This is a genomic window from Kitasatospora sp. NPDC051914, assembly GCF_040680995.1.
Taxonomy (GTDB): Bacteria; Actinomycetota; Actinomycetes; order Streptomycetales; family Streptomycetaceae; genus Kitasatospora.
The window spans coordinates 1-46,523 of the sequence record NZ_JBFAXX010000063.1 but is presented as its reverse complement, the minus strand read 5'-3'; the positions used below and the strand labels follow the sequence as shown (position 1 = coordinate 46,523).

At 74.2% G+C, this 46,523-nt stretch carries 47 protein-coding genes and 3 pseudogenes; 24 read left to right on the top strand and 26 right to left on the bottom strand.

Translation table 11 applies throughout. The features are described 5' to 3' along the window. Nucleotides 1-63: 63 nt before the first annotated feature. The 3 genes from AB0M03_RS32075 to AB0M03_RS32065 all read right to left on the bottom strand — a co-directional run bounded on the left by AB0M03_RS32075 (nt 64) and on the right by AB0M03_RS32065 (nt 3,255). Nucleotides 64-705 (bottom strand): hypothetical protein, encoded by a 642-nt coding sequence (locus tag AB0M03_RS32075; protein WP_363497988.1) that lies wholly within the window; start codon nt 703-705, stop codon nt 64-66. Beyond that, nucleotides 702-2,039 (bottom strand): hypothetical protein, encoded by a 1,338-nt coding sequence (locus AB0M03_RS32070; RefSeq protein ID WP_363497985.1) that lies wholly within the window; start codon nt 2,037-2,039, stop codon nt 702-704. Before AB0M03_RS32070 ends, AB0M03_RS32075 begins: the two co-directional genes overlap by 4 nt. A 364-nt stretch (nt 2,040-2,403) precedes the next feature. Further along, nucleotides 2,404-3,255 carry a hypothetical protein gene (locus AB0M03_RS32065; RefSeq protein WP_363497982.1) on the bottom strand — a complete coding sequence of 284 codons (852 nt, stop codon included), beginning with the start codon at nt 3,253-3,255 and terminating at the stop codon, nt 2,404-2,406. A gap of 199 nt (nt 3,256-3,454) precedes the next feature. On the opposite strand from AB0M03_RS32065, the gene bioB reads away from it, so the two are divergent. Genes bioB through bioD form a run of 3 tightly spaced genes read left to right on the top strand, consistent with a single transcriptional unit; the run spans nt 3,455 to nt 6,722 of the window. Then, a complete protein-coding gene (bioB, locus tag AB0M03_RS32060) occupies nt 3,455-4,702 on the top strand; it encodes a biotin synthase BioB (protein WP_363497979.1) in 1,248 nt (415 codons plus the stop codon). Continuing rightward, nucleotides 4,702-5,997, top strand: coding sequence for an adenosylmethionine--8-amino-7-oxononanoate transaminase (locus tag AB0M03_RS32055; RefSeq protein WP_363497976.1), 1,296 nt, complete (start codon nt 4,702-4,704; stop codon nt 5,995-5,997). The genes bioB and AB0M03_RS32055 overlap by 1 nt, the downstream gene beginning before the upstream one ends. Then, nucleotides 5,994-6,722: a dethiobiotin synthase gene (bioD, locus tag AB0M03_RS32050; RefSeq protein ID WP_363497973.1), complete on the top strand. Its 729-nt coding sequence runs from the start codon at nt 5,994-5,996 to the stop codon at nt 6,720-6,722. Before AB0M03_RS32055 ends, bioD begins: the two co-directional genes overlap by 4 nt. An 85-nt stretch (nt 6,723-6,807) precedes the next feature. On the opposite strand, the gene AB0M03_RS32045 is transcribed toward bioD, so the two are convergent. From AB0M03_RS32045 to AB0M03_RS32030, 4 genes are all read right to left on the bottom strand, one after another. After that, nucleotides 6,808-7,329 carry an SRPBCC domain-containing protein gene (locus tag AB0M03_RS32045; protein ID WP_363497970.1) on the bottom strand — a complete coding sequence of 174 codons (522 nt, stop codon included), beginning with the start codon at nt 7,327-7,329 and terminating at the stop codon, nt 6,808-6,810. Beyond that, a complete protein-coding gene (locus tag AB0M03_RS32040) occupies nt 7,326-7,646 on the bottom strand; it encodes a metalloregulator ArsR/SmtB family transcription factor (RefSeq protein WP_363497967.1) in 321 nt (106 codons plus the stop codon). Before AB0M03_RS32040 ends, AB0M03_RS32045 begins: the two co-directional genes overlap by 4 nt. Before the next feature lie 79 nt (nt 7,647-7,725). Next, nucleotides 7,726-8,034, bottom strand: a complete 309-nt coding sequence (locus AB0M03_RS32035; protein ID WP_363497964.1) for an AzlD domain-containing protein — start codon at nt 8,032-8,034, stop codon at nt 7,726-7,728. Then, nucleotides 8,034-8,759 carry an AzlC family ABC transporter permease gene (locus AB0M03_RS32030; RefSeq protein ID WP_363497961.1) on the bottom strand — a complete coding sequence of 242 codons (726 nt, stop codon included), beginning with the start codon at nt 8,757-8,759 and terminating at the stop codon, nt 8,034-8,036. Before AB0M03_RS32030 ends, AB0M03_RS32035 begins: the two co-directional genes overlap by 1 nt. Before the next feature lie 124 nt (nt 8,760-8,883). On the opposite strand from AB0M03_RS32030, the gene AB0M03_RS32025 reads away from it, so the two are divergent. After that, nucleotides 8,884-9,420, top strand: a complete 537-nt coding sequence (locus tag AB0M03_RS32025) for an XRE family transcriptional regulator (protein ID WP_363497994.1) — start codon at nt 8,884-8,886, stop codon at nt 9,418-9,420. A gap of 19 nt (nt 9,421-9,439) precedes the next feature. Here AB0M03_RS32025 and AB0M03_RS32020 read toward each other — a convergent pair whose 3' ends face one another. Beyond that, nucleotides 9,440-9,865 carry a GNAT family N-acetyltransferase gene (locus AB0M03_RS32020; protein ID WP_363497958.1) on the bottom strand — a complete coding sequence of 142 codons (426 nt, stop codon included), beginning with the start codon at nt 9,863-9,865 and terminating at the stop codon, nt 9,440-9,442. 134 nt (nt 9,866-9,999) lie between these two features. On the opposite strand from AB0M03_RS32020, the gene AB0M03_RS32015 reads away from it, so the two are divergent. Together AB0M03_RS32015 and AB0M03_RS32010 are read left to right on the top strand one after the other, a co-directional pair. After that, nucleotides 10,000-10,707, top strand: coding sequence for a methyltransferase (locus AB0M03_RS32015; protein WP_363497956.1), 708 nt, complete (start codon nt 10,000-10,002; stop codon nt 10,705-10,707). A 252-nt stretch (nt 10,708-10,959) separates the two neighbouring features. After that, entirely contained in the window at nt 10,960-12,120 is a 1,161-nt protein-coding gene (locus AB0M03_RS32010; protein ID WP_363497953.1) for an ROK family protein, read from the top strand. A 93-nt stretch (nt 12,121-12,213) separates the two neighbouring features. Here the strand turns inward: AB0M03_RS32010 and AB0M03_RS32005 are convergent, their stop codons facing one another. Continuing rightward, nucleotides 12,214-12,990 (bottom strand): GntR family transcriptional regulator, encoded by a 777-nt coding sequence (locus tag AB0M03_RS32005; protein WP_363497950.1) that lies wholly within the window; start codon nt 12,988-12,990, stop codon nt 12,214-12,216. Between the two features lie 254 nt (nt 12,991-13,244). On the opposite strand from AB0M03_RS32005, the gene AB0M03_RS32000 reads away from it, so the two are divergent. Further along, nucleotides 13,245-14,048, top strand: a complete 804-nt coding sequence (locus AB0M03_RS32000; RefSeq protein WP_363497948.1) for an exodeoxyribonuclease III — start codon at nt 13,245-13,247, stop codon at nt 14,046-14,048. Between the two features lie 90 nt (nt 14,049-14,138). Here the strand turns inward: AB0M03_RS32000 and AB0M03_RS31995 are convergent. Both AB0M03_RS31995 and AB0M03_RS31990 read right to left on the bottom strand, forming a co-directional pair. After that, nucleotides 14,139-14,360: pseudogene (locus tag AB0M03_RS31995) on the bottom strand (LuxR C-terminal-related transcriptional regulator); the annotation flags it as partial. A 413-nt stretch (nt 14,361-14,773) separates the two neighbouring features. Then, nucleotides 14,774-15,538 (bottom strand): TetR/AcrR family transcriptional regulator C-terminal domain-containing protein, encoded by a 765-nt coding sequence (locus AB0M03_RS31990; protein ID WP_363497945.1) that lies wholly within the window; start codon nt 15,536-15,538, stop codon nt 14,774-14,776. A 108-nt stretch (nt 15,539-15,646) separates the two neighbouring features. Here AB0M03_RS31990 and AB0M03_RS31985 point away from each other — a divergent pair, with 108 nt between their 5' ends. Continuing rightward, complete coding sequence (locus AB0M03_RS31985) at nt 15,647-16,249, top strand: hypothetical protein (protein ID WP_363497942.1); 603 nt, start codon at nt 15,647-15,649, stop codon at nt 16,247-16,249. Between the two features lie 75 nt (nt 16,250-16,324). Here the strand turns inward: AB0M03_RS31985 and AB0M03_RS31980 are convergent, their stop codons facing one another. Together AB0M03_RS31980 and AB0M03_RS31975 are read right to left on the bottom strand one after the other, a co-directional pair. Further along, complete coding sequence (locus AB0M03_RS31980; protein WP_363497939.1) at nt 16,325-16,915, bottom strand: dihydrofolate reductase family protein; 591 nt, start codon at nt 16,913-16,915, stop codon at nt 16,325-16,327. 5 nt (nt 16,916-16,920) lie between these two features. Next, nucleotides 16,921-17,406 (bottom strand): GNAT family N-acetyltransferase, encoded by a 486-nt coding sequence (locus AB0M03_RS31975; protein WP_363497936.1) that lies wholly within the window; start codon nt 17,404-17,406, stop codon nt 16,921-16,923. Between the two features lie 138 nt (nt 17,407-17,544). On the opposite strand from AB0M03_RS31975, the gene AB0M03_RS31970 reads away from it, so the two are divergent. Continuing rightward, nucleotides 17,545-20,229 carry an AAA family ATPase gene (locus tag AB0M03_RS31970; protein ID WP_363497933.1) on the top strand — a complete coding sequence of 895 codons (2,685 nt, stop codon included), beginning with the start codon at nt 17,545-17,547 and terminating at the stop codon, nt 20,227-20,229. Here the strand turns inward: AB0M03_RS31970 and AB0M03_RS31965 are convergent. The 5 genes from AB0M03_RS31965 to AB0M03_RS31945 all read right to left on the bottom strand — a co-directional run bounded on the left by AB0M03_RS31965 (nt 20,204) and on the right by AB0M03_RS31945 (nt 24,662). Next, the gene (locus AB0M03_RS31965; RefSeq protein WP_363497930.1) at nt 20,204-20,854 is read right to left on the bottom strand and encodes a GNAT family N-acetyltransferase; all 651 of its coding nucleotides are present in this window, start codon (nt 20,852-20,854) and stop codon (nt 20,204-20,206) included. The genes AB0M03_RS31970 and AB0M03_RS31965 overlap by 26 nt on opposite strands. Before the next feature lie 271 nt (nt 20,855-21,125). Beyond that, nucleotides 21,126-21,590, bottom strand: a complete 465-nt coding sequence (locus AB0M03_RS31960) for a class F sortase (RefSeq protein ID WP_363497927.1) — start codon at nt 21,588-21,590, stop codon at nt 21,126-21,128. A 257-nt stretch (nt 21,591-21,847) separates the two neighbouring features. Next, on the bottom strand, nt 21,848-22,366 hold the full coding sequence (locus AB0M03_RS31955; protein WP_363497924.1) for a hypothetical protein: 519 nt from the start codon (nt 22,364-22,366) through the stop codon (nt 21,848-21,850). 345 nt (nt 22,367-22,711) lie between these two features. Further along, entirely contained in the window at nt 22,712-24,136 is a 1,425-nt protein-coding gene (locus AB0M03_RS31950; protein WP_363497921.1) for an RtcB family protein, read from the bottom strand. 82 nt (nt 24,137-24,218) lie between these two features. Beyond that, a complete protein-coding gene (locus tag AB0M03_RS31945; RefSeq protein WP_363497918.1) occupies nt 24,219-24,662 on the bottom strand; it encodes an archease in 444 nt (147 codons plus the stop codon). 88 nt (nt 24,663-24,750) lie between these two features. On the opposite strand from AB0M03_RS31945, the gene AB0M03_RS31940 reads away from it, so the two are divergent. The 7 genes and pseudogenes from AB0M03_RS31940 to AB0M03_RS31910 all read left to right on the top strand — a co-directional run bounded on the left by AB0M03_RS31940 (nt 24,751) and on the right by AB0M03_RS31910 (nt 30,206). After that, a complete protein-coding gene (locus AB0M03_RS31940) occupies nt 24,751-25,566 on the top strand; it encodes an HAD-IIA family hydrolase (protein ID WP_363497915.1) in 816 nt (271 codons plus the stop codon). 9 nt (nt 25,567-25,575) lie between these two features. Beyond that, nucleotides 25,576-26,703, top strand: a complete 1,128-nt coding sequence (locus AB0M03_RS31935) for a CapA family protein (protein ID WP_363497912.1) — start codon at nt 25,576-25,578, stop codon at nt 26,701-26,703. A gap of 163 nt (nt 26,704-26,866) precedes the next feature. After that, the gene (locus AB0M03_RS31930) at nt 26,867-27,388 is read left to right on the top strand and encodes a nucleoside-triphosphatase (RefSeq protein WP_363497909.1); all 522 of its coding nucleotides are present in this window, start codon (nt 26,867-26,869) and stop codon (nt 27,386-27,388) included. A gap of 332 nt (nt 27,389-27,720) precedes the next feature. After that, nucleotides 27,721-28,437 carry a TNT domain-containing protein gene (locus AB0M03_RS31925; RefSeq protein WP_363497906.1) on the top strand — a complete coding sequence of 239 codons (717 nt, stop codon included), beginning with the start codon at nt 27,721-27,723 and terminating at the stop codon, nt 28,435-28,437. A gap of 121 nt (nt 28,438-28,558) precedes the next feature. Beyond that, a pseudogene (locus AB0M03_RS31920) lies at nt 28,559-29,287 on the top strand (thioesterase domain-containing protein); the annotation flags it as partial. Between the two features lie 52 nt (nt 29,288-29,339). Further along, entirely contained in the window at nt 29,340-29,897 is a 558-nt protein-coding gene (locus AB0M03_RS31915; protein ID WP_363497996.1) for a hypothetical protein, read from the top strand. Between the two features lie 156 nt (nt 29,898-30,053). Continuing rightward, complete coding sequence (locus AB0M03_RS31910; protein WP_363497903.1) at nt 30,054-30,206, top strand: hypothetical protein; 153 nt, start codon at nt 30,054-30,056, stop codon at nt 30,204-30,206. A gap of 73 nt (nt 30,207-30,279) precedes the next feature. Here the strand turns inward: AB0M03_RS31910 and AB0M03_RS31905 are convergent, their stop codons facing one another. Next, nucleotides 30,280-31,050, bottom strand: coding sequence for a hypothetical protein (locus AB0M03_RS31905; RefSeq protein ID WP_363497901.1), 771 nt, complete (start codon nt 31,048-31,050; stop codon nt 30,280-30,282). Beyond that, nucleotides 31,034-32,266, bottom strand: coding sequence for a hypothetical protein (locus tag AB0M03_RS31900; protein ID WP_363497991.1), 1,233 nt, complete (start codon nt 32,264-32,266; stop codon nt 31,034-31,036). The genes AB0M03_RS31905 and AB0M03_RS31900 overlap by 17 nt, the downstream gene beginning before the upstream one ends. Here AB0M03_RS31900 and AB0M03_RS31895 point away from each other — a divergent pair. Next, nucleotides 32,203-32,562, top strand: a pseudogene (locus AB0M03_RS31895) (thioesterase domain-containing protein); the annotation flags it as partial. The gene AB0M03_RS31900 and the pseudogene AB0M03_RS31895 sit on opposite strands and share 64 nt — an antisense overlap. Before the next feature lie 73 nt (nt 32,563-32,635). Continuing rightward, nucleotides 32,636-32,866, top strand: coding sequence for a hypothetical protein (locus tag AB0M03_RS31890; RefSeq protein WP_363497898.1), 231 nt, complete (start codon nt 32,636-32,638; stop codon nt 32,864-32,866). Between the two features lie 18 nt (nt 32,867-32,884). Here the strand turns inward: AB0M03_RS31890 and AB0M03_RS31885 are convergent, their stop codons facing one another. Next, entirely contained in the window at nt 32,885-33,562 is a 678-nt protein-coding gene (locus AB0M03_RS31885) for a macro domain-containing protein (RefSeq protein WP_363497895.1), read from the bottom strand. A gap of 172 nt (nt 33,563-33,734) precedes the next feature. On the opposite strand from AB0M03_RS31885, the gene AB0M03_RS31880 reads away from it, so the two are divergent. Then, a complete protein-coding gene (locus AB0M03_RS31880) occupies nt 33,735-35,387 on the top strand; it encodes an ADP-ribosyltransferase domain-containing protein (RefSeq protein WP_363497893.1) in 1,653 nt (550 codons plus the stop codon). A gap of 147 nt (nt 35,388-35,534) precedes the next feature. On the opposite strand, the gene AB0M03_RS31875 is transcribed toward AB0M03_RS31880, so the two are convergent. Beyond that, nucleotides 35,535-36,311, bottom strand: coding sequence for a pyridoxamine 5'-phosphate oxidase family protein (locus AB0M03_RS31875; RefSeq protein ID WP_363497890.1), 777 nt, complete (start codon nt 36,309-36,311; stop codon nt 35,535-35,537). A 104-nt stretch (nt 36,312-36,415) separates the two neighbouring features. Between AB0M03_RS31875 and AB0M03_RS31870 the strand changes: the two genes are divergently transcribed. Then, the gene (locus AB0M03_RS31870) at nt 36,416-38,803 is read left to right on the top strand and encodes a glycosyl hydrolase family 65 protein (protein WP_363497887.1); all 2,388 of its coding nucleotides are present in this window, start codon (nt 36,416-36,418) and stop codon (nt 38,801-38,803) included. A gap of 62 nt (nt 38,804-38,865) precedes the next feature. Here AB0M03_RS31870 and AB0M03_RS31865 read toward each other — a convergent pair whose 3' ends face one another. From AB0M03_RS31865 to AB0M03_RS31855, 3 genes are all read right to left on the bottom strand, one after another. After that, on the bottom strand, nt 38,866-39,012 hold the full coding sequence (locus AB0M03_RS31865; protein ID WP_363497885.1) for a hypothetical protein: 147 nt from the start codon (nt 39,010-39,012) through the stop codon (nt 38,866-38,868). A gap of 81 nt (nt 39,013-39,093) precedes the next feature. After that, a complete protein-coding gene (locus tag AB0M03_RS31860) occupies nt 39,094-42,030 on the bottom strand; it encodes an FtsX-like permease family protein (protein WP_363497882.1) in 2,937 nt (978 codons plus the stop codon). A gap of 2 nt (nt 42,031-42,032) precedes the next feature. Beyond that, complete coding sequence (locus AB0M03_RS31855; protein WP_363497879.1) at nt 42,033-42,764, bottom strand: ABC transporter ATP-binding protein; 732 nt, start codon at nt 42,762-42,764, stop codon at nt 42,033-42,035. A gap of 393 nt (nt 42,765-43,157) precedes the next feature. Between AB0M03_RS31855 and AB0M03_RS31850 the strand changes: the two genes are divergently transcribed. Together AB0M03_RS31850 and AB0M03_RS31845 are read left to right on the top strand one after the other, a co-directional pair. Continuing rightward, nucleotides 43,158-43,295 carry a hypothetical protein gene (locus tag AB0M03_RS31850; protein WP_363497876.1) on the top strand — a complete coding sequence of 46 codons (138 nt, stop codon included), beginning with the start codon at nt 43,158-43,160 and terminating at the stop codon, nt 43,293-43,295. Between the two features lie 80 nt (nt 43,296-43,375). Further along, nucleotides 43,376-44,458: a DUF3048 domain-containing protein gene (locus AB0M03_RS31845; protein WP_363497873.1), complete on the top strand. Its 1,083-nt coding sequence runs from the start codon at nt 43,376-43,378 to the stop codon at nt 44,456-44,458. Nucleotides 44,459-44,498: 40 nt separating this feature from the next. Here the strand turns inward: AB0M03_RS31845 and AB0M03_RS31840 are convergent, their stop codons facing one another. Next, on the bottom strand, nt 44,499-45,251 hold the full coding sequence (locus AB0M03_RS31840; protein ID WP_363497870.1) for a helix-turn-helix domain-containing protein: 753 nt from the start codon (nt 45,249-45,251) through the stop codon (nt 44,499-44,501). 241 nt (nt 45,252-45,492) lie between these two features. Between AB0M03_RS31840 and AB0M03_RS31835 the strand changes: the two genes are divergently transcribed. Together AB0M03_RS31835 and AB0M03_RS31830 are read left to right on the top strand one after the other, a co-directional pair. Next, nucleotides 45,493-46,161, top strand: coding sequence for a DUF4097 family beta strand repeat-containing protein (locus AB0M03_RS31835; protein WP_363497868.1), 669 nt, complete (start codon nt 45,493-45,495; stop codon nt 46,159-46,161). 46 nt (nt 46,162-46,207) lie between these two features. After that, a partial coding sequence (locus AB0M03_RS31830) for an ATP-binding cassette domain-containing protein (RefSeq protein ID WP_363497865.1) occupies nt 46,208-46,523 on the top strand: 316 nt, incomplete at its 3' end.

Genomic DNA, 46,523 nt, shown 5'->3' with positions numbered 1-46,523 from the left:
GCGGGGGGGGGGGGGCCCCCCCCCGGCCGGCGGGGGGGGGCCCCCCCCCCGCGCCCCTGGGCCTCATCGCGGCGGAGGTGCCTGCCGCTGCACGGTCGGTGCGTCCCGCTCGTCCGCGGGGAGCAGCTCGACGCCGTGCCGCAGCTCCACCGCACCCGGCAGGTCGAACCTGCGCTCCCGCCGGGCGACGACGTGCCGCTCGACCGCCAGGGCCCCGGTCACCGTGCAGTGCCCGCACCGCACCGCCGCCAGGCGCCCCTGCCGCACCACCGCGACCAGCCCGGCCAGCGCGAACCTCACCGACAGCTCCATCGTGACGCTGCCGAGCTGGGCGCCGTCCAGCAGCAGGGCCACGCTCGGGCTGTTGGTGGAGGCGATGCGGTGGCTGGCCATCGCCACCAGTTCCTCGCTGTCGGGGGTGTCGCGGGTCCGGCGGGCGGCGGTCCGCAGTTCGGTGTGGCGGCCCCAGCCGGCGGCCGCGACGTCGAGGAGTTCGAGGCCGAGGAAGCCGTCCAGCATCCCGGCGACCTCGCCCTCCACGGCGCGCCCGGCGGAGGCGGTGAGTCCGCGGACACCGTCGACCAGGCCGCTGACCGTTCCCTGCTCGTGCAGCGATCCGGCGATCGCGTCGACCGGGTTCTCCCGTCCGGGGTCGAACAGGAAGTCCCGCAGGGTGACCGGCTCCGCTGCCGTGGTCGTGGTCATGGGTCCGTCTCCTCGATGGTGGGGTTGCCGGGGGCCGGGCGCGGTTCCAGCCGGACGGTGCGGCTGGGTCCGGCCCGGTCGGTGTGCTCGATCAGGACCGCACCGGCGGCGCCGGCCGGGTGGGGTTCGAGCCGGATGTGCCGGTCCGCCCAGCGCGGCCCGCGGCGGCTGTTCAACAGGTACGCGGCACCGGCGGCCAGCAGCACACCGCCGCCCAGGGCGGGGCCGACCACCGCGGCCGGGTTCGTGGACCCGCTGCCGACGCCGCCACCCGCGCCGTTCCCGTCGTCCCCGTTGCCGTTCCCGCCGCCTCCGCCGCCGTTCCCGTTGCCGTTCCCGCCGCCGCCACCGGTCGGCTCCACGGTGAACGCGGCGTCGTCCGTCATCTCCGGGAAGGCCGGGCAGGTGGCGGTGAGGGTCAACGTGCCCGCCTGCGCCTCGGCCGGCACGGACACCACCTCGGCGAAGTCGCCCGCCGGGTCGACCGCGGTGCTGACCGGCAGGCTCGCGCCCTCCCAGGCGAGCTCGACGTCGCCGGCGTCGCAGGAGAACCCCGTGCCGACGGCCTCCACCGGCTCCCCCGCCGCCCCGCTCCCGGGGTCGAGGGTGAGGGTCGGCCCGTCGGTCGCCCCGCCGCCACCACCGCCGTCCACGGTGAACGCCTCCCGGTCTCCGACCTCGGTGTTCCGGGCGCAGTACGCCTCGACGGTGTGCTCACCGGGCGACGCGTCCGACGGCACGGTGACGGGCTGCTCGAAGTCGCCCGCGGGCCCCGTGAGAGCGGTGGCGAGCCGGGTGCCGTCGTCCCAGGCCAGTACCGCCTCGCCGCCGGAGCAGGCGAATCCCGTGCCGTAGGCGGTGAAGGCGCTGTCGACCTGGCCGCGCTGCGTGTCCAGCGTCAGGTCGGCGTTCTCGGCCGCCGTGTCCTCCTCCACGACGAACGCGGCGCTGCCCGTCACCCACTTGATCGGCTCCGAGGTCTCCTTCAGCACCGGTTTGACCGCGCACTTCAGGGTGATGGTGTACTCGCCGGGGGCGGTGGCGGGCACGGTCATGGTTCCGGTGACCGTCTCGGCAGAGTTGACGGAGGCGGTCCCGCCCGCAGGGGTCGAACCGTTCCAGAGCAGCACGGCGGACGCTCCGGCAACGCACCCGGTGAAGCCGGTGCCGGTCGCGGTGACCTCCGTACCGACGGGTCCGCTCCGCTGGGACAGCGACACCGACTGGGCCCAGGCCCCCGGCGCCAGTACGGCGAAGGCCACCCAGACCACGAAGCCGAGCAGCATCGCGGTCAGACCACGGCCCACCGGCCGGCCGGTCCGTAACAGCAGCATCGTGACCACCCACGGGCGGTCCCGGGCCTACCCGGCGGGGCGCCCGGGGCGGGAGTCGACGGCAGCGGACGGCCGGGCCGGGCCGCACCGGGCCCTACCGGCCGAGCGGCGCAGGTGTCGGGTCATCACCGACCGCCCTTCCTTGCTCACTACTCCTCATCATCACCCACTGGACGTACACGCACCACCCATTTGCGGAAAGGCCGACCGCCTCGGAGAGTGGTCGGCCCGATCAGGGTTGACCCGGTGTCAGCCGTGACGACACCGGCGCGGTGGCGATGCCCACCGGCTTCGGCGTGCAGGCGACGGCCTTCCGCACGCTGCGTCACCGACGGCGGCGGCCGGAGCCCCGGGCGACCTCCCGCTACATCCAGAGGAAGGGGGCGCGGGCGGCGTAGGAGAGGGCCCGGGCGGCCTTGTCCAGGGTGAGGTCGCCGGGGGCGACGGTGGTGCGGCGGTCGGTGTAGCGGGAGACGGTGACCGTCAGGTAGTGGCCGACGGGCTCGACACGGGTGACGTCGGCGGGCTTCGGCGGAGGCGTCGTCGCGGTGGGCGGCGGCGTGGGGCCGGCAGGGGCTCCGGACGTCGGTGCGCCCGGGGATGCGGTGGTGCCGGCCGTCACGCTGGGCGAGGGGCTCGCAGTCGGTGAGGGTGCGTCGGACTCGGCGGTGATGAAGGCGAGCACGGACGGGTCGGTGAGGGCCTGCCGGGCCTTCTGGGCGCTCTGCTCGTCGGCGAAGCGGAGCACGGTGACGCTGGTGACGACCTGCTGGTCGGCATGGGTGAAGCCGACGGAGACGTACGCCTGGCAGCCGGTGTCCTTGAGCGGGTTCTTCTCGCGGTCGAGCAGGACCTCGGCGCAGTCGCCGCCCTCGTGGGACGCGGTGCGGTGGGCCTGCACGCCGTTCTGGTCGACGGCGCGCTGGCCGGGGAAGTAGTGGTCGGCGGTGAAGGCCTGGGCCTCCGTCAGCGGCTGCTCGGAGGCGAGGCCGGGGGCCGGCTGGGACTTCTTGGACTGGCCGCTGGTGCTGCCGAGGCCGGGTATGAGGTCGCCGGGGTTGGGGCGGCTGACCACCCAGCCGATGCCGGCGGCGGCCACGACGAGGGCGCACCACAGGGCCGTGCGGCGCCGGCCGGGCCCGAGCCGGCGCGGCTCGGCGGGCGTCTCGCCGTCGTGTCCGGCCGCGGTCTGGTCGGGTTCCCCCTGCGTGGTCATGCGGGAGATTCTAAGCAGATGATCAGCCGGGCCCGGAGGGAGGGCCCTGCCCTGGGGGCGCTGCGCGCACGAAGGGGGCGTACGTGACCTGCGCCACTACCCTGTGCGGCGACACTGTGACAACTCGCACACCGCCGAGCGGATCTTCTGGCGGGTTCCCTCTGGCGGAACGCGACGCGGCACGGGCAGGATCGGGCGCATGGATCTGCTCGACACCCTCACCGCCAAGGGCCTGCGCCGGGAACTGCCCACCCGGGAGGAGGCGCTGGCCGTCCTCGCCACCACCGACGACGAACTGCTCGACGTCGTCGCGGCCGCCGGCAAGGTACGCCGCCAGTGGTTCGGCCGGCGGGTGAAGCTCAACTACCTGGTGAACCTGAAGAGCGGTCTCTGCCCGGAGGACTGCTCGTACTGTTCGCAGCGGCTCGGTTCCAAGGCGGAGATCCTCAAGTACACCTGGCTGAAGCCGGAGCAGGCGGCCGAGGCGGCCGCCGCGGGCCTTGCGGGCGGCGCGAAGCGGGTCTGCCTGGTGGCCAGCGGCCGCGGCCCGACGGACCGTGACATCGACCGGGTGGCCGACACCATCGCCGCCATCAAGGACGCCGACGCGCAGGTCGAGGTGTGCGCCTGCCTGGGCCTGCTCTCCGACAACCAGGCGGAGCGGCTGAAGGCGGCCGGTGCCGACGCGTACAACCACAACCTGAACACCTCCGAGGCGACGTACGGCGACATCACCTCCACCCACACCTACGCGGACCGGGTGGACACCGTGCAGAAGGCGCACGGCGCGGGCCTGTCCGCCTGCTCCGGCCTGATCGCGGGCATGGGCGAGCGCGACGAGGACCTGGTGGACGTGGTCTTCGCGCTGCGCGACCTGGGCTCGGACTCGGTGCCGGTGAACTTCCTGATCCCGTTCGAGGGCACGCCGCTGGCGCAGGAGTGGAACCTCACCCCGCAGCGCTGCCTGCGCATCCTGGCGATGGTCCGCTTCGTCTGCCCGGACATCGAGGTGCGGATCGCCGGCGGCCGCGAGGTGCACCTGCGCTCGCTGCAGCCGCTCGGCCTGGAGATCGCCAACTCGATCTTCCTGGGCGACTACCTGACCAGCGAGGGCCAGGCCGGCCAGGCCGACCTCGACATGATCAAGGACGCCGGCTTCACCGTCGAGGGCGCCGACGAGCGGACCCTGCCCCGGCACCGCGCCGACGCGGTGGCGGCCGGCGGCTGCGGCGGTGCCTCCGCATCGCCGTGCGGCACGGAGGCGCACGCCTGCGGCACCGGCGGCTGCGGCCCGTGCGGCGGGCACGCCGAGCCGGCCGAGACCGCGGCGGACGTCGCCGCGGAGGTCGCGGCGGCCATTGCGGCGGAGTCCTCGGACGAGGCCCGGACCGACCTCGTCCGGGTGCGCCGGCGCGGTGCGGGCACCGAGCTGGCCCCGAACGCCTGATGGCCGACGTCCAGCACCTGCTCGACCTCGACCGGGCGCACGTCTGGCACCCGTACGGGCCCATGCCCGGCACCGTCACCCCGTACGTGGTGGAGTCCGCGTCCGGGGTGCGGCTGCGGCTCGCCGAACCGGCAGGCGGACACGACGAGCTGATCGACGGCATGTCCTCCTGGTGGGCGGCGATCCACGGCTACCGGCACCCGGTGCTGGACGAGGCCGTGCGCGAGCAGCTCGGCCGGATGAGCCACGTGATGTTCGGCGGGCTCACCCACGAGCCCGCCGTCCGGCTCGCGGCGAAGCTGGTCGAGATCACCCCGGAGCCGCTGCGGCACGTGTTCCTCGCCGACTCCGGATCGGTCTCGGTCGAGGTCGCGCTGAAGATGTGCCTGCAGTACTGGCAGTCGGTCGGCCGCCCGGCCAAGCGCCGGGTGCTGACCTGGCGCGGCGGCTACCACGGCGACACCTTCCACCCCATGTCGGTCTGCGACCCCGAGGGCGGGATGCACCACCTGTGGGGCGGGGTGCTGCCGCACCAGCTGTTCGCCCCCGAGCCGCCGGGCGGCTTCGACGCCCCGCTCGACGAGGCGTACGCGGGCGTGCTCGCCGACCTGGTCGAGCGGCACGCCGGCGAGCTGGCCGCGGTGATCGTGGAGCCCGTGGTGCAGGGCGCCGGCGGCATGCGCTTCCACTCCCCCGCCTACCTGCGGCTGCTGCGCGAGCTGTGCGACGAGCACGGCGTGCTGCTGGTCTTCGACGAGATCGCCACCGGCTTCGGCCGCAGCGGCGCGCTCTTCGCCGCCGACCACGCCGGGGTGTCGCCCGACGTGATGTGCCTCGGCAAGGCGCTGACCGGCGGCTACCTGACGATGGCGGCGACGCTGTGCACGGCGGAGGTCGCGGACGGCATCAGCCGCGGCGAGATGCCGGTGCTGGCGCACGGCCCCACCTTCATGGGCAACCCGCTGGCCGCGGCCGTCGCCAACGCCTCGATCGACCTGCTGCTCGGCCAGGACTGGCAGCTGGAGGTCAAGCGGCTCGAGGCCGGCCTCGCCGCCGGGCTCGCCCCCGTCGCGGACGCCCCCGGGGTGCGCGAGGTGCGGGTGCGGGGCGCGATCGGCGTCGTCCAGCTCGACCACCCGGTCGACATGGCCGCCGCCACCGCGGCCGCCGCCCGCGAGGGCGTCTGGCTGCGGCCCTTCCGCGACCTCGTCTACACCATGCCGCCCTATGTGACGAACGATCAGGACCTGGCCCGGATCACCGCCGGTGTCGCGGCCGCGGCGGTGGCCGGATGACCGTCCTCTTCGTGACCGGCACCGGGACGGAGGTCGGCAAGACCGTCGTCACCGCCGCGGTCGCCGCCCTCGCCACCGGGCCGGTGGCCGTCCTCAAGCCCGGCCAGACCGGGGTCGGGCCCGCCGAACCCGGCGACGCCGGCGAGGTCGCCCGGCTCACCGGGCGCGACCTCACGCTGCGCGAACTCGCCCGCTACCCGGAGCCGCTCGCCCCCGACACGGCGGCACGGCGGGCCGGCCTGCCCACCGTCCGCCCGCAGCAGGCCGCCGAGGCCGTCGCCGAACTGGCGAAGGACCACGACCTGGTGCTGGTCGAGGGCGCGGGCGGCCTCCTCGTCCGCTACGACGAGGACGGGCACACGCTCGCCGACATGGCGATCGCGGCGGCCGGGCTCGGCCTGGAACCGTCCGTGCTGGTGGTGGCGACCGCCGGGCTCGGCACGCTCAACACCACCGCACTGACCGCGGAGGCACTGGCCGCCCGCGGCCTGCCGCTGCACGGCGTGGTGATCGGCGCCTGGCCGCGGGAGCCCGACCTGGCGATGCGCTGCAACCTGGCCGACCTGCCGGTGGCCGCAGGCGCACCGCTCCTGGGAGCACTCCCCGCCGGCTGCACCGCCACCGGCGGAGACCCCTTCGTCACGGCGGCCCGCACCTCCCTGGCGCCCGCCCTCGGCGGTACCTGGGACGCGGCAGCCTTCACGGCCGCCCACACGGCCCCGTAGGCACCGGGAAACCGACAGGGGCCTGTGGGGGTACCTCCCACGCGCCCCTGAAAAAGCACTGGCCGGTCCGCCGGGGCACCGGGTCCTACTCGGCGAGCGTCTTGCCCGTCTCCAGGAGGGACTTGAGGTCGCTGAGGACCCAGGCCCAGCCGCCGCCCCCGCCCATCTCCTCGTCGTCGAAGGAGCCGCTGACCAGGGCGGCGAGCTGCGGGGCGCCGGCCAGTTCGTGGGTGACGGTGAGCCGGGTGGAGCCGTTCTTCTCGACCAGCTCGTAGGTGAGGCGGGTGAAGCCCTCGGCGACGAGCCGCGGGTCCATGAGCATCCGCCAGGTCAGGACCAGCTTGTGCGGCGGGTCCGCCTCGACGACCTCGCCGTCGATGACGGTGTCGGGGACGGTGAAGCCGCCCGCCTCGGCACCGTCCACCATCGCCTGGCTGGGGCGGGTGCGGTAGGGGGCGCCGGGCGTGAGGTTGTAGTCGGTGAGGCCGCCGTAGCCGTAGCGGTCGGTCCATTCGGGCTTGGTGATGGCGTCCCAGACCTGCTCCGGGGCGGCCTTGATGTACACGCGGTAGACCTGGGTGGTCGCCGCGGGCTCGGTCCCGCTCATGTGTCCTTCTCCAACTCTGCCTTCAGGGCGGCAAGTGCGGTCACGTGGCGTTCGGTGTACTTGTCGATCCAGCGGTCGTGGATGAGCCGGATCGGCACGGAGTTGAGGAAGTGGAGCTTCTCGCGGCCCGACTTGCGGGTCACGACGAGCCCGGCGTCCTCCAGCACGCGCAGGTGCTTCATGACGCCGAAGCGCGTCATCTCCAGCTCGGACTCCAGTTCGGTGAGTGTCCGCCCGTCGCGGGCGAACAGCAGATCGAGGAGGAAGCGCCGGGTCGGGTCGGCGAGCGCCTTGAACACCTGGTCGTCATCGGGCACGGCTCCAGAATAGGTGACCATTTGGTCACATGTCCACCGCTCGGCCCGGCACGCCGCCGGGAATCCGCCGCCGGAAACCTCAGGACACGCCGCCCAGCCGCAGCAGCGCCGTGGTCGCCGCGGCCGCGACCACCACCAGCGGGAACGGCGCCCGCCGCAGCACCAGCACGCCCGCGACCAGCACCCCCGCCGGGCGGGCCCAGCCGGCGAAGCCCTGCCCCTGGGTGAGCGCGGCGGTCGCCACCAGGGCGACCAGCAGGACCGCGGCAGCGGTGGAGAGCAGCCGCTCCAGCCCCTCGGAGAGGTGCAGGCGGTCGCGCAGGACGGGGCCGGCCAGCCGGAGCGCGTACGTGCCGGCGGCGAGCAGCAGGACGGCGAAGAGCGGCATCAGCGGGCCTCCCCGGCGGGTTCGGCGGCCCGGGCGGCGGGCGCGGGCGTGCGGCGCAGTACGGTGCGGACGGCCGGGACGAGGGCGGCGAGCGCCAGCAGTACGGGCAGGCCGGGCGGCAGGAAGGGGGTGGCGGCGACCGCGAGCACCGCACCGGCCAGGGCCGGGTTGCGGACGGAGCGGTCGGTGAGCGAGGGCAGCACCAGGGCGAGCAGGACGGCGGGGAAGGCCGCGTCCAGCCCGAGCGCGTCGGTGTCGCCGATGGCGCCGCCGGCGAGGGCGCCGAGCAGGACGGCGATGTTCCAGGCGGCGAACAGGGCGAGGCCGCAGACCCAGTAGGCGGCGCGGCGGGCCTTCGGGTCGCGCTGCCGGAGGGTGAAGGCGGTGGACTCGTCGGTGAGCACGTGGGCGCCGAGCAGCCGGTCGCGCCACCGGCCGCCGAGCACGTCGGCGACGGCGAAGCCGAAGGGCAGCAGCCGGGCGTTGAGGACGAAGCCGGTGACGACGGCGGCGATCGGGCCGCCGCCGGCCAGCACCACGCCGACCGCGGCGAACTGCGAGCCGCCGGCGAAGACCAGTACGGACATGGCGACCGGCACCCACGGCGGCAGGCCGCCGGAGACGGCGATCGCGCCGAAGGAGGCGCCGACGAGGGCGTCGGCGAGACAGACCAGGGCGATGTCGCGGAGCGTGCCACGATCGAGTGTTCGCAATGCCGAACGCATGTCCAGTAGAATGAACAGCAACCTCGGCGTTCGTCAAGCCGAACGGACAGCAGTCTGGAGCGAACACGTGGACGACGCGGACAACACGCCGGCGGTCGGCGGCCACCGGTCCTCGCAGGACCTGATCACGCTGATCTCCGCTTCGATCCGCCGGGAGCGCGAACGGGCCGGCCTCTCGATGGCCGAGCTGGCCCGCCGGGCCGGCATCGCCAAGTCCACGCTCTCGCAGCTGGAGGCCGGTGCCGGCAACCCCAGCGTGGAAACGCTGTGGGCGCTCGGCGCCGCCCTCGACGTGCCGTTCAGCCGCCTGGTCGACCCGCCGCGGCCGCAGATCCGGGTCGTCCGGGCGGGCGAGGGCCCGGTCACGTACTCCGAGCGCGCCGACTACGCGGCCACCCTGCTCGCCTCCTGCCCGCCGAACGCCCGCCGGGACATCTACCGGATCGACGCCCGGCCCGGCGGGGCCCGGCTCTCCGACCCGCACCTGCCCGGATCGGTCGAGCACGTGGTGCTCGGCAGCGGCAGGGCCCTGGTCGGCCCGGCCGACGCCCCGGTCGAGCTCGGCCCGGGGGACTACATCTCCTACCCCGGCGACGCACCGCACGTCTTCGAGGCGCTGGAGCCCGGCACCACGGCCACGCTCACCATGGAGCACGTCTGACCGGCCGGGCGGGCCCGGCTCAGTCGGTCAGCGGGCGCACCCAGCGGCGCCAGTGCTCCTCGCGCCGGTAGCCCGCCCCGGCCCAGGCGCTCTGCCCGAGGGCGTTGCGCTCCAGCACCATCGCGTCCACCCGGCGACCGCCCAGCCCGGCGAACCTCCGCTCGGCCGCCGCGATCAGCGCGCTGCCGACCCCGCGGCGGCGCAGCTCCGGGTCCACGGCCAGCCGGTAGAGGTGGCAGCGCCAGCCGTCGAACCCGGCGACCACCGTGCCCGCGAGCACCCCGTCGAGTTCGGCGACCAGCAGCGCCTCCGGGTCCCGTTCGATCAGCCGGGCCACGCCGGCCTCGTCGTCCGTGATGCTGGTGCCCTCGGCGGCGCGGGACCAGAAGGCGAGCAGGGCGGGGATCTCGTCGGGGCGCGCGGTACGGATCGCGATCTCGGTCATGCGCCCCTGTCTAACAGGCGCGCTCCGGGCGGACAGGACATTCCACAGGGTGGGACGGGCCGGGCTGACCTCGTGTCACCCGTCCCGTAGGCTCGGTCCACCCCCCGCCTGTGCGACACCCCGCGAGGAGCACCGTGCCGACCGCACCCACCGCAGATCCCGCAGCAGACCCCGCCGCCTCCGCCCCGGACGACTCCGCCGAGGCGGAGGAGTTCGTCCGCGCGCAGACCGCGGTCGGCGCCGTCCCCTTCGTGCCGGAGGTGCGGCTGCACCTGGCCGAGGAGGCGATCGGCCTGTGGGAGCGGACGGAGTCCGCCAAGGGCGAGATCGGGCTGCCGCCGCCGTTCTGGGGCTTCGCCTGGGCCGGCGGCCAGGCCGTCGCCCGGTACGTGCTCGACCACCCGGAGTCCGTCGCGGGCCGCTCCGTGCTGGACCTCGCGTCCGGCTCCGGCCTGGTCGGCATCGCCTGCGCCCTGCGCGGTGCGGCCGGTGTCACCGCCGCCGAGATCGACCCGTACGCGGTGGCCGCGATCGGCCTCAACGCCCGGGCCAACGGGGTGCCGATCGCCGCGCACTGCGTGGACCTGCTGGACGGCGACGGCGCACCGGCCGAGGTGGTGCTGGCCGGCGACGTCTTCTACGAGCGGGGCATGGCGCTGCGCGTGCTGCCGTTCCTCCGGCGGGCCCGCGCCCGCGGCGCCCTGGTGCTGGTCGGCGACCCGGGCCGGGCGTACCTGCCGCGCGAGCACTTCACCGAGGTCGCCTCCTACCGGGTGCCGGTGGTCGCCGACCTGGAGGACGCCCCGGTGAAGACCTCGGTGGTCTGGCGGCTCACCGGCTGAGCCCGCCCGCGGGCTCCGGTGCCCGAGCGTCACCGCCTTCGTACCGTTTAGATACCGAAGCCGTGATGAGCTGCGGAAACGCTCGCGGCGCGCGGGGTGCCCGAGTACCATCCGGCTGACGCCCCGGGGCGCGGTGCGCGCACACCGATGTGCCGTGCTGCCCCGCGGCGACTCTCGCGGGGCAGACGGAGGTCACCGCGCACTCGGCACCGCGCGCCAGAGCTGTCGCGCGAACGCGGGAAGGGCAGCGACTTGGCGGATCGGCTCACCGGAGGCGACTCCTCGCTGCTGCGTCGGATCAACGCGGCGGTCACCCTGCGGGCGCTGCGCGACGGACAGACCGTCACCCTGACGCAGCTCGTCGGCGACACCGGGCTGTCCCGGCCCACCGTCGAGGGCGTCATCGAGGGGCTGATGGAGTCCGGGCTGGTCGCCGAGGTCGAGCACGGCCAGGACGGCGGCGGACGGCGCGGCCGGCCCGCCCGCTGGTTCCGGTTCCGCGCGGAGGCCGGGCACGCGCTCGGCATCGAGATCGGCGTGCACGACGTCCGGGTGGTCCTCGCCGACCTCAGCGGCGAGATCCTCGCCGTCCACGCCAAGCCCGTCGACGAGACCCTCGACGCGGAGGATCGGCTCGGCGTCACGCGGACGACCGTCGCCGAGGTGCTGCGCAAGACCGGCGTCTCCCGGGACAACCTGTGGGCGGTCGCCGTCGGCACCCCCGGCATCGTCGACGGCGAGGGCACCGTCCGGCTCAGCACCGCCATGCCCGGCTGGACGGGGCTCGACCTCGGCGCCCGGCTGCGCCGCTCGTTCCGCTGCCCCGTCGTCATCGAGAACGACGCCAACCTCGCCGCCATCGCCGAGCACTGGAAGGGCGCCGCGGTCGGCAAGGGCGACGTCGTCTTCGTCATGGCCGGCCTCAGCCCGGGCGCGGGCTCGCTGATCAACGGCCGGCTGCACCGCGGTTACGGCGGCGCGGCCGGCGAGATCGGCGCCCTCCACCTGCTCGGCCAGGAGGCCACCCCGGAGCGGCTGCTGTCCACCACCGGCAAGCCGCTCGACCCGCTGGACGAGGCCGCCGTGGCCCGGGTGCTGCGGCTGGCCCGGGAGGGCGACGAGGTCGCCAGGGACGCCATGGACCGGTTCCTGCGGCGGCTGGTGCACGACGTGGCGGCGCTCGTCCTCGCCCTGGACCCGCAGCTGGTGGTGGTCGGCGGCTGGGCGGCCGGGCTGGACGGCGTGCTGGAGCCGCTGCGCGAACGGCTCGGCCGGTTCACGCTGCGGGCGCCCGAGGTGGCGCTGGCCGCGCTCGGTACGGAGGTCGTCGCGACCGGGGCGCTGCGGGTGGCCCTGGACCTCGTCGAGGAGCAGCTGTTCGCCGTCGACCCGCCGGGGGCGGGCGGGCGCTGACCCGCCGTCCGGCGGGCGACGGCAGGCGGGCCCGTCCGGTGCCGGACGGGCCCGTGTTCCGGCTCCGAACAGGCGTCGCGCGGTGAGCAGGTGTCAGGCGGAGCGGACCGCCTCGACCGGGGTGACCTCGACCGCGCCGGCCTCGCCGAAGGTGAGCTTGCAGGTGTCGGCCCGGTAGGTGCACACCGCGCGGGCGATCTGGCGGCCGGCGGAGGCGTACACGGTGGTGACCACCAGCACCGGGGTGCCCGGCGGGCGCTCCAGCAGGGCGGCCTGCTCGGCCTCGGCGACGCCCAGCTCGACCGTGCGGGACTCGCCGTCGACGCCGGCGCGCTCCAGCTGGCGGAGCACCGAGCGGGCGCGCTCGCCCTCGGCGGAGCCGACCAGCTGCGGCAGGGCCGGCAGGTGCGGGACGGCCGAGTCCGGCACGTGCAGCGACTCGGTGGCCATCACGCGGCCCTGCACCAGGCGCAGGCGGCGCACGGTGTGCACCGTCTCGCCCGGCAGGACGCCGAGGTCGGCGGCCAGGCGCGCGGAGGCGGGGGCGCTGGTGCAGTCGACGATCCGCCAGGACTGGTTGCGCGAGGCGCTCGGCCAGCCCTCCTCGCTGCTGCTCACCGGCACGCCGACCCGCGGAGCGGCGATCACGGTGCCGATGCCGCGGCGGCGGACCAGCCGGCCCTCCAGCTCCAGCTGGTCGAGGGCCTGGCGCAGCGTGGCCCGGGCCACGCCGAAGCGGGCGGCGAGCTCGCGCTCGTTGGGCAGCACCTGACCGGCGGAGAACTCCGAGTCGATGGTGCGCACCAGGACGGTGCGCAGGTGCCAGTACTTCGGCTCGGGAGCCGCCGTGAGCTGTCCTGCTTGCGCCACCGTGTCCTCCGCCCTGAAGGTGTGGGGCCGCCCGACCCCCGCCCGGTTTCGGCAGGTGGGGAGGGTGGGCTTTATCCGTCCTTCTTTATTAAAGGTCTTTGCAGTAAGCGACCCTAGGGGGTGGCGGAGGAGATGGTCAAGACCAATGACCGACCTCGACCGGAGTTCGGACAGTGAACGATCGTTCGTGATCTGCGCCACAGCGGGAAGCGACCACATCACCGATCCGGCGGGCCGGACGGTACCCTCCGGGGGTGATCGTGGTTTCAACAGTCAACGTCAACGGCATCCGCGCAGCCGCCAAGAAGGGCCTCGTCGAGTGGCTCACCGGCACCAAGGCCGACGTCGTCTGCCTCCAGGAGGTCCGCGCCGAGCCGGACCAGCTGCCGGCCGGGATCCGCGACCTGGAGGGCTGGCACGCGGTGTGGGCGCCCGCTGCCGCCAAGGGCCGGGCCGGCGTCGCCGTGCTGTCGCGCCGCGAGCCCGAGCGCACCGCGATCGGCTTCGGCTCGACCGAGTTCGACAGCTCCGGCCGGTACGCCGAGATCGACCTCCCGGGCCTCACCGTCGCCAGCCTCTACCTGCCCTCCGGCGAGGTCGGCACCGAGCGCCAGGACGAGAAGGAACGCTTCATGGCGGAGTTCCTCGTCCACCTGGACGCGCTGCGCCGCCGCGCCGCGGAGGACGGGCGCGAGGTGCTGGTCTGCGGCGACTGGAACATCGCCCACCGCGAGGACGACCTCAAGAACTGGCGCGCCAACCAGAAGAACGCGGGCTTCCTGCCCGAGGAGCGCGCCTGGATGACCCGCCTCTTCGACGACGTCGGCTACGTGGACGTCGTCCGCGCCCTCCACCCCGACCAGGCCGGCCCCTACACCTGGTGGTCCTACCGCGGCCGCGCCTTCGACAACGACTCCGGCTGGCGGATCGACTACCACATCGCCTCCGCCGGCCTGGCCGCCCGCGCCAACGACGCCGTCGTCGAGCGCGCCGCCGCCCACGGCGAGCGCTGGTCCGACCACGCTCCCGTCACCGTGCACTACGACCGCAGGTTCTGACCCGACGGCCGTCAAGGACGTCGTGAGCCGCACCTGACTCCTCCGACCGGGGGCCGGGTGCCACGGTCGACGTCCGGGGCGGCCGGGCCGTCAGGCGGCCGGTCCGGCGTCGTGGACGAGGATGGCCAGTTGGGTGCGGTTGTTGGGGCCCGGCTTGGTGAGCATCGAGGAGACGTGGGCCTTGGCGGTGGCCACGCTCATGTGGGGCTCGCGGCCGATCTCGGCATTGGAGCAGCCCCGGCCCACCGCGGCGGCCACCTCCCGCTCGCGTCGGCTCGGTCCGGCCAGCGCGGTCCGGGCACGGTGCTGCCGGGCGCCGTCGGCGGCCTCCCCACCAGGCTCACCTCGGGTGTGCCGCCCAGCATGACGGCCGGCCCGGCGCGGACCAGCGGATCGTCGTCCACGATCAGGAGGCGGACCGGACCGGTCATCGCGGCCACGGCAGCCGGGCCAGGAGCCGGAAGTCCCCGCCGGGGAGCCGGCCGTGTTCCAGCCGTCCGCCGACCAGGTCGACCCGTTCGGCGAGGCCGACCGGGCCGGCCCCGGCGCCCGGGATCTCCGACGGCAGCTCTCGGCGTCTTCGCCCTGATCGGCTTCCACCTGGTCGTCGGCTGGAGAACCTACCGGCTGTCGGTCCGGTAGCCGCCCGCCCCAGCCGCCGGCTCCCGAGCGAGCGGTGATGGTTCGTCAACCCTTCGGCCCGCCGCGTCCCGGGCGGCGCTCCCTCAGGACCGGCGCCCGCGGCCCGGGGTGCCCGTGCCGGGGGCGCCGGTCCCGTCCGTGCCGGGGGCGTCGCCCGTCGGGGCGGGGCGGACGGCCGTCAGGCCGTCCAGGACGCGGTCGATCGACCAGGTGAACTGCTCGGTGGAGATGTACTCGGCCACGGTGTCGGCCATCGCGGCGGTGCGCGGGAAGTGCTCGGCGGGCACTGCGCGCAGGGCCTCGCGGCGGGCGGCGACACGTTCCCGCTCGGCCGGCACCGGGCCCTCCTCCAGTTCCGCCACCTCCAGCGCGACCGAACCCAGCACCTGCACGATCAGCAGGTAGCAGGCCCGGGCCGCCTCGCGGGGGGCCAGCCCGGCTTCGCCGAGCACGGCGAGCAGGGTCTCGCCCAGGGCCAGCGCGTGCGGGCCGTCCATCGGCGCCGACAGCAGCAGTCCCACCGCGCCGGGCCGGGCCAGCAGCCGGGCCCTGAGGTCGGCCGCCAGCGCGTGCACCCGGTCCCGCCAGGGCAGGCCCGCGGATCCGGCCGCGGCGTGGTCCACCTCCGCCAGCACCCGTTCGGCCAGTGCCCGCAGCAGCGCCGCCTTGTCCGGGAAGTACGTGTAGACGGTGTTGGGCGCGACGCCGATCCCGGCCGCCACGCCGCGTACCGAGACCGCCTCGACTCCGCCCCGGTCCAGCAGGCGCAGTGCGGCGTCGACCACCTCGGCCTCGTCCAGCGCCCGCCGCCGCCCGACCCGTCCCGGCCCCGCCGCCCGCTCCGCCATCGCCTGCGCTCCTCTCCGCTGCGGTCCCTGTGCCTCGGGCTCCGCGTTGACTTTCATTTCTGCACACCGTACTTTATTTGCACACCGTACAGAAATGGAGTGAGCCGCATGTCACCGATCTCGCGCCTCCGCCGGCCGTCGCGCTCCTGGGCCTGGTGGACCGCCGGATTCCTCGCCTTCCCGGTCTCCGGGCTGGCCGGCCGCGCCGTGGCCGGGCCCGTCGACTCGCTTCCCGCCGCGATGGCCGGCGGCGCCGTCACCGGCCTGGTGCTCGGCCTCGGCCAGAGCCTGGCCGCCCGCCGCCGGCTCGACCCGCGCCGCTGGGTTCCCGCCACCGGCGCCGGCATGGCCCTCGGGCTGGCTCTGGGCGCCGCCGTGGTCGGCTACCGGACCTCGCCGGGCGCACTGGCCGTGATGGGCGCGTTCACCGGGCTGCTGCTCGGCCCCGCCCAGGCCCTCGCGCTGCCCCGGGACGCCGTCCGGCGCTGGGCCTGGGCGCTCGCCCTGCCGCCGCTCTGGGCGACCGGCTGGAGTGTGACCGCCCTGGCCGGGGTCGGCGTCGGAGCCCGCTTCACCGTCTTCGGCGCCACCGGCGCGCTGGCCTTCAGCGCCCTCTCCGGGCTGCTGCTGGACCGGATCCTGCCGGCCGCGAACCATCGGCCCGCCCCCTCCTCCCCCGCCCCGGCATCGGCCGGCCGCACCTCCGGGTAGGCCCCGATGAAGCCCGCGCCACGATGGCGCGGCGCTCCCGGTGGACGAACCGCCGGAGCTCCTCACGGCCGGTCGTCAGGCACGCCCGTAGGTGAGGAACGCGACCCCGCTGGACAGCACCGTGTGGCCGGTCAGCGTGAACGCGCGCGGATCGGCCTCGGTCTTCCCCGCGAACAGGGGGATGCCCGCGCCGACGACGACCGGGTTGACCTTGAGCACGAGTTCGTCGATCTCCGGGTAGAGGGCCCCGGCCAGCTCGCCGCCGCCGACCAACCAGATCCCCTTGCCCTCCTCGGCCTTGAGCTCGCGCACCTTCGCCGCCGGGTCGGTGGAGACCACCTCGACGGCCGCATCCGGGCTCTCGGCGAGGCTGCGGGAGAAGACGTAGTGCCGCAGGTGCGGATAGGCGTCGGTGATGCCGGCATCCAGCCCGATCTGGTACGAGCGGCGCCCCTCCACGACGGTGTCGAAGCGCGTGCCGGGCGCGGTCACCCCCAGCGCCGCGCGGGCGGGGGCCGGCAGCGTCTCCGGGTAGTGCGCGACGATGTGCTCCAGGTAGTCGGGCGTGACGTTGAAGAACCCGTCGGACGCGCTCGGGTCGCCCCCGTCCGGGCCGGCGATGAACCCGTCGAGCGTGGTGGCGACGTAGTAGGTCAGTGTGCGCATGAAGATCATCCTTCGACGGCGTAGTAGTGGAGGTTCTCGTCGGAGGAGATCCGGCGCAGGCCTGCCTTCTCCAGGACCCGCTGGGAGGCGACGTTGTCGTGGGCGGTGTCCGCGAGCACCCGCCGTACGCTCCCCTCGGCGAAGCCGCGGTGCAGCAGGGCGCGCAGCGCCTCGGTGGCGTAGCCGCAGCCCTCGACCTCCGGGGCGACGCCGTACCCCAGCCCCACCGCGCCCGCCTCGTCCGGCGGGCCGAAGAACCCAATGCCGCCGATCACCAGGTCGTTGCTCAACAGCACGATCTGCAGCGGCCCGAACAGCGGCTGACCCGGCGGCGTCGCCAGGTGGAGCCGCGCGACGTCCTGGTCGTCGGGCCTCGGGAAGCCCGGGCTCCAGTGGCTCTCCCGGCGGGCACCCGCCGCCACGCGCCCGGCTTCCTCGTGGGTGTACGGGCGCAGCCGCAGCCGCGCCGTCTCGATGCTGAACGGTGTCATTCCGTCTCCGTGTCCTCGTGGTCGTCGCCGAGTGGGGCGAACGGGTACGACGGTAGGCCCGCCACGACCGCCCGCGAATCGGTCACCATGACCTAACGCAACGCCAGATGCCTTACGGCGCCCGGGTAGACTCCCCGGATGCTCTACGGTCGGGCCGCTGAATCGGGCCAGCTCAGAAGCCTTCTCCTGCAGGCAGCGGAGGGTGTCAGCGGTGCGTTGGTCGTTCACGGCGAGGCCGGTATCGGCAAGACCGCGTTGCTGGACCACCTGGCGGCCGACGCGGGCGCGGCCCGGGTCCTGCGGATGACCGGCATCGAAGCGGAGACCGAACTTCCCTTCGCCGCCCTGCACCAGTTGCTGCGTCCCGCGCTCGACCGGCTCGACCAGTTGCCCGGGCCGCAGGCCGACGCGCTGCGAACGGCGTTCGGACTGGCCGCGCCCACCGGCCACGACCGCTTCCTGACCGGCCTCGCCGTCCTGACACTGCTGTCGGAGTACGCGGGCGAGGATCCGGTGCTCTGTCTCGTCGACGACGCACAGTGGGTGGACCAGGCGTCCTTGGACGCTCTGACGTTCGCCGCCCGCCGACTGGACGCCGAGGGCGTCGTGATGCTGCTCGCCATGCGCGAGCCCCGCCCGCTCGGCCTGCCGGAACTGCGGCTCGAAGCCCTGGATCAGGAGGCCGTGACCGCGCTGCTCGCCGAACACGCGGGGGCGAACCTGCCCCCGCACGTCCGGGACCGGGTCGCGGCCCAGGCCTGCGGCAACCCGCTGGCCCTCATCGAACTGCCCCGGGCACTGAGCGAGGACCAGCGCACCGGGCTGCTCGGCCCGCTGCCGGCCACGCCCGGAGACCCCACGCCGTCCAGCCGGGTGCGGGCCGCCTTCGGCACACGGATCGACCTGCTGCCCGAGGAGACCCGCTCCGTGCTGCTCGTCGCCGCCGCCGACGACACGGGCGAACTGGCCGTCGTACTGGGCGCGACCCACGCCCCGGTGGCCGTGCTCGAACCCGCCGAGACCGCCGGCCTGATACGTCTCGACGGGACATCACTGGTCTTCCGTCATCCGCTGGTGCGCGCGGCCGCCTACCGCAGTGCCACCCTGGCCCGCCGGATCTCCGCCCACCGGGCCCTGGCGGACACGCTGGTGGGTGCGGCACACGCCGACCGCCGCGCCTGGCACCTCGCGGCAGCCGCCACCGGCCCGGACGAGACGGTGGCCCGGGAACTCGACCGTGCCGCCGAACGCGCCAGCGGCCGGCAGGGCATGGCGAGCGCGTCGGCCGCCCACGAACGCGCGGCCCAGCTGAGCCCCGGCCTCGCGGACCGCCGACGCCGCCTTGCCGCCGCCGCACAGGCGGCCGCCGATGCCGGCCAGTTCCAGCGCGTCGCCGCACTCCTGCGGCGCGGCGACACCTCCGGCGCGTGGGGCTCCGTTCCGGGCCGGGACGATCCTGCGACTGCCGAACTGGCCCGGGTACGGGCCGCGCTCGAACTCAACGCCGGATCCGCCGTCCGCGCGGTCGAAGTCCTGCTCGCGGTGGACGGCGCCGGATCCGCCGTCCTCACCGAGGCCTTCCACGCCGCCCAGTCCGCGGGCGAACCGGACCTGATCGAGCGCGTCCGCGCCCGGGTACGGGCCACCTTCCCGGCAGCCTCCGGCACCCTTGCCGCCCTGGCCGACCTCTACGGCGGCGAACCCGTTGCGGCGAGTGCGTCGGACGGGGCGGCGCGCGACCGCGGGGTGCTGTTCAGCGAACGGTTCCTGGCCGCGCACGCGGCGCACGTGCTCGCCGACCACGGGACCGCCCGTGAACTCGCCGACCTCCTGCTCGCCCACTGCCGCTCCCACGGTCTGCTCGGCTGGCAGGCGACCTGCCTCCACCTGCTCGCCGAGACCCACCTCGCGCTCGGCGCACTCGAACCGGCGGCCCGCACGGCCGCCGAGGGGCTGCGCATCGCCCGGTACGCGGGGCTGGACCACCGTGCCTGTTACCTGCGCACCACGCTCGCCGCCTGCGCGGCACTGGAGGGGGACGAGGCCCGCTGCCGCGAACTGGCCGAAGCCGCACTCGCCCATGCCGGAAGGCACGATCTCGGCACCGCCGCCGCCCACGCCCACCGGGCCCTCGCCCTGGCCCACCTCGGTGCGGGCGACCCGGCACCGGCCCTCGTCCACCTCGATCGGGCCGACCGCCACCCGGCGGGGCCGCCGGTGCTGATCGCCTTCCTGCTGCCCGACCTCGTCGAGGCCGCGGCCCGCACCGGCACGACACGCGCCGGGGCCACGGAGCGCGTCGAGCGGTGGGCCGACCGGTCCGGCCGGCCGGCCGCCCTCGCCCTGGCGGCCCGCTGCCGCGCCCTCGGCGCCGAGGACGCGGAGGCCGAAGACCTGTTCACCACGGCCGTCGCCCACGGCGAGCGTGCGGGCGGCGGCCTGGAGCTCGCCCGGACCCGGCTGCTGTACGGCGAGTGGCTCCGCCGCCGCCGTCGCCGGTCCGACGCGCGGCGCGTCCTGCGGGAGGCCCTGGAATCCTTCGAGAAGACCGGGGCCCGGCCCTGGGCGGAACGAGCCCGCGCCGAGCTCCGCGGCACCGGCGAGGTGATCGACTCCACCAGCGCCACCGGCACCCCGCTCGGCCGGCTCACCCCGCAGGAACGAGAGGTGGTCCGCCTGGCCGCCGCCGGTCACAGCAACCGGGAGATCGCCGCCCAGCTCTTCCTCAGCCCCCGCACCGTCGGGCACCACCTCTACCGCGCCTTCCCCAAACTGGGTGTCACCTCCCGTGACCAGCTCACGGAAGTCCCGGGGTCCCCTTGATCCGGCCACCGGCCGACGGCACGGGCGCTCGTCCTCGGAGGTCGCCCTGCACCAGGGCGTGCAGGTGCTGGTCGTGCCATCCGTCCGCATGCAGCAGCGCGCTGCGCATGGTGCCCTCCAGGACGTACCCGGCCTTCCCCGCCACCCGGCAGGAGGCGGGATTGGCCACGGAGTGGCAGAGCGTCAGCCGGTGCAGGCCGAGGTCCTCCAGGGCCCACCGGCTGAGGCGGCGGGTGGCCTCGACGGCGGCGCCACGGCCGCGGGCTGCGGGCAGCAGCCAGTAGACGATCTCGGCACTGCCCTCCTCCAGGTCGAGGTGGCCCCAGCCGATCAGGCCGAGTGCCTCGCCGCCGTCCTCTCGGGCGACGGCCCAGACGGCGGCCTGCTCGGCCCGCCAACGCTCGTGCATGCGCTCGATCCGGCGGCGGGCTGCGTCCGCCGACGGCACGTCCAGCCGGTTCCACTGCCGGATGCCCGGGTCCAGGCCGGCCGCCGCCAGGGCGTCTGCGTCGTCGAGCCGCCACGGACGCAACTCCAGGCCGCCGGGGAGGCCGAGCACGGGCTGCTCCATCGCGGCCATCCGGCCGGGGGCGACAACGGAGGGTACGGGTTCGCTGTTGATCACCGCCGCATCGTGCACGCATCGTCCGGGACGTCACAAGTGGTTTCCGGCGCAGGAGAGGCCGAAGCCGAACGCGTCTGCGTGATCCTCGGTGCCACGCGTTCGCTGGTCCACGAGGCGTCGGCGGCGTACTCCCACTGCTCCAACCGTGCTTCGAGCTCTCCGGACAGCTGCTCACCGAACAGCCGGGCGGAACTCGTGAGGGGCTTCCCGCCCTCGCGCACCAGGACCTCGTGACGCCAGCCACACGCCGACGTGTCCGGACCCCGGCCGGTCAGGCCGGTACCGCCCTGCTGAAGTGGGCGTAGACGACCACGCTTCCCTGGTAGCCGGTGCTCTTGGTGTAGGTGCCGCCGCAAGTGATCAGCCGTAGTTGGGGCCGGTCCGCGTCGCCGTACACCTGGTCGCCGGGCACGGCGTTCTTCGGGTAGACCTCGACGGCGTCGACGGTGAACTCCGCGGTGCTCCGGTCGGCCCGGACGATGTCGATGGTGTCGCTCCGGTGCAGGGCGCCCAGGCCGTAGAAGACGGCCGGGCCCTTGGCCGTGTCCACGTGGCCGTCGATGACCGCGTTTCCGACGGTGCCCGGGGCCGCGCTCTGCCGGTACCAGCCGGCGAGGTTCCGGTCGTCCGCCGACGGTGCCGGCAGATTCCCGGCCGCGTCCACTTCGACCTCGGCGACCGGCGCGTCGACGCCGATGCTCGGGATGCGGATGCGGACGGGCTTCGAGAAACCCATCCCGACCGCGGCGGGCACGGTCGCGGCCGGGTCCCGGGACGTGCCGGGCGACGCGCTCGGCCAGGCGTCCGCCGCGGCCGGCCGCGGCGGAGCCGAGGTCCGGGTACCGGCGTGGATCAGCCCGGCCCCGCTGCCGACGACGGCGACCGCCGCGATGAGCGCGACGTGCGTCCCGAGCCGCCCGCGCCCCGTCCGACCGGCCGACGGCGCTCCACCGGGCAGCGCACGCCGGCCGGACCGTTGCCGGATCCTTCGCGTCACGCCCTGCTGCCGGCCGAACGGCGGCGCAGCACGACGGCGCCGCCCACCAGTCCGACCGCGACCAGAGCGCCACCGGCCGCGGTGGCGGCGGTGTTCACCCCGGTCACCGAACCGCCGGTGCCGGCCAGCGAGGACTTCGGCACGAAGGCGGTGGTGGTGGGAACCTGGTCCGCGGGGCAGCTGACCACCGCGTGGGCCCCCTGGAAACTCACCTTCACCGACTTGTCCGCCAGGGTCTCGAACTGGGCGCCGGCCGGCGTGGTGAACTTCGTGCCGGGGCCGTCGGTGCTGAGGATCTTGCCGCCCTCGGTGATGGCCACCACGACCCTGCCGACGCCTTCGCAGGCGACGATGTCCCCGCTCTTGACCACGAGACTGCCGCCCTCGGTGCGACCCGTGAAGGGGGAGGACGAGCCGTCGGCGTACGCGGGGCCGGCGAGCGTGGCCGTCGCGACGAGTATCCCGGTCGCGACTGCCGCGGCCGCGCAGGCCGCCCTGCTGATCCGAGCTGACATTGGTGCTCCTCGTACATCGCGGGACCGGCGGTATCTCCGCGGTCCGGTGCACGACGATCCCCAAACTAATCCTTTTATATGACCGCCAAACGGGCGCTCCTGAGAATGCACCAGGTCAGCGGGTCGACCGGTCACTCGATCTGCTCAACCCTCGGCCCCGTCGGCCCAGTCGGTTCGGCACACCGCCCGACCGACGGGTGGGTACACGAAACGAGTACCGGTTGGCACGCGGTTCCTCCCTCCGGCGCCGCCGGGGAGCGGGCGGCCCGGTCCGACGACGTCACCGACGGGGATCACGTCCCGACGGTCCCGGCGGTGCGGTCCCGCCCGTCGCCCTTCGGCCCGTCAGCCCTTCAACACCCCGAGCGGGACCAGCCGGGCGACGATGCGGCTGAGCCCGTTGCGCTCACTGGCGGTGACGACGGCGTCGACGTCCTTGTAGGCCTCCGGCGCCTCCTCCGTCGCGCTGCGCCACGAGGTCGGGCGGGCCGACACGCCGGCCGCGACCAGTTCGGCGCGCAGGTGGCGGATCTCGATCTCGCGCTGGGCGCGGTGACGGCTCCAGACCCGGCCCGCACCGTGGCAGGAGGAGTCGAACGCCTCGTTCCCCGGCACCCCCGCCAGGACGTAGGACGCCGTGCCCATGGTGCCGGGGACGAAGACCGGCTGCCCCGCCCCGGCGAGGTCGGCCGGCAGCTCCGGGTGGCCCGGCGGCAGAGCCCGGGTGGCGCCCTTGCGGTGGACGCAGAGCAGTCGGCGCTCTCCGTCCACCTCCTGGCGTTCCAGCTTGGCCAGGTTGTGCGACACGTCGTAGAGCAGGTCCAGCCCGTAGCCGGTGTGCTCCCGGAACACCGCACGGGCGGCCTCGGCCAGCAGGTGGCGGTTGGCGCGGGCGTAGTTGGCCGCGGCGGCCATCGCCCCCAGGTAGTCCCGGGCCTCCGGGGAGTCCACCGGGGCGCACGCCAGCTGCCGGTCGGGGACGGAGATCCCCCGGCGGTGCATCACGGTCTCCATCCGCCGGACGTGGTCGGTGCAGATCTGGTGGCCCAGGCCGCGCGAGCCGCAGTGGATCATCACGCAGACCTGACCGGTGCGCAGACCGAAGGCCCGGGCGCATGCTTCGTCGTGAACCCGGTCGACGGCCTGGACCTCCAGGAAGTGGTTGGCCGAGCCAAGGCTCCCGACCTGGCCCGCCCCGCGCTCCAGCGCGCGGTCGCCGACGTGCGTCACGTCCGCGTCGTCCACCGCCCCGCCGTCCTCGCAGCGGTCGAGGTCGCGCGGCACCCCGTGCCCCGTGTCCACCAGGTAGCGGGCGCCGCCGCGCAGCAGGTCGGCCAGTTGCCGACGCCCGGCGGGCCGCCACAGGCAGCCCCGCCCCAGGCCGCGCGGGATCAACGGGTCCAGCCGGTCCATCAGCGCCGGCAGCACCTCGCGCACCGTGTCCCGGTCGAGCTCGCTGGTGAGCAGCCGGACCCCGCAGGAGATGTCGAATCCGACCCCGCCCGGCGACACCACGCCGCCGGCCGCGACCTCCGTGGCCGCCACCCCGCCGATCGGGAAGCCGTAGCCCCAGTGGATGTCGGGCATCGCGTACGAGGCCCGGACGATACCCGGCAGCGAGGCGACGTTCGCGACCTGTTCGAGTGCGCGGTCGCCCTCGTCGAGCGGCAGCAGCCCGTACGGGGCGAAGATCACCCCTGGCACCCTCATCACGCCGCTGCGCTCGATCCGGTAACGCCAGGGGGTCTCCTCCACCAGTCGGACGTCCATGTCAGCCGATGCCTCCTCGGCCCCGTCACGCTCGTGTGCCGTGGTGGTGCCCGTCCGCCGCGATGCCCGGGCCGCGCACCGGTCAGACGTCCAGCGTCACGTGGCACCGCCAGCCCCCCGCCGCTTCTCTCGTCATCCGCAGACCGTGCAGGGACACCGCCTTCGGCACCGCGCCGACCTGCTCGACCAGGGCGCTGTCCACCACGGCCAGTCGCATCCGCACGCCCGCCCCCGTACGTCGGACCGACACCCGGGCCGGCAGTTCCCCGGCCGTCTCCGCCCGGAAGATCACCTCCTCCAGCGCCGAGACCAGCAGTCGCTCGTCGGTGTCGTCGGCCAGCTCGTACTCCCGCTCGGTGCGCACCGCCCCCGGCGGGATCTCCGCGAAGCCCCCGACCGCCCCGCGCACCGCCTCCGCGACGCACTCCTCCCGCTCCGGGGCCCATGCCTCGACGGCCAGATCCCCGGTGTGCGGCACGGTCCGGTGACCGGTGCCGCCGGGCGCTGCGCCCGGTGCTCCACTCACACCACCAGTCTTCCCCCCGGAACGGGCCCGGCGGTAGCCCGGGGAGCCGGAACGTGCCGCACGGCCGGGCCGGGGCTAGGGTCGGCCCATGCGGCACCGCACCACGACGACCGTCAGCGCGGCCCTGATCGACATCGACGGGGTGCTCACGGTGTCCTGGAAGCCGATTCCCGGGGCCGTCGAGGCGCTGGAACGGCTCCGAGAGATGGGCCTGCCCTTCCTGCTCCTCACCAACACGACCTCGCGCACCAGGGCGTCGATCGCGACGACCCTCGCCGGTGCGGGCTTCCCGGTCTCGGCCGAGTCCGTCCTCACCGCCCCCAGCGCCACCGCGGCCTTCCTGGCGGAGCATCATCCCGGTGCCCGCTGCCTGCTGCTCAACAGCGGTGACGTCCGACAGGACCTGACGGGGGTGGCCCTGGCCGAGGACGACGAAGCCACGGAGGGGGAGGACGTGGACGTCGTCCTGGTCGGCGGCGCCGGACCCGAATTCGACTACCGGGCCCTCAACCGGGCGTTCGGCCACCTCCAGCGGGGCGCCCGCCTCGTCGCCATGCACCGCAACCTGTACTGGCGCACCGACCGTGGCCTGCAGCTCGACGGCGGCGCCTTCCTGGCCGGCCTGGAGCAGGCCTCGGGTCAGCGGGCCGAGGTGGTCGGCAAACCCGCTCCCGCGTTCTTCGCCGGGGCGCTGACCCTGCTGGGGGCCGAGGCGGACCGGACGCTGATGGTGGGCGACGACATCGAGTCCGACGTGCTCGCCGCCCAGCGCTGCGGCATCAGCGGCGTCCTCGTGAAGACCGGGAAGTTCCAGGACCGCGCACTCCGCGACACCGACGGAACCCCCGACCACGTCCTCGATTCCGTCGCCGATCTGCCGGTCCTGGTGGCACAGTTGGCCTAGCGTTGAAGCGTGGACGCCGACGTCGTGACGCTGTTCCTCTGCGGGGACGTGATGCTCGGGCGCGGGGTCGACCAGATCCTGCCGCACCCGGGTGCTCCGATGCTGCGGGAGCCGTACGTGCGGGATGCGCGGGACTACGTCGGGTCGGCGGAGGCCGTGAACGGCCCGATCCCCTTCCCGGTCGACTTCTCGTGGCCCTGGGGCGAGGCCCTGGCGCTGCTCGACCGGGCCGCGCCCGACGTCCGGGTGCTGAATCTGGAGACGAGTGTCACCCGGAGCGACGACTTCGCGCCGGGCAAGGACGTGCACTACCGGATGAATCCGGCGAACCTTCCCTGTCTGGCCGCGGCCCGGCCCGACGTCTGCGTACTGGCCAACAACCACGTGCTGGACTTCGGTGTACCCGGCCTCCGGGAGACGCTGGCCGCGCTGGCAGGCGCGCGGTTGCGGACGGTGGGAGCGGGACGGGATGCGGGCGAGGCCCGACGGCCCGCGATCGTCGAGGCCGACGGCGGCCGCCGCGTGCTGGTCTTCGCCTTCGGAACCGCGTCCAGCGGGATTCCGTCGACCTGGGCCGCGTCCGAGCGGCAGGCCGGCGTCCACGTCGTGTCCGAGGCGTCGAGCGCCGACGCGGCCGAGGTCGTCGACCGGGTGCAGCGGGCCAAGCGGCCGGGCGACATCGTGGTCGCCTCGGTCCACTGGGGTTCCAACTGGGGCTACCACGTCCCACGGGAACAGGTGCGCTTCGCACACGCGCTGATCGACGGCGGCGTCGACGTGGTGCACGGGCACTCCTCGCACCATCCCCGTCCCATCGAGCTCTACCGCGGACGGCTGATCCTCTACGGGTGCGGCGACTTCATCGACGATTACGAGGGCATCGCCGGCTACGAGCAGTACCGGGACGACCTGCGGCTGCTGTACTTCGTCTCGGTGGAGCCCGACAGCGGGGAGCTGGTCGGTGTGCACATGGCACCCGCACAGGCTCGCCGGATGCGGCTGGAGCACGCCTCCTCCGAGGACTCGCAGCACCTGCGCGAGACGCTCGACCGGGTCAGCCGCGGCTTCGGCGTACGTGTGGGTCCCGGGCCGGACGGCATGCTGGCGCTCCTGGCCGCGAAGGGGAAGCAGGCGTGACCGGAGGCCTTCCCGAGGTCTTCCCGTTCCCGTGCCTCCCGCGAGCGGGTCCACGCCCCGGTCCCCCACCCCCGCACGTACCGGGAGCGGGTGGCTCGGCCGCCCTCCCCGGTGGGAGGCTGGCCGGTGGGGGCCGAGCGCCGACGACCGATCCGAGCACGTGATGCCCACGAGGATTCTGCTGGAGGGACGCCCCGGCAGCGGGAAGACGACCGCGATCCGCCGGCTGGCGGCGCTGCTGCGCACCCGGGAGGCCGTCGGCTTCACCACGGAGGAGATCCGCGAGGGCGGCGCCCGGGTCGGATTCGCGTTGGAGACGCTGATGGGCCGGAGAGGTGTGCTCGCCCGGGTCGGGTGGCCGGGGCCTCCGCGGGTCGGGCGGTACGGCGTCGACATCGGAGTGATGGAACGGCTCGCGCTGCCCTCGCTCGCGGCGCCCCTGGGACCCGGCACGCTCGTGCTCATCGACGAGCTCGGACGGATGGAACTGGCGTACTCCCCGTTCCGGAACGCCGTCCGGGCCGTGTTCGCGGCCGACGTGGACGTGGTCGCCACCGTGCACGCGCAGCACGACCCCTTCACCGACGCCCTCAAGCGCCGTACCGACGTCGAGCTGATCCAGCTGACCCGGGCGAACCGGGACGTCCTCCCGGAACGGCTGGCAGCGCGGCTGGAGGGGCGGTGAGCGGCGCGGTGCCCCACCGGGGCCGGGCGGGCGCCGCGATCGTCCGACGACGCGACGACCGGCGGGCCGGGCTCCTGACCGCCTCTGACCGGTGGGCCGAGCGCGCCGACCGGTGCACCGACCGGACCGGCCGGAGTCCGTGCGGTGCGCAGCGACGACGCGGCAGGCCGACAGGGCGTCAGGTCGCTTAGCCCGCACGTGTGCACTCCGGTCGGCCGGGGCCGGGGTTCTTCGCGTGCGGAGCGGCTTCCGTGTGCAATGACGGGTGCTGTCGGACGCCGTGCCGCGGGCACGCGCGCCGCCCCGTCTCCCCGGTCCACTGGAGCCCGCCCATGCGTTCACGCACGCTCGTCTCGATGTCCGTGGCGGCCGCGCTACCGCTGACACTCCTCGCCGCCACCGGCGAGGCCGTGGCCGCCGCGCCCGCCCGTCCGGTGCCCCGCCAGACCCTGCCCGCGGACTGTCCCGACCTCCTCCCGCCCGACGACCCCGCCGTCCACTACTGCGGCCGCCCCGAACTCGGCCCGGCCGTCCTGCCCACGGCGGGACCGGTGGGGGCGCTGTTGAAGGGCTACCGCCGTCTCGGCGGTCTGCAGCCGACCCAGTTCCTCGACTGGTACCGCAGCGGCGACCAGTGGAAGTACCCCGGCAACCGGGGCTTCGCGGAGCTGAACGGCATCCTCGACATGCGCCAGCAGGTGATGCTGCCCGGCGGGCTCCTGGACCGCTTCGGAGCCGACACCGGCAGGTACCTCGCGGACGGCGGGACGCCCTACGCCAAGCGCGCCCTGCCGCCGGACTCGCTCAACGGCCCCGGGTACTCCTACCACTGCTACGTGGTGAACCGCGACTTCCGCGTCCAGGCGGGCCACATCGCAGCCGCCTTCGCCCAGCCCGGCTTCGGCTACCAGGAGTGGCTCGACCCCGCCCTCAAGCCGTCCGACTTCGCCGACTCCGAGGCCTTCAACGTCGCCAACCTCGTCAAGCACGAGTACCTCCAGGACGCTGCACCCGAGCGGTGCGCGGCCGCCGCCGGCAACCGTTCCTGACGGACCGTCGGCCGACGTCCCGCCAGGACCCCTGCGCGCCCCCGAGGACGGCTCCCGGCTCTCCCGTAGGGAGGGACGGCGCAAAAGACCCGACGCCGTGCCCATTACCCGCCCGACGGCGATGCCCAATCATGACGGGAGAGTCCATCACGGGCAGGCCGGGAGGGGACCGGGCATGAGGGTAGACGAACTGGTGCCGTTGTGGGCCGGGCGCAGCACGGGCCTCCCGGTCTTCTGCCTGCCCCACGCGGGCGGCGGCGCGTGGGCCTACCGCGGCATCGCCCGGGGCGCTCCCCCCGGGATCAGCCTGCAGCCGGTCCAGCTTTCCGGCCGGGAGACCCTCGCCCGGCTGCCGCTCTGCGACGACGTGCCGCACCTGGTGGACCTGCTGGGGACGGCGCTGCGGCCGCTGCTGGACGAGCCGTACGCGCTCGCCGGGCACGGCATGGGCGCGCTGCTCGCCGCGGAGCTGACCGCCTGGCTGGAACGCCACCGGGCCCCGGCACCCCGGTTGCTGGTCGTCTCCTCCTGCGGGGGCGACCTGCGGCCGGACGCCATGCCGACCGGCGACCTCGGCGACGCCCGCCTGCTCACGGAACTCGCCGGGCTCGGCCGGACGGCACCCGGGGTGCCCCGGGACCCGGAGGCCAGGGCGCACCTGCTGGAGGTCCTCCGCAACGACCTGCGGCTGGTGCGCCGGTACCGCTCGGGCTACGACCGGCTGGCCGTCCCGGTCCTGGCGCTCGGTGGCGACCGCGACCCCGCGGTGAGCGGTGCCGCGCTGGCCGAATGGCGCCACCGCACCAGCGGCGACTGCCGCGTCGAGCTCCTGCCGGGCGGCCACTTCGTCCTCCACGAGCAGGCCGCGGCCGCCGGCGCTGCCCGCGGACGAGCTGGCCGCGGTGGCCGACCTGACCGCGCGGGCGCTGCGGGCGCTCGGCGTGGACTTCGGCGTCACGCACACGGAGGTGAAGCTCACCGCGGAGGGGCCGCGGATCATCGAGGTCAACGGCAGGCTCGGCGGGCTGGTCAACGAGATCAGCCGGCGGGCGGCGGGGGTGGACCTGATCCGCCTGGCCGGCCTGCGGGCGACGGGCAAGGACGACTGGGCCGAACCGGAGCCGATGGACCGGGTCCACTTCCAGTACTGGGGGGCCGGGCCGGTCGAACGGTGCCAGTTGACCGCCGTGCGGGGCGGCCGGGAGGCCCGCGCGGTGCCGGGGATCACGGCCTACCGTCCGATCGTCCGGCCCGGGCAGTGGCTGTTCGACGGCGGGATGACCTGTCAGCTGGACATGGTGTGCGGGGAGGCGGCGGACCACGGGGAGATGTTCGCGGTGCTCGACGAGGCACTGGGGAGGATCGGCTACGACTTCCGGTTCGAGGACGGGCGCACCGTCCGGCTCGCTCCGCCGCGGCCGTGGAGCACGGCCGGCGGCACGGTATCGCAGCAGGTCTGACGGCCTCCGCCGCGGCCGCTATCGCGGTGGTGGCGGAGGCGACAGCGCACCGATGCGGTGGCAATGGGCGGCCTTCCTAGCGTGAGGGTCATCAGGAAGCGCCGAGCAGGGCGCGGCCGCCGCGGGCTCAGCCCCGCCGACATATGGGAGACGGCGATGACCAAGCCCATGTTCGTACGTGCGTGCGCATGCCTGCTGGCCGCCGTGGCCCTCACCGCGGTCGCCGGCTCCCTGGAGTCGCAGGCCGGCCCCGCCCGCACCGTGCACGTCGTGGCCGACAACCCGTGGGGCCCGGGCCCGCAGTCCTGAACCCGCCGGGCCACGTCGCCACCGTCCACCCCGCACCGGATCCCCCGTCACCGGCGTTGAAGAACCCCCGAGGTCAGACGGGCGGCATCAGATCGCTCTCGCTGACGGTGTACGTCAGCAGGGGGTAGGTGAAGTCCGTTTCATTGTTCTCACGGCGCCGCAGACGGTAGAACTCGGCGCTCTGCTCGTCGTCGGCCGGCACGAGACGCGCACCCTGCGGGAGGTGTGCTTGTCCGTCGCGAAATTGGACGAAGGTCTTCGACGTCCGGAACGTCACACCCAGCCACTGGTTGTCCGCCGTCGGGACGGTCGCGTCCATGACGATCTTGTGCCTGAGCCGCCGGTTCGAGTCGACGGAGAACGCGACGACACTGTTGTGGGCGAGGGGGATCTCGAACCTCTCAACACCCGGCTCCTTTGATTCGAAGATCAGCTTCCTCCGCGGGCCCGCTTCGGGGTGCCGGTAGCAGGAGAAGACGGCGATGAACGAACCGTCGGCCAGATCGAGGGCTTGGTCGCAATGGCTGCCCATGGTTCTGTAGGCGTTCGTGTAGCTCTCGACGAGGGCGTTGTTGAAGCCGACCGACAAGGCCGCACGGTCCTGGATCTGCCGCGCGAGCCGTTCGTGCACCGCCCGGAAGCGCTGCGCCGGGCTGCCGTACCGGGTGGTGGTGCGCACGAGAGGTACGCCGTCCGCCGCGTCGACCTTGGTGAGCACTGCGCCTTGCCGGCCCTTTCCCACGCCCTCCCAGCGGACCGACGCGGACAGCTCCGCGAAGATGTTCTCCTCGGCCGGCAGAGCGCACGAGACGATCTCGTCCGAGATCCTAGATCCGAGGGGCAACGTAGTCTCCCGTGTTCATGCTGAAGAGGATTTCGTCGCCGTAGTCGATGAAGGACGAGGTCCTGTTCTCCTCGGCGTACAGCCTGCGCAGCTCGTCCATTCCCTCCGGCGTGGGTGGCCCCAGCCTCACCAGACCCCCGGCCGCTTTGAGGAACGTGTGGCCGTCCTTGTGAACGGCTTCGGCGCTCGAACAGCGCACCACGTACCCGAGGCGGGTCGGGAGCAGCTCGGCGTCCAACGTCGAGGGCCGGATCTCGTGCGTGTACAGGCGGTTGGTGGACAGCGGCATGAAGAACACGGAGCCGGGGTGGAGGGTCAGGGTGAACTCCGGGGGCAGCGCGACCCCGTCGCGTCCTCCGGTCGGCTCCTTGAGGCGGAAGTGGAGTCTGGTCAGCCCGCTGGCATCCTTCACGCCGTGGTCGAAGGCGTCGTCGGCCATGGGCTGCAGCCCGTCGAGCCGGTCGTAGAAGGTGCAGAAGGCCATGATGCCGTTGACGGGCATGTCCTTGGTCTTGTCGGCATGGGCCGAGATCCTGGCCTTGGACTGCTTGCGCCCGGCCGTGGCAGGGGTGTTGTGGTAGATCTGGGCGAGGACGTGATTGAGCGGCGCCTGGTTCCGGAAGACGGTGGCGGCCTCGCGGTTCAGAGCCTCGACGATGCGCGTGTCGGTCGGGTGGAAGCCCTCGGTCGGCCCCGAGAGATTCGTGGAGCACCGGAGCAGCCGGAAATGCAGTTCGTCACCGTTTCGCGTGACGGGTGTCAGATAGATTCCGCTGCGATGGGCCGTGCCCGGCTTGGTGGACTCCGTCAGGGACTGGAACTCGTGCTCCGCACGGATCCGTCCGAAGTGGTCGGCGCCGGGGTCGAAGAAGCGGCGGTAGTACACGCCGGCGCCGTGCACACGGGTGGGAACCCGGCCGAGGCCGACGAGGGTCCACGGTTCGTCGACGTCCCCGTGGTAACCGTGCGACAGCTCCCTGATGACGAACACCCGTTCCGCCGCACGCAGTCGGCGGCCGCTGATGCCGGACACATCGCCGCACAGGTAGACGGTCTTCCGCGCGAGGTCGGGCGAACCGGACGCAAGGTCCTCCGGCGTGACGGTGGCCCCGAAGAAGTCCCTCAGCACGTCGTTGTCCTGCAACGTCGAAGGTGCAACCAGGATGGTGCTTCCGTCCTCGATGCAGGCTTCTGTCGGCTCTGTCGTGTCATCCATGGTGCGGCCCTTGGTCGTCCGACGGCTGGTCGAAGCCATTGTGCGGGAAACCTCGGACGGTGAAGCAGCCCAGGGCCTGGTTCGCCGCCGACCTGGTGGAGTACCTCCGGCCGTACCTGGACCGGCCCTTCACGTTCCTCGGCCACTGCGCCGGCGCCCTGCCGGCGTTCGAGACCGCCTGCCGCCTCGCCGGGACCGGGCTCCCCGCGCCCTCGCAGCTCTACGTCTCGGCCCAGGCGGCCCCGCACGACTGCCCGCACGACCGATACCTCGACCTGGACGAGGAGGAACTCAGGGCCGAGATGTGCAACCTGGTGACCCTGCGCGGCGGCACCCCCCCATCCCGTCCTGATCGACCTCGCCCTCGAGGTGCTGCACGAGGACCTGGACGTCAACCGGGTCTACCGGCACCCCGAACCGGTGCGCCTGCCGGGCCCCGTCACGGTGCTGGAGTGGACCGACGACACCGAGATCAGCCTCGAGCAGATGGCCGGACGGCGGCACTGCTCGGAGGCGGTGGAGTACACCGCCCTCCCCGGCGGACACTTCGAGTTCCTGTCCGCGCCGCCCCTGCTGCTGAAGACCCTCTCGTTCCGCTGAGCGGCGGGCGGGCGGCGGTCAGCGGCGGGCGGTGCGGCGGGCCGGCGGCGCGATGCGGACCCGCGTCGTCTCGGGCGCGTTCTCGATGTCGTCGAGCTGCGCGACGATCGTGCTGCGCAGGTCGTCGTAGTCCTCGAAGGAGTGGTCGTTGAACAGGGTGTAGCCCGTCCACATCAGGTTGGCGCAGACCCGCGCCGGCACCCGGCCCGTCCGTGCGCCCATGCCGACCAGGGCCACCGAACCGATGCTGCCCGGCACCTCCCGGTTCTGCCGGTGGATCGCCTGGAACGCGGCCGCGCAGGCCAGCGCCACGTTCAGGGTGGCGCTCACGTTCTGCGAGGACTGCTCCATCGTCGGCGCCGAGATCAGGAACTTCGGCTCGACCGCACCGGACGGCACGCACACCGCGCTCCCCACCGGGAGACTCCCGGCGAACCGGCTGCGGATCGCCCGCTGCACCCGCAGCTGGATGCCGGCCCCGAGGTGACGCTTGATCACCGCGTCGACGCCGCCGTCCATCTTCCCGCGGGAGTTGGTGGGGCTGACCCAGGCGTCGACCTTCTCGTCGAGGATCGAGCCCTGCCGGATCTCGATCCCGGGGGTGTCGGCGAAGGCCGCCCGCCACGCCTCCACCACCGTCGCGTTGGTGTCGGTCAGTACCACCCGCAGCGGCTGCTGCACACGGTCGACGGTCATGGTCCACTCCGATCGGGAAAGGGGTTCCGCTACTGATCAGGACGCTAACGTGCCCCGCTGACAACCGGGTTGCCGCTCGGGGTCGCCGCTCCGTGCTGCCGCTCCGTCCGTCCGGCCCCGACGGCCCGCCGGCGCACCCGGCTGTCACACCCGGCCGATAGGAAATGTGTCCATGAGCGACGACATCACCCCGGACAGCCCTGCCGCGCCGGCCACCCCTGCCGTGCCCGCCACGCCCGACCCGAACGACCCGCTGGCCCTCGCGGAGCTGTTCCGGGGCGGCGGCGAGCCCTGGCTCCCGCTGCTGAAGCCGCTCATCGAGGCGCAGCCGGGCGCGGCCGCGTTCATCGGTCCGGGCCGCGCCCCGGAGGTCGTCCCCGTCCGCGAACTGACCTTCCAGGCGCTCAAGCCGCACGCGCCGCACAAGTGGAAGGTCGTCGTCTTCGGCCAGAACCCGTACCCGCGGCCGGAGAGCGCCACCGGCATCGCGATGTTCGACAACACCTTCCACAACTGGCAGGACAGTCAGTTCGGCAGGGTGGTCAGCATCCGCTGCATCATCAAGGCGGCGGCGATGTGGAAGTACGGCATCGTCAAGAAGACGCCGATCGCCGACGTGCGGGCGCTGCTGAAGAAGCAGGACGCCGTGCAGCCGCCGGAGTGGTTCCAGGCCATGCTCACCCAGGGCGTGCTGCTGCTGAACGCGGCACTCACCGCGGACAGCGACGGGGCGAGCGGCACGGACCGGCACACCGCGTTCTGGCGGCCGGTCGCCGAGCGGATCGTCGAGGAGATCCTCCGGGCCAAGCAGGACGCCGACGAGGAGGACCGCGGTGTGGTCTTCGCGTGGTGGGGGGCGCACGCGCGCAGCCTGAAGAAGGTCGTCCTGGAGCTCCAGAAGAAGTACCCGGGGGTGGACGTCCGGCACATCGACCACGCCAACCCGGCGGCGCAGGGCGACATCTTCTGCGACGGCGACCACTTCGCCATGGTGAACGCGGCGCTCGCCTCGCTGGGCGCCGACGTGGTCGACTGGCTGCCGAGCAAGGGCTGGAACACGCTCGCGGCGGACGCCGGCGGGGCGGACGGCGGGGTCGCCGACCGGATGGGCGCGTTCATCGCGTCCACCATGGAGCTGCACCAGCTGTACCTGGACCGGCTCTCCAGCGTCAAGGACGAGGGTCTCGAACTCCCGGCGATCACCGGCGTGTTCGACACCCCGCTGATGGACTTCCGGGACGCCGCCGCCCCGGTCGCCGAGGTGCTGTCCGGGCTCGGCCGGCACATCGACCGCAGTTACGAGTTCGGCAAGCGGCGGGCGGACGAATCGGCCGGCGGGCTGTCCGCCGATGCGATCGCCGCCCTCTACCTCTACACCTGCGAGTCCGCGTTCTACCGGGAGATCAACGCGGTGCTGCGTTCCCCGGACCGCAGCCGGCTCGTCCCCTACCTCCCGTACCTGCGGCTGCTGTTCTCCGCGGTGTCGGGGCTCCCGGTGCGCACCGAGCCGCTGTGGCGCGGCGTGTCGCTGGACCTGCGCAAGCAGTACCCGCTCGGGCGGACGGTCACCTGGTGGGGCGTGTCCTCCTGCACGTCCGAGCTGGGTGTGGCACGGAACTTCCTCGGCAGCCGCGGCAGGCGGACGCTGTTCGAGGTCGTCCCCAGCCGGGCCGTGGGCATCCGCGACTTCTCCGCGTTCACCGGCGAGGAGGAGTTCATCCTGCTCCCGGGCACGCAGCTCGAGGTGACGGACGTGAAGACCGAGCGCGGCGGCCTGACCACCGTCAGGCTGACGGAGGTCGCGGAGCAGACCGTGGTGTCCTGAGCCCGGCCGGCTGCCGGTGCCCCGCCGGCGCCGGGTCAGGAGGGTCCGGAGGCGAGCGGGCGACCTGCCCCGAGCCGAAGGGCCCGCCGGTGCCGAAAGGAAGGAGCGAGGGAGCGCAGCGACGGAGCGACGACCGCCGGCGCCGGGTCAGGAGGGTCCGGAGGCGAGCGGGCGAGTAGGGTCCGCGGGGGCCGGCCCGGCCAGGACTTCGCGGCCGGTCACGGTGGCCGGAACGATGCGGATCCACAGGTTCCGGTGGCCGCCCGCCCAGGGCTCTGTGGTGGCGAGCGCCGCCAGCTGCTGCTCGGCGCCGGGGTCGTCCACGCGCTCCGCCCTGCCGCCGACCAGGACGCTCCACCCGGTGCTGCGGCGGTCGTCCACGTGGTCGACCTCGAAGGCGACGGCGGTACCGGCCGCGGAGGCCGCGGCCCCGAAGTCCGAGGTGCGGTAGGCGAGCGTGCGGCCGTCGACGGTGTAGTTGACCGGGAGCACCATCGGGTACGGCTCCCCCTGGAGGGCGATCCGGCCGACGCCGTGGGTGCCGAGCCGGTCCCAGCACTCCTGCTCGGTGAGCCTGACCAGGCGCGGGTACGGCGCTGCGGGGGAACGGCCGGGAGGTGCGTCGCCGCGGCCCTCGACGAGGTCGGCGTAGGTCATTCCCAGGACGCGGGCCAGGCGGAACAGCGCGTCCGGGTCGAACTCCTGCCCGAAGTCCAGCAGGTACCCGAGGTAGCGCGGCGACATCCCGGCCCGGGCGGCCGCGTCCTCCTGGGTGAGCCCGAGCTGCCGGCACCGTGCGACGACCCGCCGGGTGATGCCCTCGGGGGCCGAGGTGTCCGGGGACGATGCGGCAGGTGGCGTGCTGTTCTCGTCCATGTCCTGGACCTCCGGGGCGCGGAACGTGTCGACAAGGCCATTGGACATCCCGGGAGGGGAGACCGCCCGGGTGCCGTCACCCGGATGCGGCCCCCCGGGGCGCGGCATAGCGTGGCTGCCCGGGAGCGTCCGGCCGAGGGTGAGGTGGAGCGATGCGCCGTCCCGCGGAGGACTGGCGGCTCACCTTCGAGGGCTTCGACCCCCGTGCGGAGGGGGTGCGCGAGGTGCTCTGCGCGGTGGGGAACGGCTACCTGGTCACCCGTGGCGCCGCCCCCGAGGCCCGCGCCGACGGCGTCCACTACCCGGGCACCTACCTGGCCGGCTGCTACGACCGCGCGGCCTCCGCGATCGGCGGCGGCACGGTCGAGAACGAGGACCTGGTCAACTGCCCCAACTGGCTGCCGCTGACCTTCCGGCCGGTCGGCGGCGAGTGGTTCGCCGGGCCCCCGGCCGAGCAGCGGCTGGAGCTCGACCTCCGCCGGGGCGTCCTCACCCGGCACGCCCTGGTGGTGGACGGGCAGGGCCGCCGGACGAGGCTGCTGCAGCGCCGGATCGCCAGCCAGGCCCAGCCGCACCTGGCCGCCCTGGAGACCGAGCTCCTGCCGGAGAACTGGTCGGGCCCCCTGGAGGTCCGCTCGGAGCTGGACGGCACCGTCACCACCAGCGGCGTCGCCCGCTACCGCGGCCTGACCGTGCAGCACCTGCGGCCGCTGGACCAGGGTGCGGACGAGGACGGGCTGCTGCTGCTCCGGGTCGAGACCGTGAACTCCCGGCGGCTGATCGCCCTCGCCGCCCGCACCCGGGTGCACCGCGCGGGCTCCCCCGTCCCCACCGCCACGGACGTCCGGACCGGCCCGGGCCGGGCGGCGCAGTTCCTCACCGTGGAGGCGGCGGAGGGCGTGCCGCTGACGGTGGAGAAGACCGTGGCCGTGTACACCGACCGCGACCGGGCCGTCGGAGCGCCCCTGGACACCGCGGCGGTGCTCGTCTCGTCCGCGGCCGGCTTCGAGCAGCTGGTCCAGGAGCATGCGCTGCGCTGGGCGGAGCTGTGGCGGCGGTGCCGGATCGACGCGGACTTCGACGGCCTCGGCACGCTGCGCCTCCACCTGTTCCACCTGCTGCAGACCTACTCCGAGCACTCCGTCGACCTGGACGTGGGCATCCCCGCGCGCGGGCTGCACGGCGAGGCGTACCGCGGTCACGTGTTCTGGGACGAGCTCTTCGTGCTGCAGCTGCTCAACCTCCGCTTCCCGGAGCTCGCCAGGTCCGTGCTGCGCTACCGGGCCCGCCGCCTGGACGCGGCCCGCCGCGCCGCCCGCACCGCGGGCCTGCGCGGCGCGATGTACCCGTGGCAGAGCGCGGGCGACGGCCGCGAGGAGTCCCAGCAGCTGCACCTCAACCCGCTCTCCGGCCGCTGGCTGCCCGACCACAGCCACCTCCAGCGACACGTCGGTTCGGCCGTCGCGTACAACGTCTGGCAGTACTACCAGGCCACCGGGGACGTGGACTTCCTCGCCACCACCGGCGCCGAGATGCTGCTGGAGATCGCCAGGTTCTGGTCCTCGGCGGCCGAGCACGACCCGGGTCGCGGCCGGTACTCGATCCGCGGCGTGGTCGGCCCCGACGAGTACCACGACGGCTACCCGGGGGCCGACCGGCCGGGCCTGGACGACAACGCGTACACCAATGTGCTCGCCTCCTGGGTGCTGGCCCGCGGCCTGGACACCGTCGACGCGCTGCCCGAGTACCGGCGCGAGGAGCTGCTGGAGCGCCTCGCCCTCGACCGCGCCGAACTCGACCGCTGGCAGGAGGTCGGCCGGCACCTGCACGTACCGTTCCACGACGGCGTGCTCAGCCAGTTCGAGGGCTACCAGCACCTCGCCGAACTGGACTGGGACCGCTACCGCCGCCACTACCCCGACCTGCGGCGGCTCGACCGCATCCTGGAGGCGGAGGGCGACAGCGTCAACCGCTACAAGGCCTCCAAGCAGGCCGACGCCCTGATGCTCTTCTACCTCTTCTCCGCCCACGAGGTGCGCGACCTGCTGCGCCGCCTCGGCTACCGGGCCGGGGAGGAGCTGCTGCGCCGGACCGTCCGCTACTACCTGCCGCGCACCGTGCACGGCTCCACGCTGAGCGCGGTGGTGCACGCCTGGGTGCTGACGCGTTCGAACCGGCGGGCCTCCTGGCGGTTCTTCCGCGACGCCCTCGCCGCCGACCGCCACGACCTCCTGGGCGGCACCACGGCCGAGGGCATCCACCTCGGCGCGATGGCGGGCACCGTCGACCTGCTGCAGCGCTGCTACACCGGCCTGGAGATCCGCGAGGACGCCCTGTGGCTCGACCCCCGGCTGCCCTCCGCCCTCGGCCGCCTCGAACTGGACCTCCGCTACCGCGGCCACTGGGGGGTGACCGTCGCGGTCGACCGGCACACCGTCGAGGTCGGCCTGCCGGAGAGCCGCCAGCAGCCGATCGAGGTCCGCTTCCGCGGGTCGTCCACCACCGTCCGCCCGGGCGAGCGGCACACCTTCTCGCTCTGACCCGCTGCGACCCGACCCCTGCGACCCGACCCGCTGCCACCGCGCCCGTGCTGCGGCCGGTGTCAGCGCCCGCCGGTGCCCGGCCGGTCGCTGCGGCCGGACCAGCGCGGTTCGACGAGCGCCCAGTCCGCCTCCCACGCACCGGCGGCCCTGCGGTCCAGGGCGCGGCGGCTGCCGTAGGCGTCCGGTACCGGCTGCACCTCCAGCATCGGCCCGGCACGGCGGCCGGGACAGGGCCGCGGGTCCCGGCCCGTGGGCCGAACGGGCCCCTGCCGCACGCCGGCCGGTGGTCAGTCGTGGAGGCGGACGGCGAGGGCGGGCCTGATGCGTGCGGCGCGCCGGGCCGGTCCTGCGGCGGCCAGCAGCGACGCGGCGAGGGTGAGGGCGGCGAGCACCGCGATCTGGGCCCACTCGACGGGGAAGCCGCCGTCGAGGCCGGTGAAGGCGGAGCTCTTCTGGTACATCAGCCAGGTGGTGAGCACGCCGAGCGCGGCGCCGAGCAGGGTGCCCTCCAGTGCGACGAGCCCGCTCTCCCACAGGAACGACCGCTCGACCGTACGGGCGTGGCAGCCCAGGGCGCGCAGGACGCCGATGGTGCGGCGGCGTTCGCGGACGGCGCGCACCATGACCACGCCGAGGCCGGTGATGCCGATCAGCAGGCCGAGGGCCAGGAAGCCCTGCATCAGCCGGAAGAAGGCGGTGTTGGCGGCGAACAGCCGGTGCACGTCGGCGGCGATCGGCGTGGCGACCAGGCTCGCGGAGAGGTGGCTGCCCTGCAGCCGGGCGGCCACCTCCTCGGGCGGGGCGCCCGGGTCGGTGCGGACCAGCGCGGCGGAGGTCTGCGCCTGCGCGCCGAACTGCCCGCGGACGGCCTGGTCTCCCATGACCAGCGGGTACACGGTGGCGCTGCTCCCCGTGCCGGGGTAGAAGGCGAGGCCGCTGGTCAGCACGCCGGCGATGGTCTTCGGCTCGGAGCGGCCGGTGACCGGGTCGGTCAGGGTGAGGGTGTCGCCGGGGGCGTAGAACCGGCCGCTCGGGCCGCCGGTGTGGCCGAAGAAGTTGTCGAGGACGACGTAGTCGGGTCGGGTGGCGAGGGCGGCCCAGACCGCCCGGTCGTCCGGCAGGCCGGGCAGGCGGTCGCGGAAGGCGATGCCGCTCGCCGCGCCGTCGGGGACGCCGACGACGGCGGTCTCCAGCGGCTGCGCGGTGCGGTGGCCCGGGTCGGTGGCCTGTCCGCGGGCACCGAGCAGCGGGGCGACGGCGTCGATCTGCCCCGCGAGCGGGCCGGCGCGCAGCGCTGCGGCGGGGTCGGCGCCCGCGGTCTGCGGGTTGAAGTCCACCCGGAGGGTGTAGCCCGCGGTGGCGTCGGCGGCGGCCCGGTCGATGCTGGCGTTCATGATGCCGCTGATCTCGGTGAGCAGCACCAGGACGAGGACGATCAGGGTGTACATCACCATGGTCGAACCGGTGCGGAACCGCTTGGCCAGCGGGTACGCGGCGGCGAGCCGGACGGCCAGCCCCTGTTGCGAGGGGCGGTCCATCAGGCGCCGCAGCGGCCGCAGCACGGCCTGTTGGTTCTCGCTGACCAGCACCACGGCGGAGAACGCGGCGAGGGTGCCGAGGATGACGTAGACCGCCATGGACGGGGTGTCGAACACGCGGGGCCGGACGACGCTCGCGACCAGTGTCCAGAGCAGGATCAGCCCGGCCGCGATGCTGGTGGCGGCCCGGCGCGGCATCACCCTGGACGCGGCGGGCACCGCGAGGGCGACGGCCAGGGCGGGCAGCAGGTAGGTCTGCTCGGCCTGGCTGCGGGCGAGCGCCGGGACGGCGGCCAGGGCGCAGACCACGGCGAGGGCGGTGGAGACGGCCACCAGCCTGCGGCGCGGGCGGCGGCCCGCTTCGACCGGGAGGTCGCGGACGGCGGCGATGACGTTGAAGCGGCTGATCCGGGCGCTGGTGGCGGCGATCGCGGCCAGCGCGATCACCAGTCCGAGCGCTGCGCCGTTGACCAGGCTGGTCGGGGTGACGGCGAACGCGATGTCGAGGCCGCTGCCGTCCACCGACCAGCTGCGGAAGATCTGTGCGGCGGCCAGCGCGACGCCCAGTCCGACACCGACGCCGAGGGCCACGCCCGGCAGGGTGGCGGCCAGCGCGTAGAGGGCGCCCTCGATGCTGAACGAGCCGACCAGGTGGGAGCGCTTGAGTCCGACCGCGCGGAGCATGCCGAGCTGTGCCTTCCGCTCCTCGGCGAGCATCACGAAGATGTTCACCAGCAGCAGTGCGCCGGCGATGATGCTGAAGCTGCCGATCATCAGGAAGAGCGCACCGAGGGCGGCCCCGGTCGCCTCGGCCTGGGCGAGGACGGTGTGCTTCGGGGTGTCGACGGCGGCGCGGCCGGCGTCGGGGCCGAGCGCGCTGCGGATCCCGTCGGTGACGGGGTCGGTGAGCTTCTCGCCCGTCTCCACGCCGCCGCGGTTGGACACCAGGGTCACCGTGCGGGCCTGTCCGTCCCCGGCGGCGGCCGCGGCGTCCAGCGCGCCGGGCGGCAGGAAGGCGTTGCGGTTGACCCGTCCGCCGAGGCCTGCCCCGGCGAGCCCCTCCTGCGGGACGATCCTGGCCACCGTGAAGTCGGCGGGGTGCCCGTACAGGTACAGCGTGATCGGCCGGCCGACGTCGGCCTTCAGCGACCGGGCGAGCGGTGCGTTGAGGACGACCTGGCCGGGCGGGGGCGCGGGGCCGGTGAGTCCGGAGGGCCCGCCGTCGGCGCCGAACCGTGCGGCCGCGTCGAAGTCCACCTGCCAGGCGAGCACCCGGGGTTCGGCGAGCGGGTCGGGGGCCCGGGTGTTGGCGGCCGCGGCCTGCGCGACCCGGACGGTCAGCACGCCGTCGACGTCCGGGTCGGCGGCCAGGGGTTGCAGCCGGTCGGCGATCGCCCGGCCGGCCGCCGGGTCGGTGCTGACGATCCGTTCGTCCACCGGCCCGAGGGTGCGGTATGCCTCCTGGCGGACCGAGAAGTTCAGGGTGTCCCCGACCACCAGGGCGCCGACGATGATCGCGGTGCCGAGGACGGAGCCGGTGACGACCAGCGCCGCCTCGGTGCGGCGCCGGGCGACCTGGCGCAGCGCCAGGCGCCGGACCACGGGCTTGCGCACGGCGACGAGCAGCAGCACCAGCAGGGCGGTGCCGAGGACGCCGAGCAGCGGGAGGAGGAGGTTCGGATACATGGTCAGCCCGCCGTCTGCAGTTCGGGCTGCCGGGTGTCGGAGACCAGCCGGCCGTCGCGCATCCGGACGAGGCGGGGCAGCCGGGCGCCGATCGCCTCGTCGTGGGTGACCAGCACGATCGTCTGGCCCTCGTCGCGGTTGAGGGTGCGGAGCAGGTCCATCACCTGGTCGGCCATGGTGCTGTCCAGGTTGCCGGTGGGCTCGTCCGCCCAGACCACGGCGGGCCGGGCGACCAGGGCTCGGGCGATGGTGACGCGCTGCTGCTCGCCGCCGGAGAGTTCGCTGGGCCGGTGGGAGACCCTGTGTCCGAGTCCGACGCGCTCCAGCATGGCCACCGCCCTGGCCCGGGCCTCGTGCGGCGGGGTGCCGGTGAGCAGCAGCGGGAGTTCGACGTTCTCGGCGGCGGAGAAGACCGGGATCAGGTTGAAGGCCTGGAAGACGAAGCCCATCGCGCGGGCGCGGTGCTCGGTGCGTTCGGCGTCCGACATGGCGAACAGGTCGCGGCCGTCGACCTCGACCCGGCCGGCGTCGATGTCGTCCAGTCCGGAGAGGCAGTTGAGCAGGGTGGTCTTGCCCGAGCCCGACGGGCCCATCACCCCGACGAGTTCGCCGGGGAGCACGGTCAGGTCGAGGTCCCGCAGGGCGGTCACCTCGACGCTGCCGGTCCGGTAGACCTTGCGGACACCGGTGGCGGCCAGCAGCGGCCGCTGCCCGTTCGTGCTCGGGGTGTCCATGGCGGTCTCCTCGTGGCGGGGCGCCGGTCCCCCGGTTCCGAGCCTGGTCCGGGGCCCGGCCCGCACCAAGTGCCGGGCGGCCCGGATGCGCGGGCCGGAAGGGGCCCTTCACCGGTCGGCCGTTCGGCCCGGGCGGCGGGCCCGCCCGGCCCTGCCTGCGGCGGAAGGGCCCCGGCCGCGGCGGAGAATGGAGGGGACCGGGAGGCAGGTGCGATGACCCGCCGAAGCCCGAGCGGGGCCACGGGCGTCCGACGGCGAGACGATCGGCGCGCCCGGCTGTCGGCTGCCGCCGTGCGGTGGGCCGGGCGCTCCGGGTGGTGGGCCGACTGGACGGACCGGGGTGTGGAGCGGTGCCGCCGGTGGGCGCGCGAGGGTGCCCACCGGCCCGGTGAGATGGCACCGCCGTCCTGGTTCGCCATCGCGCTGCCGTTCGGCATCGCCTGGTACCGGGTGATCGGCGACACGGCGCGGGCCTGGTGCCGGCTGGCGGGGCTGGTCTGCCGGGTGCTGGGGCGGGCCGGCGGCGGATGACGGAACCGGGGCGGTCGGCGGGGGCGTCTTCACAGACGGCCGGAGTCCCCGTCGATCCGGGTGCACGGAGGTGAGCCCGCATGAAGACCTCCGGGCCTGCGCCGGGCCGGTGGCGGTCGCTGTCCCGTCCGCAGCGGATCGCCGCCCTTGCCGTGGGCGGTGCCGCGCTGCTCCTCGCGGTGGTGCTGGCGGTGGTGCTGACCGTCGGTGGCCGGGCCTCCCCCGGTCGTACGGAGGCCGGTCCGCAGCCCGCCGGGCCGACGCCCGCGCCGACGGCACCGAGCAGCCCGACCGGCGAGGCCGGAGTGTCGCCGCTCACCGGGCTCCCGGGCGGGGCCGGCCGGATCGTCGCCGTCAAGATCGACAATGCCGCCCCGGCGAGGCCGCAGACGGGCGTGAACGCGGCCGACGTGGTCTACGCGATCGAGGTCGAGGGCGGCATCTCGCGGCTCCTGGCGATCTACGACTCCGACCACCTGCCGGCCGGCGACCGGATCGGCCCCGTCCGCAGCGCCCGGGAGAGCGACCTGCCGGTCCTGCAGCAGTACGGGCGGGTGGACTTCGCGTACTCCGGCGCGCAGAGCCGGTTCCTGCCCGTGCTGGCCGGTGCCGATGTGGTCAACTGCTCGCCGCAGCAGACCGGTGTGCCGTACTTCCGCGGGCGGGAGAAGGCGGCACCGTTCAACCTGTACGTCGTGCCGTCCGAAATCCTCCGCAGCTGCCCGGGTACGGCGCAGGCCCGCGACGTCGGGTTCCGCTTCGGCGATGCGCCGGCCGGCGGTGTGCCGACCGGCTCGTACAGCGCTCGGATGCCCTCGGCCTCGTTCACCTTCACCTGGTCCGCCGCGCAGGGCAGGTACCTGGTGGCCATGGACGGCAGGCCCGCCATGACCACCGACGCCGGGCAGATGGGCGCACCGACGATCGTGGTGCAGAAGGTCGCCGAGAGCACCTCGCCGCTCGGCCTCGTCGACTCCGCCGGCGCCGTGCTGCCCTTCGCGCCGACGGTCGGCAGCGGCGAGGCGGTCTTCCTCCGGGACGGCATGGCGTACCGGGGCAGCTGGTCCCGGCCGGACGCCGCGGCCGGGACGGAGTTCGGCTACGCGGGCCAGCGGATGCCGTTCCACCCCGGGCAGGTGTGGATCGTCCTCGAACCCGCCTGAGGTGCCTGGTGCCTTGCGGCGCGCCCTGCCTGCCTCCCCGTCAGTCGTCCGAACGCGGCTCGGCCGTGCCGCCCGGGGCCGCTTCGGGCTTCGCGTGGAGGATGTCCCGTGCCTGGTCGGCGGCGCGGACGATGCTCTCGGAGACGAAGTCCACGAAGCGGGCGATGTTCTCGAGGCGGACGCCGGCCGGGGTCGCGGGGCCGAGGACGCCGACGCCCTGCCGTGCGGTTTCGGCGAACTGGGCAGTGCCGCGGGCGCTGGCCAACATCGACTGGTACCAGACGTCGGCGTCGACGACGTAGCGCTCGCGCCGGCGTTCGTCGCGTTCCCGGCGGACGAGGCCCTGTTCGTCGAGGAACGCGATCGCCTTGGAGACCGACGCCGGGCTGACCTGCAGGCGCTGGACGAGTTCGGACGCGGTGAGGCTGCCCGCGTCGCTGGTGAACAGACAGGCCAGCACCCGGGCCATCATCTTGGGCGTGCCCGACTGTATGAGGACGGTGGTGAGCACCTCCTCGTACGCGCGCACCGCCTCCGCGTCGCGCCCGTGGGCCTGCGGGGGCGCCTCCGACCCCCGGGGTGCGGCCTGCCTGCGGCGGTGGGCGCGGTGTTCGGTGGCGCGGTGGGCGATGTCGGCGCGGTAGGCGGTGGGGCCTCCGTTGCGCATCACCTCGCGGGTGACCGTCGAGGTCGGCCGGTCGAGGCGCCTGGCGATCTCGGCGTAGGCGAGGCCGTCGGCCAGCCCCAGCGCGATCTGCTGGCGTTCCTGCTGGGTGAGCCTGCCTCCCGGCATTGCGGTCTCCTTCGTGGTCCTTCGCGGTACTTCGCGGGTCGCAGCGCTGTCAGCATAGCGTTCACCCCCATTCCATTGCAACGATCCGATCGCTGACGTTGCGTTAATCCGCAAGACCATTGCAATGATTTCTCGGCTCTGATCTGCCCTTATGGCAGTTCTATGCAACGAATGCGTTGCCATATCATCGAACGCAACGTAGCTTTTCCGTTGTCAGAAACAGCGAGCGCAGGAGAGCACGATGCAGAAGTTCGACACCCCCGCCCCGGTCACCGCCGTCCTCGACATCCCCGCCGGCCGCATCCGCCTCATCGCCGCCGACCGACCCGACACCACCGTCGAGATCCTGCCCGCCGACCCCGGCAAGGGCCGCGACCTGAAGGCCGCCGAACAGACCGGGGCCACCTACCACGACGGCGTCCTGCGCATCGAGGCCCCGGCCGCCAAGAACCGCATCCTCGGCACCACCGGCTCCGTCGAGGTCACCGTCCGGCTCCCCGCCGGCTCCCGCGTCGACGCGAAGACGGCCGCCGCCGAACTCCGCGGCGTCGGACGCCTCGGCGACGTCACCTTCGAGGCCGCACAGGCCACCGTCAAGCTCGACGAGACCGCCACCACCCGCCTCACCCTCCAGGCCGGCGACATCACCCTCGGCCGCCTCACCGGCCCCGCCGAGATCGACACCCGGAAGGGCGACATCACCGTCACCGAGGCCCACCGGGGCACCGTCACCCTCCGCACCCAGCACGGCGCGATCACCATCGGCGCCGCCCGCGGAACCTCCGCCTCCCTCGACGCCGGCACCGGCCACGGCCGCATCCACAACGCACTCCGCAACACCGACGGCACCGCCGACCTCACCGTCCACGCCACCACCGCCCACGGCGACATCACCGCCCGCAGCCTGTGAATCCGCACCCGGCGACCACCGCCGGCAGAACAAGGGGGCACCTCTCATGACCGATCCGGCCATCGCGGCGAACGGGCTGCGCAAGTCCTACGGCGACAAGACCGTCCTCGACGGCATCGACCTGACCGTCCCGGAAGGGACGATCTTCTCCCTGCTCGGCCCGAACGGCGCGGGCAAGACCACCGCCGTCAGGATCCTCTCCACCCTCGTCTCCCCGGACCCGTCCAGTGGCCGGATCAGCGTCGGCGGCCACGACCTCGCCGCCGCCCCGCAGGCCGTGCGTGCTTCGATCGGCGTCACCGGGCAGTTCTCCGCCGTCGACGGCCTGATCACCGGCGAGGAGAACATGCTCCTCATGGCCG

What these genes read in the sequence shown, in the direction of transcription:
- AB0M03_RS31930 (WP_363497909.1), top strand. Translation starts at nt 26,867, where the DNA reads ATGCCCACGAGGATTCTGCTGGAGGGACGCCCCGGCAGCGGGAAGACG.
- AB0M03_RS31955 (WP_363497924.1), bottom strand. Translation starts at nt 22,366, where the DNA reads ATGTCAGCTCGGATCAGCAGGGCGGCCTGCGCGGCCGCGGCAGTCGCG.
- AB0M03_RS31900 (WP_363497991.1), bottom strand. Translation starts at nt 32,266, where the DNA reads ATGGATGACACGACAGAGCCGACAGAAGCCTGCATCGAGGACGGAAGC.
- AB0M03_RS32055 (WP_363497976.1), top strand. Translation starts at nt 4,702, where the DNA reads ATGGCCGACGTCCAGCACCTGCTCGACCTCGACCGGGCGCACGTCTGG.
- AB0M03_RS31870 (WP_363497887.1), top strand. Translation starts at nt 36,416, where the DNA reads ATGCGCCGTCCCGCGGAGGACTGGCGGCTCACCTTCGAGGGCTTCGAC.
- AB0M03_RS32030 (WP_363497961.1), bottom strand. Translation starts at nt 8,759, where the DNA reads ATGCGTTCGGCATTGCGAACACTCGATCGTGGCACGCTCCGCGACATC.
- AB0M03_RS31985 (WP_363497942.1), top strand. Translation starts at nt 15,647, where the DNA reads ATGTCACCGATCTCGCGCCTCCGCCGGCCGTCGCGCTCCTGGGCCTGG.
- AB0M03_RS32075 (WP_363497988.1), bottom strand. Translation starts at nt 705, where the DNA reads ATGACCACGACCACGGCAGCGGAGCCGGTCACCCTGCGGGACTTCCTG.
- AB0M03_RS31925 (WP_363497906.1), top strand. Translation starts at nt 27,721, where the DNA reads ATGCGTTCACGCACGCTCGTCTCGATGTCCGTGGCGGCCGCGCTACCG.
- AB0M03_RS31990 (WP_363497945.1), bottom strand. Translation starts at nt 15,538, where the DNA reads ATGGCGGAGCGGGCGGCGGGGCCGGGACGGGTCGGGCGGCGGCGGGCG.
- AB0M03_RS31860 (WP_363497882.1), bottom strand. Translation starts at nt 42,030, where the DNA reads ATGTATCCGAACCTCCTCCTCCCGCTGCTCGGCGTCCTCGGCACCGCC.
- AB0M03_RS31840 (WP_363497870.1), bottom strand. Translation starts at nt 45,251, where the DNA reads ATGCCGGGAGGCAGGCTCACCCAGCAGGAACGCCAGCAGATCGCGCTG.
- AB0M03_RS32045 (WP_363497970.1), bottom strand. Translation starts at nt 7,329, where the DNA reads ATGAGCGGGACCGAGCCCGCGGCGACCACCCAGGTCTACCGCGTGTAC.
- AB0M03_RS32035 (WP_363497964.1), bottom strand. Translation starts at nt 8,034, where the DNA reads ATGCCGCTCTTCGCCGTCCTGCTGCTCGCCGCCGGCACGTACGCGCTC.
- AB0M03_RS31850 (WP_363497876.1), top strand. Translation starts at nt 43,158, where the DNA reads ATGGCACCGCCGTCCTGGTTCGCCATCGCGCTGCCGTTCGGCATCGCC.
- AB0M03_RS31940 (WP_363497915.1), top strand. Translation starts at nt 24,751, where the DNA reads ATGCGGCACCGCACCACGACGACCGTCAGCGCGGCCCTGATCGACATC.
- AB0M03_RS31875 (WP_363497890.1), bottom strand. Translation starts at nt 36,311, where the DNA reads ATGTCCAATGGCCTTGTCGACACGTTCCGCGCCCCGGAGGTCCAGGAC.
- AB0M03_RS32020 (WP_363497958.1), bottom strand. Translation starts at nt 9,865, where the DNA reads ATGACCGAGATCGCGATCCGTACCGCGCGCCCCGACGAGATCCCCGCC.
- AB0M03_RS31880 (WP_363497893.1), top strand. Translation starts at nt 33,735, where the DNA reads ATGAGCGACGACATCACCCCGGACAGCCCTGCCGCGCCGGCCACCCCT.
- AB0M03_RS31980 (WP_363497939.1), bottom strand. Translation starts at nt 16,915, where the DNA reads ATGCGCACACTGACCTACTACGTCGCCACCACGCTCGACGGGTTCATC.
- AB0M03_RS31885 (WP_363497895.1), bottom strand. Translation starts at nt 33,562, where the DNA reads ATGACCGTCGACCGTGTGCAGCAGCCGCTGCGGGTGGTACTGACCGAC.
- AB0M03_RS31835 (WP_363497868.1), top strand. Translation starts at nt 45,493, where the DNA reads ATGCAGAAGTTCGACACCCCCGCCCCGGTCACCGCCGTCCTCGACATC.
- AB0M03_RS31845 (WP_363497873.1), top strand. Translation starts at nt 43,376, where the DNA reads ATGAAGACCTCCGGGCCTGCGCCGGGCCGGTGGCGGTCGCTGTCCCGT.
- AB0M03_RS31970 (WP_363497933.1), top strand. Translation starts at nt 17,545, where the DNA reads ATGCTCTACGGTCGGGCCGCTGAATCGGGCCAGCTCAGAAGCCTTCTC.
- AB0M03_RS31855 (WP_363497879.1), bottom strand. Translation starts at nt 42,764, where the DNA reads ATGGACACCCCGAGCACGAACGGGCAGCGGCCGCTGCTGGCCGCCACC.
- bioD (WP_363497973.1), top strand. Translation starts at nt 5,994, where the DNA reads ATGACCGTCCTCTTCGTGACCGGCACCGGGACGGAGGTCGGCAAGACC.
- AB0M03_RS31910 (WP_363497903.1), top strand. Translation starts at nt 30,054, where the DNA reads ATGACCAAGCCCATGTTCGTACGTGCGTGCGCATGCCTGCTGGCCGCC.
- AB0M03_RS31865 (WP_363497885.1), bottom strand. Translation starts at nt 39,012, where the DNA reads ATGCTGGAGGTGCAGCCGGTACCGGACGCCTACGGCAGCCGCCGCGCC.
- AB0M03_RS31975 (WP_363497936.1), bottom strand. Translation starts at nt 17,406, where the DNA reads ATGACACCGTTCAGCATCGAGACGGCGCGGCTGCGGCTGCGCCCGTAC.
- AB0M03_RS32065 (WP_363497982.1), bottom strand. Translation starts at nt 3,255, where the DNA reads ATGACCACGCAGGGGGAACCCGACCAGACCGCGGCCGGACACGACGGC.
- AB0M03_RS32070 (WP_363497985.1), bottom strand. Translation starts at nt 2,039, where the DNA reads ATGCTGCTGTTACGGACCGGCCGGCCGGTGGGCCGTGGTCTGACCGCG.
- bioB (WP_363497979.1), top strand. Translation starts at nt 3,455, where the DNA reads ATGGATCTGCTCGACACCCTCACCGCCAAGGGCCTGCGCCGGGAACTG.
- AB0M03_RS31960 (WP_363497927.1), bottom strand. Translation starts at nt 21,590, where the DNA reads ATGGGTTTCTCGAAGCCCGTCCGCATCCGCATCCCGAGCATCGGCGTC.
- AB0M03_RS31950 (WP_363497921.1), bottom strand. Translation starts at nt 24,136, where the DNA reads ATGGACGTCCGACTGGTGGAGGAGACCCCCTGGCGTTACCGGATCGAG.